This window comes from Streptomyces sp. NBC_00019, from assembly GCF_045041015.1.
In the GTDB taxonomy this organism is placed as follows: domain Bacteria; phylum Actinomycetota; class Actinomycetes; order Streptomycetales; family Streptomycetaceae; genus Streptomyces.
This window is the reverse complement of the sequence record NZ_CP108302.1, coordinates 9266475-9321620: the sequence shown is the minus strand read 5'-3', so window position 1 is coordinate 9321620 and position 55146 is coordinate 9266475. Positions and strand designations below refer to the sequence as shown.

The 55146-nt window shown below is 71.2% G+C and carries 53 protein-coding genes and 1 pseudogene (1 of these 54 cut by a window edge); 25 read left to right on the top strand and 29 right to left on the bottom strand.

The annotated features are described in order from the left end of the window. The first annotated feature begins 224 nt into the window (after window positions 1-224). Complete coding sequence (locus tag OHU89_RS43250; protein WP_405650812.1) at window positions 225-626, top strand: STAS domain-containing protein; 402 nt, start codon at window positions 225-227, stop codon at window positions 624-626. A 134-nt stretch (window positions 627-760) separates the two neighbouring features. On the opposite strand, the gene OHU89_RS43245 is transcribed toward OHU89_RS43250, so the two are convergent. Then, complete coding sequence (locus OHU89_RS43245) at window positions 761-1183, bottom strand: protease inhibitor (RefSeq protein WP_266884624.1); 423 nt, start codon at window positions 1181-1183, stop codon at window positions 761-763. A 324-nt stretch (window positions 1184-1507) separates the two neighbouring features. Here OHU89_RS43245 and OHU89_RS43240 point away from each other — a divergent pair, with 324 nt between their 5' ends. From OHU89_RS43240 to OHU89_RS43225, 4 genes are all read left to right on the top strand, one after another. Continuing rightward, window positions 1508-2059, top strand: coding sequence for a hypothetical protein (locus tag OHU89_RS43240; protein WP_405650810.1), 552 nt, complete (start codon window positions 1508-1510; stop codon window positions 2057-2059). A 204-nt stretch (window positions 2060-2263) separates the two neighbouring features. Beyond that, window positions 2264-3847 (top strand): purine-cytosine permease family protein, encoded by a 1584-nt coding sequence (locus tag OHU89_RS43235; RefSeq protein ID WP_405650808.1) that lies wholly within the window; start codon window positions 2264-2266, stop codon window positions 3845-3847. Window positions 3848-3928: 81 nt separating this feature from the next. Further along, window positions 3929-5098 carry a lactate 2-monooxygenase gene (locus OHU89_RS43230; RefSeq protein ID WP_405650805.1) on the top strand — a complete coding sequence of 390 codons (1170 nt, stop codon included), beginning with the start codon at window positions 3929-3931 and terminating at the stop codon, window positions 5096-5098. Continuing rightward, window positions 5095-6072: a 2-hydroxyacid dehydrogenase gene (locus tag OHU89_RS43225; protein WP_405650803.1), complete on the top strand. Its 978-nt coding sequence runs from the start codon at window positions 5095-5097 to the stop codon at window positions 6070-6072. The genes OHU89_RS43230 and OHU89_RS43225 overlap by 4 nt, the downstream gene beginning before the upstream one ends. Here the strand turns inward: OHU89_RS43225 and OHU89_RS43220 are convergent. The 3 genes from OHU89_RS43220 to OHU89_RS43210 form a co-directional block, all read right to left on the bottom strand. Continuing rightward, a complete protein-coding gene (locus OHU89_RS43220) occupies window positions 6069-7670 on the bottom strand; it encodes an RICIN domain-containing protein (protein ID WP_405650801.1) in 1602 nt (533 codons plus the stop codon). The genes OHU89_RS43225 and OHU89_RS43220 overlap by 4 nt on opposite strands. Before the next feature lie 523 nt (window positions 7671-8193). Then, the gene (locus OHU89_RS43215) at window positions 8194-8571 is read right to left on the bottom strand and encodes a toxin Doc (RefSeq protein ID WP_266884636.1); all 378 of its coding nucleotides are present in this window, start codon (window positions 8569-8571) and stop codon (window positions 8194-8196) included. A 3-nt stretch (window positions 8572-8574) separates the two neighbouring features. Further along, on the bottom strand, window positions 8575-8820 hold the full coding sequence (locus OHU89_RS43210; protein WP_266884638.1) for a hypothetical protein: 246 nt from the start codon (window positions 8818-8820) through the stop codon (window positions 8575-8577). Window positions 8821-8977: 157 nt separating this feature from the next. Here OHU89_RS43210 and OHU89_RS43205 point away from each other — a divergent pair, with 157 nt between their 5' ends. After that, window positions 8978-9484 carry a methylated-DNA--[protein]-cysteine S-methyltransferase gene (locus tag OHU89_RS43205; RefSeq protein ID WP_405650797.1) on the top strand — a complete coding sequence of 169 codons (507 nt, stop codon included), beginning with the start codon at window positions 8978-8980 and terminating at the stop codon, window positions 9482-9484. 14 nt (window positions 9485-9498) lie between these two features. Next, window positions 9499-10221 (top strand): 2OG-Fe(II) oxygenase, encoded by a 723-nt coding sequence (locus OHU89_RS43200; protein WP_405650795.1) that lies wholly within the window; start codon window positions 9499-9501, stop codon window positions 10219-10221. Between the two features lie 61 nt (window positions 10222-10282). On the opposite strand, the gene OHU89_RS43195 is transcribed toward OHU89_RS43200, so the two are convergent. Together OHU89_RS43195 and OHU89_RS43190 are read right to left on the bottom strand one after the other, a co-directional pair. Next, window positions 10283-12526, bottom strand: a complete 2244-nt coding sequence (locus tag OHU89_RS43195; RefSeq protein ID WP_405650792.1) for a glycoside hydrolase family 9 protein — start codon at window positions 12524-12526, stop codon at window positions 10283-10285. Window positions 12527-12753: 227 nt separating this feature from the next. Further along, entirely contained in the window at window positions 12754-15852 is a 3099-nt protein-coding gene (locus OHU89_RS43190; protein WP_405650790.1) for a glycoside hydrolase family 2 TIM barrel-domain containing protein, read from the bottom strand. Window positions 15853-16111: 259 nt separating this feature from the next. On the opposite strand from OHU89_RS43190, the gene OHU89_RS43185 reads away from it, so the two are divergent. Next, complete coding sequence (locus OHU89_RS43185; protein WP_405650788.1) at window positions 16112-18490, top strand: SpoIIE family protein phosphatase; 2379 nt, start codon at window positions 16112-16114, stop codon at window positions 18488-18490. 18 nt (window positions 18491-18508) lie between these two features. Here OHU89_RS43185 and OHU89_RS43180 read toward each other — a convergent pair whose 3' ends face one another. Then, the gene (locus OHU89_RS43180) at window positions 18509-19054 is read right to left on the bottom strand and encodes an RNA polymerase sigma factor (protein ID WP_405650785.1); all 546 of its coding nucleotides are present in this window, start codon (window positions 19052-19054) and stop codon (window positions 18509-18511) included. Between the two features lie 46 nt (window positions 19055-19100). Here OHU89_RS43180 and OHU89_RS43175 point away from each other — a divergent pair, with 46 nt between their 5' ends. From OHU89_RS43175 to OHU89_RS43165, 3 genes are all read left to right on the top strand, one after another. Beyond that, window positions 19101-20453: a serine/threonine-protein kinase gene (locus tag OHU89_RS43175; protein WP_405650783.1), complete on the top strand. Its 1353-nt coding sequence runs from the start codon at window positions 19101-19103 to the stop codon at window positions 20451-20453. A gap of 80 nt (window positions 20454-20533) precedes the next feature. Beyond that, window positions 20534-21178 (top strand): DUF4232 domain-containing protein, encoded by a 645-nt coding sequence (locus OHU89_RS43170; RefSeq protein WP_266884654.1) that lies wholly within the window; start codon window positions 20534-20536, stop codon window positions 21176-21178. A gap of 75 nt (window positions 21179-21253) precedes the next feature. Next, a complete protein-coding gene (locus OHU89_RS43165; RefSeq protein WP_405654904.1) occupies window positions 21254-22510 on the top strand; it encodes an arsenic transporter in 1257 nt (418 codons plus the stop codon). 9 nt (window positions 22511-22519) lie between these two features. Here OHU89_RS43165 and OHU89_RS43160 read toward each other — a convergent pair whose 3' ends face one another. Both OHU89_RS43160 and OHU89_RS43155 read right to left on the bottom strand, forming a co-directional pair. After that, window positions 22520-24406: a ricin-type beta-trefoil lectin domain protein gene (locus tag OHU89_RS43160; RefSeq protein ID WP_405650781.1), complete on the bottom strand. Its 1887-nt coding sequence runs from the start codon at window positions 24404-24406 to the stop codon at window positions 22520-22522. A gap of 312 nt (window positions 24407-24718) precedes the next feature. Beyond that, window positions 24719-25633: a helix-turn-helix domain-containing protein gene (locus OHU89_RS43155; RefSeq protein ID WP_405650778.1), complete on the bottom strand. Its 915-nt coding sequence runs from the start codon at window positions 25631-25633 to the stop codon at window positions 24719-24721. Window positions 25634-25696: 63 nt separating this feature from the next. Between OHU89_RS43155 and OHU89_RS43150 the strand changes: the two genes are divergently transcribed. Next, entirely contained in the window at window positions 25697-26503 is an 807-nt protein-coding gene (locus OHU89_RS43150; protein WP_405650776.1) for a phytanoyl-CoA dioxygenase family protein, read from the top strand. 63 nt (window positions 26504-26566) lie between these two features. Here the strand turns inward: OHU89_RS43150 and OHU89_RS43145 are convergent, their stop codons facing one another. Beyond that, window positions 26567-27535: an aldo/keto reductase gene (locus tag OHU89_RS43145; RefSeq protein WP_405654902.1), complete on the bottom strand. Its 969-nt coding sequence runs from the start codon at window positions 27533-27535 to the stop codon at window positions 26567-26569. A 132-nt stretch (window positions 27536-27667) separates the two neighbouring features. On the opposite strand from OHU89_RS43145, the pseudogene OHU89_RS43140 reads away from it, so the two are divergent. Both OHU89_RS43140 and OHU89_RS43135 read left to right on the top strand, forming a co-directional pair. Next, a pseudogene (locus OHU89_RS43140) lies at window positions 27668-27787 on the top strand (alpha/beta fold hydrolase); the annotation flags it as partial. 37 nt (window positions 27788-27824) lie between these two features. Further along, a complete protein-coding gene (locus OHU89_RS43135; protein WP_405650774.1) occupies window positions 27825-28178 on the top strand; it encodes an MBL fold metallo-hydrolase in 354 nt (117 codons plus the stop codon). On the opposite strand, the gene OHU89_RS43130 is transcribed toward OHU89_RS43135, so the two are convergent. Together OHU89_RS43130 and OHU89_RS43125 are read right to left on the bottom strand one after the other, a co-directional pair. Beyond that, the gene (locus OHU89_RS43130; protein WP_405650772.1) at window positions 28168-28683 is read right to left on the bottom strand and encodes a flavoprotein; all 516 of its coding nucleotides are present in this window, start codon (window positions 28681-28683) and stop codon (window positions 28168-28170) included. The genes OHU89_RS43135 and OHU89_RS43130 overlap by 11 nt on opposite strands. Window positions 28684-28692: 9 nt before the next feature. Next, on the bottom strand, window positions 28693-29151 hold the full coding sequence (locus OHU89_RS43125) for a DUF1348 family protein (RefSeq protein ID WP_405650770.1): 459 nt from the start codon (window positions 29149-29151) through the stop codon (window positions 28693-28695). A 95-nt stretch (window positions 29152-29246) separates the two neighbouring features. On the opposite strand from OHU89_RS43125, the gene OHU89_RS43120 reads away from it, so the two are divergent. Continuing rightward, window positions 29247-29804: a TetR/AcrR family transcriptional regulator gene (locus OHU89_RS43120; RefSeq protein ID WP_405650767.1), complete on the top strand. Its 558-nt coding sequence runs from the start codon at window positions 29247-29249 to the stop codon at window positions 29802-29804. 32 nt (window positions 29805-29836) lie between these two features. Here the strand turns inward: OHU89_RS43120 and OHU89_RS43115 are convergent, their stop codons facing one another. After that, window positions 29837-30028: a ferredoxin gene (locus OHU89_RS43115; protein WP_405650765.1), complete on the bottom strand. Its 192-nt coding sequence runs from the start codon at window positions 30026-30028 to the stop codon at window positions 29837-29839. A 12-nt stretch (window positions 30029-30040) separates the two neighbouring features. Further along, window positions 30041-31228 carry a cytochrome P450 gene (locus tag OHU89_RS43110; RefSeq protein ID WP_405650763.1) on the bottom strand — a complete coding sequence of 396 codons (1188 nt, stop codon included), beginning with the start codon at window positions 31226-31228 and terminating at the stop codon, window positions 30041-30043. 269 nt (window positions 31229-31497) lie between these two features. On the opposite strand from OHU89_RS43110, the gene OHU89_RS43105 reads away from it, so the two are divergent. Then, window positions 31498-32127 carry a LysE family transporter gene (locus OHU89_RS43105; RefSeq protein ID WP_405654900.1) on the top strand — a complete coding sequence of 210 codons (630 nt, stop codon included), beginning with the start codon at window positions 31498-31500 and terminating at the stop codon, window positions 32125-32127. Window positions 32128-32130: 3 nt separating this feature from the next. Here the strand turns inward: OHU89_RS43105 and OHU89_RS43100 are convergent, their stop codons facing one another. Next, window positions 32131-32562 carry a nuclear transport factor 2 family protein gene (locus tag OHU89_RS43100; RefSeq protein WP_405650760.1) on the bottom strand — a complete coding sequence of 144 codons (432 nt, stop codon included), beginning with the start codon at window positions 32560-32562 and terminating at the stop codon, window positions 32131-32133. A gap of 185 nt (window positions 32563-32747) precedes the next feature. Here OHU89_RS43100 and OHU89_RS43095 point away from each other — a divergent pair, with 185 nt between their 5' ends. Further along, the gene (locus OHU89_RS43095) at window positions 32748-33197 is read left to right on the top strand and encodes a nitroreductase family deazaflavin-dependent oxidoreductase (protein WP_266884684.1); all 450 of its coding nucleotides are present in this window, start codon (window positions 32748-32750) and stop codon (window positions 33195-33197) included. Between the two features lie 77 nt (window positions 33198-33274). On the opposite strand, the gene OHU89_RS43090 is transcribed toward OHU89_RS43095, so the two are convergent. Next, window positions 33275-34255 carry a cation diffusion facilitator family transporter gene (locus OHU89_RS43090; RefSeq protein WP_405650757.1) on the bottom strand — a complete coding sequence of 327 codons (981 nt, stop codon included), beginning with the start codon at window positions 34253-34255 and terminating at the stop codon, window positions 33275-33277. 84 nt (window positions 34256-34339) lie between these two features. Between OHU89_RS43090 and OHU89_RS43085 the strand changes: the two genes are divergently transcribed. Continuing rightward, the gene (locus OHU89_RS43085; RefSeq protein WP_405650755.1) at window positions 34340-35323 is read left to right on the top strand and encodes a glutathione S-transferase family protein; all 984 of its coding nucleotides are present in this window, start codon (window positions 34340-34342) and stop codon (window positions 35321-35323) included. Window positions 35324-35347: 24 nt separating this feature from the next. Then, window positions 35348-35650: a DUF4235 domain-containing protein gene (locus OHU89_RS43080; RefSeq protein WP_266884690.1), complete on the top strand. Its 303-nt coding sequence runs from the start codon at window positions 35348-35350 to the stop codon at window positions 35648-35650. Between the two features lie 2 nt (window positions 35651-35652). On the opposite strand, the gene OHU89_RS43075 is transcribed toward OHU89_RS43080, so the two are convergent. From OHU89_RS43075 to OHU89_RS43065, 3 genes are all read right to left on the bottom strand, one after another. After that, window positions 35653-36045, bottom strand: coding sequence for a VOC family protein (locus OHU89_RS43075; RefSeq protein WP_405650752.1), 393 nt, complete (start codon window positions 36043-36045; stop codon window positions 35653-35655). A gap of 79 nt (window positions 36046-36124) precedes the next feature. Then, on the bottom strand, window positions 36125-36589 hold the full coding sequence (locus tag OHU89_RS43070) for a pyridoxamine 5'-phosphate oxidase family protein (RefSeq protein ID WP_266884694.1): 465 nt from the start codon (window positions 36587-36589) through the stop codon (window positions 36125-36127). Between the two features lie 66 nt (window positions 36590-36655). Then, entirely contained in the window at window positions 36656-37363 is a 708-nt protein-coding gene (locus OHU89_RS43065; RefSeq protein ID WP_405650750.1) for a TetR/AcrR family transcriptional regulator, read from the bottom strand. Between the two features lie 137 nt (window positions 37364-37500). Here OHU89_RS43065 and OHU89_RS43060 point away from each other — a divergent pair, with 137 nt between their 5' ends. The 3 genes from OHU89_RS43060 to OHU89_RS43050 all read left to right on the top strand — a co-directional run bounded on the left by OHU89_RS43060 (window position 37501) and on the right by OHU89_RS43050 (window position 42676). Continuing rightward, a complete protein-coding gene (locus OHU89_RS43060; protein ID WP_405650748.1) occupies window positions 37501-39000 on the top strand; it encodes an APC family permease in 1500 nt (499 codons plus the stop codon). 151 nt (window positions 39001-39151) lie between these two features. Then, window positions 39152-40792 (top strand): amidohydrolase, encoded by a 1641-nt coding sequence (locus OHU89_RS43055; protein WP_405650746.1) that lies wholly within the window; start codon window positions 39152-39154, stop codon window positions 40790-40792. 180 nt (window positions 40793-40972) lie between these two features. Continuing rightward, the gene (locus OHU89_RS43050) at window positions 40973-42676 is read left to right on the top strand and encodes a hypothetical protein (RefSeq protein WP_405650744.1); all 1704 of its coding nucleotides are present in this window, start codon (window positions 40973-40975) and stop codon (window positions 42674-42676) included. 71 nt (window positions 42677-42747) lie between these two features. Here the strand turns inward: OHU89_RS43050 and OHU89_RS43045 are convergent, their stop codons facing one another. The 8 genes from OHU89_RS43045 to OHU89_RS43010 all read right to left on the bottom strand — a co-directional run bounded on the left by OHU89_RS43045 (window position 42748) and on the right by OHU89_RS43010 (window position 51456). Continuing rightward, window positions 42748-43998 (bottom strand): cytochrome P450, encoded by a 1251-nt coding sequence (locus OHU89_RS43045; RefSeq protein ID WP_405650742.1) that lies wholly within the window; start codon window positions 43996-43998, stop codon window positions 42748-42750. Further along, window positions 43995-44600, bottom strand: a complete 606-nt coding sequence (locus tag OHU89_RS43040; RefSeq protein WP_266884706.1) for an ATP/GTP-binding protein — start codon at window positions 44598-44600, stop codon at window positions 43995-43997. Before OHU89_RS43040 ends, OHU89_RS43045 begins: the two co-directional genes overlap by 4 nt. Continuing rightward, window positions 44581-44952, bottom strand: coding sequence for a DUF742 domain-containing protein (locus tag OHU89_RS43035; RefSeq protein ID WP_266884708.1), 372 nt, complete (start codon window positions 44950-44952; stop codon window positions 44581-44583). Before OHU89_RS43035 ends, OHU89_RS43040 begins: the two co-directional genes overlap by 20 nt. Then, window positions 44949-45368 carry a roadblock/LC7 domain-containing protein gene (locus OHU89_RS43030; protein WP_046256912.1) on the bottom strand — a complete coding sequence of 140 codons (420 nt, stop codon included), beginning with the start codon at window positions 45366-45368 and terminating at the stop codon, window positions 44949-44951. Before OHU89_RS43030 ends, OHU89_RS43035 begins: the two co-directional genes overlap by 4 nt. Window positions 45369-45373: 5 nt before the next feature. Continuing rightward, entirely contained in the window at window positions 45374-47026 is a 1653-nt protein-coding gene (locus OHU89_RS43025; protein ID WP_405650738.1) for an ATP-binding protein, read from the bottom strand. Between the two features lie 294 nt (window positions 47027-47320). Further along, complete coding sequence (gene helR / locus OHU89_RS43020; RefSeq protein ID WP_405650736.1) at window positions 47321-49486, bottom strand: RNA polymerase recycling motor ATPase HelR; 2166 nt, start codon at window positions 49484-49486, stop codon at window positions 47321-47323. Between the two features lie 107 nt (window positions 49487-49593). After that, window positions 49594-50835 (bottom strand): glycosyltransferase, encoded by a 1242-nt coding sequence (locus OHU89_RS43015; RefSeq protein ID WP_405650734.1) that lies wholly within the window; start codon window positions 50833-50835, stop codon window positions 49594-49596. Window positions 50836-50949: 114 nt separating this feature from the next. Next, window positions 50950-51456 (bottom strand): GNAT family N-acetyltransferase, encoded by a 507-nt coding sequence (locus OHU89_RS43010; protein ID WP_405650732.1) that lies wholly within the window; start codon window positions 51454-51456, stop codon window positions 50950-50952. 83 nt (window positions 51457-51539) lie between these two features. Between OHU89_RS43010 and OHU89_RS43005 the strand changes: the two genes are divergently transcribed. Then, the gene (locus OHU89_RS43005; protein WP_405650730.1) at window positions 51540-51902 is read left to right on the top strand and encodes a DUF1304 domain-containing protein; all 363 of its coding nucleotides are present in this window, start codon (window positions 51540-51542) and stop codon (window positions 51900-51902) included. Further along, entirely contained in the window at window positions 51899-52462 is a 564-nt protein-coding gene (locus tag OHU89_RS43000; protein WP_405650728.1) for a TetR/AcrR family transcriptional regulator, read from the top strand. The genes OHU89_RS43005 and OHU89_RS43000 overlap by 4 nt, the downstream gene beginning before the upstream one ends. 4 nt (window positions 52463-52466) lie before the next feature. Here OHU89_RS43000 and OHU89_RS42995 read toward each other — a convergent pair whose 3' ends face one another. Both OHU89_RS42995 and OHU89_RS42990 read right to left on the bottom strand, forming a co-directional pair. Further along, a complete protein-coding gene (locus OHU89_RS42995; RefSeq protein WP_405650726.1) occupies window positions 52467-53330 on the bottom strand; it encodes a hypothetical protein in 864 nt (287 codons plus the stop codon). Window positions 53331-53396: 66 nt separating this feature from the next. Continuing rightward, a complete protein-coding gene (locus OHU89_RS42990; RefSeq protein ID WP_405654898.1) occupies window positions 53397-54347 on the bottom strand; it encodes a GlxA family transcriptional regulator in 951 nt (316 codons plus the stop codon). A gap of 80 nt (window positions 54348-54427) precedes the next feature. Here OHU89_RS42990 and OHU89_RS42985 point away from each other — a divergent pair, with 80 nt between their 5' ends. Next, window positions 54428-55146 carry the 5' portion of an NADP-dependent oxidoreductase gene (locus OHU89_RS42985; RefSeq protein ID WP_405650724.1) on the top strand. It continues 235 nt past the right edge of the window, so the window shows 719 of its 954 coding nt (coding positions 1-719); its start codon is at window positions 54428-54430; its stop codon lies beyond the right edge, outside the window.

Here is a 55146-nt window from a genome sequence, read left to right as displayed (position 1 = left end):
CAGCGGTGCAGCCGGGGGTTGGGGCGGCACGGTGACTCTACGGCGCCGACAACCGCTTGAACAGGGCACCGACTTGCAGAAACGCCGACTAAAAGTCAATAACTATTCGCGGAATTCACCATGTCGAGTGAACTAGATCTTGCGCCGGGCTCCTCAGGGATGCCCCGCACCCACCGGGGTAGTTACCGAGATCGAATACGCGCCCCTGCCGAGGTGGAGCCGACATGACACCGGAGTCCGGCGATCGTGCCCCCGGACCTTCCGAGGGCACCGGCGGATCCGGCCCCCCGGCGGCGAACCCGTACGCCCGCACCTACCGGCGCGACCCCTTCACGGTGGTCGAGGCCGCGGGCGAGATCGACATGGCGACCGCGGGTTCCCTGGCCGAGCATCTGCACGCCGCGACCGAGGGCGAGCGGCCGGACGTCCTGGTCGACCTGCGTACGGTCGACTTCTTCGACTGTTCCGGCCTGCGGGTCCTGTGCCGGGCGGACTCCCGGGCGCGGGAGCACGGCGGGCGGCTGCGGATCGTCTCGCGAAGTGCACGCATACGGCGGCTGCTGCGCGCCTCGGGGTTACTGGGCCGCTTTCCGCCGCTGCCGGAACTGCCGGAGCGGCGGGGCTGATCCGAAGGCCGGCCGGGCGGCCCCACTCCGCCCAGCCGGCCCCCGTACGAGATCGCGAGGGATCCCCGCGTCAGGGCTCGCGCTCCCCAGCCACGAGCCGCTGCAGATGCACGGGGACCCCGCGACCCCGGTCCCTAGAACGCGAAGAGGCTGGTCCCGTGGGTGCTCTTCACGCACTCATTGGCGAAGGTGCGCTCGTAGGAGACGCGTCTGCCCTGCCAGACACCGTCGACGGTGACGACCACCGGGTCGTACTGCTTGGTGCACAGCACGTCGCCCCGGCCCGTCAGCGCGTCGAAGTCCCCGCCGACAGTGCGCAGTTCGGCACAGGCGAGGGCTGCCGCGGGATGGCTTCCGGAGGACGTGGGGGCGCAGGTCAGGGTGACCGCGCGGGCCGGGGTGGCGAGGGCGGCGCTCTCACCGTGGCCGACGGTGAGCACCAGGGCCGAGGGGGCGTAGAGCGAGGCGGGGGCGGCGAGGGCGGTCCCGGTGAGGGGGCCGCAGACGGCGGTGGCCGTCAGAGCGAGGGTCGCTGCCCAGCGCGCGGTGTTCCGCATTGTGTGCATCCTTCCGCTGATACGGGGGTGGTACCGGGCCCGGCGCGATCGGTGCCGGACCGGCGAGCGGGAGTCTGCCGAGTCCGCGGCCGAATCTCACATCGACCCCATGGGTTTCAGTAACCTTGTGTGTTGAATCAGTGGCGTGAAGTCACGTAATTCGAACGTGTCAGCGCCGGAACCACAGGGTTCTTGATCGTCTCGACCGACCGAATGGCCGGTTCACCCCGCCTCCGCAATAGGCCTGAAACATTCCGGTTGAGCTCTCGGCGGACCCTGCCCGCACCCCTTGCGTTCACGCTCCGGTCGAGTAATCGTCATTACATGATTACGACAGAGCAGCAGGAGAAGCTGCGCGGCTGGTTCGCCGGCCGCCTGCCCGACGACCTCTTCGAGGAACTGGCCGAGCTGACGGTCGACCGCGAGGAGATCACCGTGATCGGCCGCGTCCCCGCGCCCCGGCTCGCCGAGGGTGCCTCGGCCACCGAACGGGAGGCCGCCGTACAGAGCCGTGTACAGGAGTTCCGGGAGCGCACCCGGCAGGCCCGGATCGAGGTCGCCGTCGAGGCCGAGCACCGGTTCCGCAGGAAGGTCTCCTGGGGTGTGGAGTGCGACGGGGAACGCGCCCTGTTCACCCACGTGTCCGCACCCGTCATGACCCGGCTGCGCCAGCCCGAGCGCCAGGTCCTCGACACCCTTATCGCGGGCGGCGTGGCGCGCAGCCGCAGCGACGCGCTCGCCTGGTGCGTGCGCCTGGTCCAGAAGCACACCGACGACTGGCTCGCCGAGCTGCGGGACTCCCTCGAACACGTCCAGCGGGTACGGGCCCAGGGCCCCGACGCCGAACCGGAGGACACGTCGCCGGACACCGAGTGATGGAGGTTTCGTACAGCAGCGACACAAAAGATGGATGAACCGTCCCCTGGTGTGGCTCTTGCCCCCGGCCGTACCGTCGGCAGACCCCCGAGAGGGCGGCATCCCCTCGCATCGCACACCCCCGCCAAGGCGAGCGCCCGTTCCTCACCCCGACTCGCTCGCGTCACGACGCGCTCCACCGCCGGTCCCCTCGTTGGAGCCCCCTTGTCCCCGCAGCCCGACACCTCCCCCGCGCCGTCCCTGACCGAGGTCGAGACCCACGGCGTCGACCGCATTCCCGACGCCGAGCGCACCGCGACCCCGCTGGACCTGTTCCGGCTCGCCTTCGGCGGCGCCAACACGTTCTCCACCTGTGTGCTGGGTGCCTTCCCGATCCTGTTCGGCCTCTCCTTCTGGCAGGGCCTGGCGGCCACGCTGCTCGGAGTCGTGGCGGGTGCGCTGATCCTGTGCCCGATGGCGGTGTTCGGTCCGGTCAACGGCACCAACAACGCCGTGTCCTCGTCCGCGCACCTCGGTGTGCACGGCCGGGTGATCGGCTCGTTCCTGTCGCTGCTGACCGCGATCGCGTTCTTCTCCATCTCGGTGTGGAGCTCCGGGGACGCCCTGGTCGGCGGCGCCCACCGGCTCTTCGGCCTGCCGCGCGGCGACCTGTCGTACGTCGTGGCGTACGCGCTGTTCGCCTGTCTGGTCCTCGCGGTGTGCGTGTACGGCTTCCGGTTCATGCTGTTCGTCAACAAGGTCGCGGTGGCCGCGGCGAGCCTGCTGTTCCTGCTCGGCGCGATCGCGTTCGCCGGCGACTTCGACCCGTCGTACGCGGGCGTCTTCACGGACTCGGCGGACGCGGCCACGCAGTCGCTGTTCTGGCCGTCCTTCATCGGCGCGGCGCTGATCGTGCTGTCGAACCCCGTGTCGTTCGGCGCGTTCCTCGGCGACTGGTCGCGCTACATCCCGGCGAGCACCCCGCGCCGCAAGGTGATCGGCGCCGCCTTCCTGTCGCAGATCGCCACACTGCTGCCGTTCCTCTTCGGCCTGTCGACCGCCAGCATCATCGCGGCCAAGGCACCGGGCTACGTCGACCCCGCGGCCCCCGACTTCGTGGGCGGCCTGCTGGCGATCTCGCCGGGCTGGTTCTTCCTGCCGGTGTGTCTGATCGCGCTGATCGGCGGCATGTCGACGGGCACGACCGCGCTGTACGGGACCGGCCTGGACTTCTCGTCCGTCTTCCCCCGGCTGAGCCGTGTGCAGGCGACGCTCTTCGTCGGCGTGCTGTCGATCGCGTTCATCTTCATCGGCCGGTTCGGCCTGAACCTCGTGCAGTCGATCTCGACCTTCGCCACGATGATCATCACCTGCACGACGCCGTGGATGGTCGTGATGATGCTGGGCTTCTGGACCCGCCGCGGCTGGTACGACCCCGACGCCCTCCAGGTCTTCAACCGCCGTCAGCGCGGCGGCCGCTACTGGTTCGCGCACGGCTGGAACTGGCGGGGCATGACCGCCTGGTGGGTGTCGGCGGTGATCGGTGTGCTGTTCACCAACATCCCGGGCCAGTTCGTCGGTCCGCTGGGCGACCTCGCCGACGGCGTCGACATCGGTCTGCCGCTGTCCCTGGTCGTGGCCGCCGTCCTGTTCCTGTCGCTGCTGCGGCTCTTCCCCGAGCCCCGGGCGGTGTACGGGCCGGAGGGCGCGCGGCTGGCCCGTACCGTCGACGTGCCGGTGCCGCCGATCACGGGACCGGGCGCGGAGTCCGGCGAACCGGAGCCCGTCGCGGTGACGAACGGCGGCTGACCCCGGTGTTCTGACCGGCGTCTACTCGCCAGTATCGTCGGAGCGCAACGCGTTCTCAGCGACGAGAGGCGGGACGTACGGATGGCGAAGCACTGGGCGGACTTCCAGTACGAGATCTATCTGAACGGCATGTCGGGCGCCGTACCGCGGCTGCCCACCGATCTGACCCGGCTGGAGGAGCTCACCGAGCAGCGCCTCGGCCCCGGCCCGGTCGGATACGTGGCAGGCAGCGCCGGTGACGGGAGCACCGCCCGGGCCAACCGGGCCGCGCTCGAGCGGCGCCGGATCGTGCCGCGGATGCTGCGGGACGTGCATGAACGGGATCTGTCGGTCGAGGTGCTGGGCCGCGCCCTGCCCGCCCCGCTGGCCCTGGCCCCGGTCGGCGTGCTGTCGATCATGCACCCGGGCGCCGAGTCCGCCGCCGCCCGGGCCGCCGCGGCGCAGGGCGTGCCGTACATCCTGTCCTCGGCGTCCAGCACTCCGATGGAGCAGGTCGCGGAGGCGATGGGGGACGCCGAGCGCTGGTTCCAGCTGTACTGGCCGAAGGACCCCCAGGTGGCCCTCAGCTTCCTCGGCCGGGCCAGGGCCGCCGGGTTCACCGCGCTCGTCGTCACGCTGGACACCCCGCTGCTGGCCTGGCGGCCGCGCGACCTCGACCAGGCCTATCTGCCGTTCCTGCACGGGGTGGGCACCGCCAACTACTTCTCCGACCCGGCGTTCCAGGCGGGCCTGGCCAAGCCGGTGGCGGAGGATCCGAACGCGGCGGTGATGCACTTCGTGGGGATGTTCGCGGACCCGGGCAAGACCTGGCCGGACCTGGCGTTCCTGCGGGAGAACTGGGAGGGGCCGATCGTCCTCAAGGGCATCCTGCACCCGGACGACGCGCGGGCGGCCGCGGACGCCGGGATGGACGGGGTGGTGGTGTCCAACCACGGCGGCCGGCAGGTGGCCGGTTCCGTGGCGGCGGCCGATGCGCTGCCGCGGGTCGCCGAGGCGGTCGGGGACCGGCTGACGGTCCTGTTCGACAGCGGGATCCGCACCGGCGACGACGTCTTCAAGGCGCTCGCGCTGGGGGCGGAGGCGGTGCTCGTCGGGCGACCGTACGTGTACGGCCTGGGCCTGGACGGACAGCCCGGCGTGGAGCACGTGATCCGCTGTCTGCTCGCCGAGCTGGACCTCACCCTCGCCCTGTCCGGGCACGCCTCCCCCACCACCGTGGGACCCGCCGACCTGATCGAGGACCCCGTATGACGACCGCGAAGAACGTGCTCGCCGTCGTCGCGCCCCATGTGGGCGGCCGCACCTCCGGGGCCGGGCTCGCCACGCTCTTCCCGGGCGAGGCGAACGTGACCGTCGTGGAGAAGGCCGACGAGAACCCGCAGGCGCTGCGCGCGGCGCATGTGATCATCACGGCGCTCTCCCCCGTGACGGCCGAACACCTCGCCGCCGCGCCCGAGCTGGAGCTGGTGCAGTGTGCCAGCCACGGCTTCGACTATGTCGACGTGGAGGCGGCGCGGGCCCGCGCGGTGGACGTCTGCACCATCGGCTCCAGCGGCGCCGAGGCGCAGAACGTGGCCGAGCAGACCTTCGCCCTCATGCTCGCGCTCGCCAAGCAGCTCGTCCCGGCGCACACCGCGCTCGTCGAGGCCGACTGGGCGCTGCCCCGGCTGCAGCGCTCCCTGACCGAACTGTCCGGGAAGACGCTCGGCATTGTGGGGCTGGGGCAGATCGGGCGGGAAGTCGCGCGGCGCGCGGTCGCGTTCGACATGAGCGTCGTCTACGCCGGACGGCGCCGACTGCCCAAGGAGACCGAGGCACAGCTGGGCGGCGCCCGTCATGTCCCCCTCGACGAACTGTTGCGCACGTCGGACTACGTCTCCCTGCACACGCCCCTGACCGAGGAGACCCGGCAGCTCCTCGACGCCGGCCGGCTCGCGCTCCTCAAGCCCACCGCGTTCGTCATCAACACGGCGCGGGGCGCCCTGATCGACCAGGACGCCCTCGCCGACGCCCTGGAGAAGGGCGCCCTGGCCGGGGCGGGCATCGACGTCTTCGACCCCGAACCGCCCACGCCGGCCCTGCGGTTGCTGCGGGCCCCCAACGTGGTGCTGTCGCCGCACGTCGGGGGTGTCACCCGGGAGACCCTGGTGCGGATCGCCCTGGCCGCCGTCCAGAACGTGGCCGGCCATCTGGCGGGCGACCCGCCCCGCGACGTCGTGAACTAGACGGGTCCCCCGACCGCCCGGGCGGACGGGGTGCCGGTGCCCGGGACCGAGAGGGCGCCGGCGGTCGGCGAGACCGGGTCGGTCACCCAGCGCTGGCCGTCGGAACCGTCACGCACCTTGACGACGATGTCGGCGTCCGCCGCCCCGGTGGTGGAGGTCAGGGCGAGCTGCTCGTCCCAGCGGGTGAGCAACTCGCCCTGCACGGTGATGTCGTAGCGCACGTCGTCCGCGCGCTTGCTCTTCTCGTCCGCGCAGGTCCCGAGGATCACCACACCGGCGTCCACATGCGAGTCGAGGCAGAGGTCGGGGTTCGCGGCGCTGTGCAGCAGTCCGTCGTCGTCGTACGTCCACTTCTGGCTCTCCGCGTCCGAACAGGTCTCCAGCTCGGTACCGGCTCCCTTCCGCACCTCGCCCCGGATGTCGAGGCAGAGGTCGGCGGCGACGTTCCGCAGCCTGGACTGCTGCGGAATCAGGGGGAGTTGGGCCGTGCCCGGCGGGGAGGAGGACACACCGCCCGAGGCCGACGCGCGGCCCCCGGAGGCGCTGGTGGAAGCGGCCGGCTCGACGCCGCCGTCGTCCGACCACAGGTTCGCGGCCAGCACGCTGGCGAGCAGTCCGGCGGAGGCCAGGCCCACCCCGGTGAGCAGCACCCGTGAGGGCCGAGGCCCCTCCGGGGGGCGGCGGCCGGGGGACGGGATACGGGACAGCAGGCCACGACGGCCACCACCGTGCCGGGCACCGCCACGACTGCGCGGGCCGGAATCGGTACGTCCCGGACGGGACTCGAGATAGCGGCGGGCACCCCAGCCGAGCACCGCCTCGGCGAGCAGCACGCCCAGGCCGCCCTCGAAATGGCTCAGTTGCTCAGCGGCGAAACGGCAGTAGCGGCACTCGGTCAGATGCTGCTGGACATCCGGCAGCAGGGCTCCGCCCCGGCGTATCGGGACGTCGAGGAGACGGTTGTAGAACCGGCAATCCTTGGTCGGCGCGAGTTCCCGATGGGCAAGTACACAACCCTCGCGGAATTTTTCCCGCGCCTGTTCGAGAGCGGCCGACGCGGTGTCGGTATCCATGCCGAGCAGTCCGGCGGGGACGGCAATCGGCTCGGCCTCGACCTCGGTGTGCCAGAGCAGACAGCGGGCGAGTCCGGGCAGAACCTGGAAAGAACGCTCGGCGAGTTTCCGGTTTTCGGGCGTCATGGACTTCGCCGCCCGCATACCGCGGCCGCCGGCCGGTTTCCCGAGGTCCGGCAGAACAGCGGATATTCGCTCCTCGGCAGACCACTCACGAACGGTGTCGCGGACGCGTACCAGAAGCCTCGGGCGCAGTGCGGTGGCCTGCTCGCCGAGTGCCAGCCGGTCCAGGACCTGGTGGAAGGAGGCCGCGGTCACCATGGAGGCGACGTCCGAGCGGGAGGCGAGACAGATGACGGCGTATTCGTGGACGGGCGGCCAGTGCCGCGCCATCAACAGCGCGGCGGACTGGGCCGCCTCACCGTCCGGACGACCTCTGAGCAGGGAGGCGAGGTCGTCGTCGGATTCCCCCGGAACTCCGCCTGGGGGCGGGTAAGGAGGGCGAGGGGGGTGGGGGGTTGGCACTGAGCGGATTCCTTCCCACGCGCAGGTGACTCTGAGAAGTTCTGCTCGCCGAAAAAGTCGGGGATTGGTGTATACCTTTTTGGCGAGGCGCGAGGAGTACGAATTCACCAACGACCCGTCCGCCCGGGTTCCCCACCGGACGAAAGAAGACCCGGCCATTACCCCCCGCACGGGTAGTTCACCCTTGCACAACACTGTCATGACCAACAAGGCACTTGAGCAACATACGCACCGTTGACGGAAAGTCAGAAACGGTTGCCATGCAGGTCGTCCGTGGTGGTGCACGGCATTCCAGGCGCCCCGTGTGAAACACGCGCACGCGCCGGAGCGACGCGCACGCTCCCGGCGCGCACCACCCCGTAGTGCACTGGTACCGGCCCCTCGGAGGCCACGCGCGGGACGGCGGCTCTCCTGCGCGAAACGGCCGCCGACCCCGATCCTCCCGCCCTCGGTCGGCGGCCCCGAGGGCGGGCCGGGGTCGGCCCCGGCCGGGGGCGCAGGTGCCTGGACGGCGGTCAGGGCCCTATATCTGCCAGGAGCGCAGCCGGTCTGCCGCGCCGTACACATCGGTCTTGCCGGAGATCAGATCGCGGGCGAGGTCGACGAGGACGCCGTAGGGCGGGTCGATGCCGACGCCGCTGACGAACATGTAGGCCACCGCCGTCGCGCAGGCGAAACGGGCGTTGGCCGACGGCAGGGGTTTGAGCAGGGCGAGCGTGTGCAGCAGGGCGGCGGCCCGCCAGGCCGGATCGGAGTCCACGCCGAGACGGGGCGGGTCGACACGGTGGCGGGCGACGGCTGCCACCAAGGCGGAGAAGTCGTTGATCGTGGGCTGGTCGGGCAGGACCTCTTCGTGACGCTGGAGCAGCCAGGGCACGTCGATGTGGACCACGGGAGCCATCGGTCAGACGACCCGTCCCTCGCCCTTGACCGCCGGTTCGTCGTCGGGGAACGCGGCGGCGAACTCGTCGGCGTGGGACGCGAAGAACCGCCGGAAGGCCTCCGCACCCTCCTGGAGCGCGCGATGCCGCGCGATGTCGGCCGCGGCCGCCTCCCGTACGAGGGCCTTCATCGACGTACCGCGCTCCTTGGCGATCTGCCGCAGGTCCTCTAGCTCGCGGTCACTGAACTCCACGTTGAGAGCTGGCATGCCCTTCACGGTACCGCTGTGGTACTTACTCGTAAATACCCCCTGCTCAGAGCCAGTACACAGGGGTACCGCGAGGCTCGAGCGCCCTGTCCGATTTCCGCCAGCAGCATCCCTGGCCGCGCAGCAGACTCGTAACGGAAGGGAAGGGAACGGACCCATGACGACGTACACGACGTTGCAGAGCCCGCTCGGTGAACTGCTCCTGGTCGGCGGGGAGTCGGGACTCGCCTCGCTGTCGATGCCGGGGCAGCGGGGTGCGCCGGCCGTCCGCCCGGAGTGGCGGCGTGACGACGCGGCCTTCGCCGAGGCCGCGGAACAGCTGTCCGCCTACTTCGCGGGCCGGCTCACCCGTTTCGAGCTACGGCTCGCCGCCGACGGCACGGACTTCCGGCAACGGGTGTGGCAGGCGCTCGACGACGTCCCGTACGGCACCACGACCACGTACGGCGCGGTGTGGCGCGGGCCGACACCCCGGCGGTGGGCGCCGCACTCGGTGCCAACCCTCCCCCAGTGCCTTAAAGGCCTGGGGGACCCCCAGCTGATCGTGCGGCCCTGCCACCGGGTGATCGGTGCCGACGGCTCGATGCGTGGGTACGCGGGCGGTGTGGAACGCAAGGTGCGGCTGCTCACGCTCGAGGGTGCGCTGCAGCCGATGCTCGGATGACGGGAGGACCCACCATGACCCCCACCCTCACCCAGGCCCGCGGGCGCGTCGCCCGGACCGACTGGGACGCGCTGGCCACCGCACTGGACGAGCACGGCAGCGCGCCCACGGAGCAGTTGCTGACGCCCTCCGAGTGCTCCGATCTGGCCGCGCTGTACGAGAAGCCCGAGCTGTTCCGCACCACCGTCGACCTGGCCCGGTATCGCTTCGGTTCGGGCGAGTACCGGTACTTCACCCACGACCTGCCCGCCCCGGTGGCCGCCCTGCGGGCCGCGCTCTATCCGCGCCTGCTGACCGTCGCCCGCGACTGGGCGGCCCGGCTCGGCCGCCCGGCACCGTGGCCGGACTCCTTGGAGGAGTGGCTGGAGCGGTGCCACGCGGCCGGGCAGGACCGGGCGGCGCAGATCCTGCTGCGCTACGGGGAGGGCGACTGGAACGCCCTGCACCGTGACGTGTTCGGCGAGCTGGTCTTCCCGCTCCAGGTGGTGGTCGGGCTCGACGCGTACGGCACGGACTACACGGGCGGTGAGTTCCTGATGGTCGAGCAGCGGCCCAGGACCCAGTCACGGGGCACAGCCACCGTGCTGCGACAGGGCCACGGTCTGGTGTTCACCACCCGGGACCGGCCGGTGCGCACCCGGCGCGGCTGGTCGGCCGGAGCGATGCGGCACGGCGTGAGCACGGTGCGCTCGGGCCGGCGGCACGCCCTGGGGCTCGTCTTCCACGACGCGTCCTGAACACGAGGGCTCCATGACCTCGTGAGAGTGTCATGGAGCCCCTCGCCGAGCTGTTTCCGCGCTACGTCTGGTCGGCCACGAAGGACGCCATCCGGGTCAGGGCGGAGTTCCAGTTGATGGTGTGCTCGTTGGTCGACCAGGACTGGATGTCGTCGATGTAGCAGAACTGACCGACGCAGCCCTGGAGTTTGCTCTGTGCGTAGGGGTCCTGGATGCTCGAGTTCGGTCCGCCGGCCAGGGTTCCCTTCGGCGGATTCGGCTGGCTAGGGTCGAGCTGGTGGGCGTACCAACGGGCGTGCTGGTTGTGGGAGTTCACCTCTCCGTAGCCCGTCACGTACGACATGTTCAGCGCGTTGCGGCCGAAGATGTAGTCCATGGACTGCACGGCGCCGTCACGGTACTTGGAGCCGCCGGTGATGTCGTACGCGGTGGCGATGACGATGCCGTTGTGCAGGATCTGGTGGTTGGAGCCCCAGTCGTAGAGGTTGTCCGCGGGGGCGTACGGCATGCCGTACGGCTGCGACTTGAGCGTCGCGAGGTAGCCGTCCGCACCCTTGACCACCGACTGCCGCACCTTGTCCCGGCCGGGCAGCTTGTTCGGCACCGTGGCGAGGTCCAGGCGGGCGGCCGCGGCGGTGCGGGCCCAGTCGTAGCCCATGGGGCCGAAGATGTCGGCGGTGTGGACCGGCGAGGCCAGCACATGGTCCGCGAAGGTCTTCTCCCCCGTGGTGAGATACAGCTCGGCCGCCGCCCAGTAGAACTCGTCGGTCACGTCGCTGTCGGGGTAGGCACCGCCGCCGGTGCCGTCGTTGGGGTCGGCGTAGATGTCCGGGTGCGCGAGGGCCGCGGTCCAGGCCTTGCGGGCCGCGGCGAGGGCCTTGGACGCGAACGCCTTGTCGTAGGGCCGGTAGAGGCGGGCCGCCTGTGCGGCAGTCGCCGCCAGGTTCAGGGTCGCCGCGGTGTTCGCCGGGTGCAGTTCGCGCTTCTGCGGGTCCTCGCTCGGCATCAGCGGCAGGCCCGTCCACGCCTCGTCGTGGACCTTGTGATGCGCCATCCCGGCCAGCGGCTGACCGGCGGGCACCTGCATCTTCAGCAGGAACTCCAGCTCCCAGCGGCTCTCGTCGAGAATGTCCGGCACCTTGTTGCCGCTCTCCGGGATGGCGAGTGTGCCGTCGCCGAGCTTCGCGGGCTGTCCGGTGCGGGCGTGCAGGGAGCGTTCGTAGGTACTCAGCAGCTCCCAGGTGGAGATGCCGCCGTTGACGACGTACTTGCCGTGGTCGCCGGCGTCGTACCAGCCGCCGGTGACATCGAGGGTGTAGTCACAGACGCCCGGCTGGCAGGGCACGTCGCCGTCGCCCTGGTTGGGCGCGACGTCGACATGGCCGGCCGCGCGGCCGTAGCCCGGCCGCAGGTCGTCACGGATCGCGATGCCGCTGCGCTGGGTGTAGTAGTACTTCGCGGCGTCCGTGCGGAGCTGCTCGTAGGCGCTCGTGCCGATGTCGAAGGGACGGCTGGTCTCGCCGTCGACGACCAGGGTGAAGTCCTTGCCCTGCTTCCTGTAGGAACCGAAGTCGATGGAGTGGACGTTCTGCGCGGACGAGGCGTCCGTACCGCGAGGCGTGGTCGAACCCTGGGCGACCACACGGCCCGCGGCGTTCTTCAGCTGCCAGGGCAGCTTCGCGGTGGCGTCGGTGACCAGCGTGGCGTTCTTCGGACCGGAGGGCAGATAGGCGACCTGGTTGACGCGCACCCGGGGCCCGGTGTCCGGCTCGTACACCTCGGGCGGCACGCCGCCCAGCAGCGAGGCGTTGTCCACGCAGAACCGCCAGGGGTCCGCGCTGCCGCCGAGCTGGAAGCCGACCTGGGCCTGGGTGGCGTCGACGGGTGAGGTGAAGGTGTACGCGTAGGAGTCGCCTGACACGCTGAGCTGTGGGCTGACCTCGAAATAGGTGTCGTACGGCGCGACCTGGAGGCCCACGATCGCGCGGACGACATGGTCCGCGGGCGAACCGTTCGCGGTGAAACTGAACTTGTACGACTCCCCCTTCACCAGGGTGACGTCGTTCTGGCCGACGGCGGCGTCCCAGCGGTTGGTGGTGCCCCCCGGCACCTCCGCGCACAGCTGTCCGTCGGACAGGCCCGCGGTGACGTTGGTGGATGCCCACCAGGGCTCGGTGGTGGTGTCGAAGGTGCCGTTCTTGAGCTGCTCGACCTCCTCGGCGGCGGCCGTGGACACCGGGGAGGCGACAAGTGCCGCTCCCAGCAGGGCCGTCAGGGACAACAGGGCGGTTCTGCGTCTTTTCACGTCCGGGCTCCTCGGTGAGCTGCGGGAGCGCTCGATATGGGAGCGCTCCCAAAAGACGGTCGACGGTCATGCTTGTTGCAGGCATGACACCACGTCAACGGTCCGGACGAGACGAAACACTCCGCTGGGGGGCGCAGTTTTCGGCTGCGGCGCCATCGTGGCTGGTCGCGCAGTTCCCCGCGCCCCTGAGGGCGTTGCTGAACCGTCCGTCCGGACTGTGACGTGACTCAGGCGGCGGGCACCTCCAGCTTGCTGATGCGTATCGCCCCGCGAGCCTCCCCCGGGTGGGCGCTGGTCAAGGTCAACACCAGCCGGGAGCCCTCGACCGCCTCGAAGGTGATCAGCGTGGGTTCGTCCGAGGCCGTGGCCCACTCGACGGCCAGCCCCTCGGCCCTCACATAGCGCTCACCGTCCCACACCTCGACCTCGATGGAGGCGGGCAGAGCGTGCGTGGCGCTCAAGGTGAAGGAGACCTCGACACGGTCGAAGGTCCGGATGCGTCCGAAGTCCACGGAGACCCAGTCCTCGGCCCTGGCCCCGTTGAAGAGCGGCAGAAGGGCCGTGGCGGCCTTGCTGAAGGCGTTGGACCAGCCGGTGGCCGCGTCGCCGTCGAGCATGGCGGCGGGGAGGGTGTCGGGGCGGCCGGAATAACTGGCGTCCGCGTAGGGGTGGTTCGGCGGTGCCGGGTGGTCGGGGACGAACTCGGCCGCCGGGGTGGCCGCGGCCGACCGGGCCGGCTTGGTGTGCAGGCTCGCGGTGCCCGTCTTGAGGCCCTCCGCGCGGGCGATCACCTTCAGCGCGCCCGGCTCCGTGCCCGACCGCACGATCGCGAGCGCCTTGCCGCAGAAGGCGGTCCGGGTGCTGGCCTGGTAGCGCTCGGCGCTCTCCTCACGCCCGTTGTCGAGTCCGGCGAGGGAGCCGCCCTTCACCTCGAAGGTGATCAGGTTCTCCGCGTCGGGTACGACCACTCCGCGGACGTCGACGATCTCCGCGGTCACGAAGACCAGCGAACGCCCGTCCGCCGAGAGCGACTTGCGGTCCGCGATCAGCCGTACGGCACGCGCCGGGCCTGCCGTGCGCAGCACGTCGGTGGCGACGACCTTGCCGCCGCGGCGGGCCACCGCCTTCAACTCCCCCGCCCGGTACGGCACTTTCCACGTCAGATGAAGCTTGCCCGCGCTGCCGTTCGGGCTCGTGTAACTGCCGGGGTAGGGGCCGTCGGTGAAGGTCTTGTCGTCGCCGGTGGCCTCGGTGGTCTCCAGGTACTCCCGGCCGTCGACGGTCTTCTTGGCGTCGAAGGTCCGGGTGCCGAGGGACTTCCCGTTGAGGAACAGCTCGACGGTGGCGACGTTGGAGTACGCCCACACCTCGACCGTGTCGCCCTCCGCGTGGTTCCAGGTCATCGGCACCAGATGGACCATCGGCTCACTGACCCACTGGCTCTGGAAGAGGTAGTACATGTCCTTCGGGAAGCCGGCCGTGTCGACCGCCCCGAAGAAGGAGGCCTTGACCGGGAAGACGTCGTACGGCGTCGGCTCGCCGATGTAGTCGATGCCCGACCACAGGAACTGGCCCGTGAACCACTTACGGTCCCGGTCCTTCTTGTGCCCGTACTCGCCGCTCATGGTCCAGGAGGCGAGGTTGTTGTCGTAGGAGGACACCGCGCGTCTGCCCGGGGTGTGGTTCTCGCCGGTGTTGAGGTGTTCGGGTTCCTGGTAGGCGCCGCGGGTCGAGGTCTCCGAGGAGGACTCGGACTCGAAGAGGAACAGATGCGGGTACGCCTCGTGCAACTGGTCCACCGACTTGGCCGTGTTGTAGTTGAGGCCCAGGCCGTCCAGCTTGGCCAGCATCAGATCGGCCGCCGAGCCCTTGGCGGGCAGCCGACGGTACTTGTCGGAGCCGATGATCAGAGGGCGGGTGTCGTCGACGGCCCTGATGGCGTCGATGATCCGGTCGGCCATGGCGAGTCCGGCGGTGGAGGTGGAGTCGGGGATCTCGTTGCCGATCGACCACAGCAGCACGGCGGGCGAGTTGCGGGCCGCGAGCACCATCTCGGTGGCGTCCTTCTCGCACCACTCGTCGAAGAACCGGCCGTAGTCGTAGCGCGTCTTGCCGGTCTTCCAGCAGTCGAACGCCTCCACCAGCATCACGATCCCGAGCTCCTCGCAGACCCGGATCATCTCCGGCGAGGGCGGGTTGTGGGAGGTGCGGAAGGCGTTGACGCCCATCGACTTCATGATGGTCATCTGGCGGCGGATCGCGTCGATGCTGACGGCGGCGCCGAGCGCGCCGAGGTCGTGGTGGAGGTCGACGCCCTTGAACTTGGCGTGGGTGCCGTTGAGGTGGAAGCCCTCGTCGGGGTCGATGCCGAAGGTGCGGATGCCGAAGGGGGTGCGGTGGGTGTCGACGGTCTTGCCGGCCACGCGGACCTCGGTCAGCAGGGTGTAGCGGTGCGGGTCGGCGAAGTCCCACAACCTGGGCTCGGGGACGGTGAGTTCATGGGTTTCCGTGGTCTCGTCGGTGATGGCGACCGTGGTCGCCGCGCGGGTCACCGTCCGGCCGCGTGAGTCCTTGACCGTCGAGCGGATCTCGACCCGGCTCGCACTGCCGGACCCGTTCACGACGGAGGTCTGCACCCGGACCAGCGCCCGTTCCTCGGTGACCTCCGGTGTCGTGACGTAGGTGCCCCAGCGCTTCACGCGCACCGGATCGGTGACGACGAGACGGGCCTCGCGGTAGATGCCGCTGCCCGAGTACCAGCGGCTGCTGGGCAGCCGGTTCTGCACCTTGACCGCGATCACGTCCTCGGTGGTGCCGTCGGTGTGCAGCAGGTCGGTGACGTCGAAGGCGAAGCCGGTGTAGCCGTAGGGGTGGCGGCCGGCCTCGGTGCCGTTGCAGTAGACGTACGCGTCCATGTAGACGCCGTCGAACTCCACCGAGATCCGCTTGCCGGCGTACGCGGGCGGCAGGGTGAAGGCGAGGCGGTACCAGCCGAGGCCGCCCGGGAAGAAGCCGGTGCCGCTGGTGGTGCCGTTCTGTGTGGTGGGGGCGAGCTCGATGCTCCAGTCGTGGGGCACGGCGACCTGGCGCCAGGCCGAGTCGTCATAGGCGGGGTCGGCGGCGCCGGCGTAGGCGCCGGTCGGGTCGGTGATCCCGCCCGGGTCGACCAGCGCGAAGCGCCAGCCGTCGCGCAGGGCGACCGTGCTGCGGCCCGAGGCGCCCCCGGTGGCGGCCTCGGCGGCCAGTGCCGCCGAGGGGCTCAGGAACGCTCCGGCCGCGGGCGCGGCGGCGGAGGCGATCAGGACAGATCTGCGAGTGACCGTCATGGCGTGCGGCTCTCCCTCATCAGGGCCCAGAAGTACTCACAACTGATCGTGAACACACAGATTCTGACGTCGTGCCACACCGGACCGTCAAGGGTGCGATCACACACGGCTGCCCCGCGCGTCACAACGGCCGGATGTCCCCCTTGCCCGTGCCCCCGGGTGCGCAGGGGGTTCCCGTCCGCGCGCGAGCGTGACGGACTAGTCTGGAACTCAAGTGACGTGCCTGTTCACTGTGAGTGTCCGCGATGGAGTGGCGACGATGAGCCCGGACTACCCGTTCGACGATGCCGCGACGGCACGGGCTGTCATCGACGACCTCGGTACGGTCCGGGAGTGGAACGGCGGCGCCGAGCGCCTGCTGGGCCACCCCGCTCCTGACATCGTGGGTCACCCCGCAGCGAATCTGCTGGTCAGCGACGGTCCGGACATGACCTTCGCGCCCCAGGACTCCCGCTGGGACGGCACCGTCACCCTCCGCCACCGCGACGGCGGCACCGTGTCCGTGTGGCTGCTCGCCCACCACAGACGCTCGCGGGACGGCAGCCCGGGTCAGTGGCTCGTGGTCACCCCGCTGGAGGTCACCGGCTCCCAGGACGGCCCCCTCGCCGCTGCGGCGCTCGTCCAGTCGCCCTGCGCCGTGGCGGTCTACGACGAGCGGCTGCGGCTGAGGCGGGTCAACGACGCCATGGCCGAGGTGATCGGACTCCCCGAGGAGCGCATCCGGGGCCTCAGGCTGTCGGAGATCGGCGGCAAGCCGGAGAGCGCGGAGCTGGAGCGGCACCTGCTGCGGGTCCTCGCCTCGGGCCGCGCCGAGGACGTCCAGACGTACATGCGGACCGGCGGGGAGCGGGCCGCGCACGCCTGGCTGGCCCGGATGGCCCCGGTCACCGACGCCGAGGGGCGGGTGCGGGGGGTGTGCCTGGCGGCGCACGACTTCACCGAGAACTACCTCGCCCGGGAGCGGCTCCAGCTGGTCAACGAGGCGAGCGTGCGGATCGGCTCCACCCTCGACGTCACCCGGACGGCGCAGGAGCTCGCCGACGTCTGTGTGCCGGCGCTCGCCGACTTCGTCAGCATCGACCTGCTGGACCCGCAGGAGAACGGCGATCCGCCGCCGGTGCTCACCGCACCGGTCGGGCTGCGCCGCGCCGCGCACCAGTCGGTCAATCCCGGCACCCCCGAGGCCGTCGTCAAGCCCGGACAGCTGGAGCCGTATCCGGCCACCTCACCGCAGGCCGACTCACTGGTGGCGGGCGGCACCATCGTCGCCACCGTCGCCTCCGGGGAGCTCGACCAGTGGCTGACCTGGGACCCGGCGCGCAGCGAGCGGGTCCGGGAGTACGGCATCCACTCGACGATGTCCGTGCCGATCCAGGCCCGCGGTCTGACCCTCGGAGTCGCGGTGCTGACGCGGTTCCGGCGGCCGGACCCGTTCACGCCCGACGACGTGCTGCTGGCCGAGGAGGTGACGGCCCGCGCGGCCGTCTGCATCGACAACGCCCGCCGCTTCTCCCGCGAGCGGGAGACCGCCCTCGCCCTGCAGCGCAGTCTGCTGCCCCGCAAGCTGCCGCGCACCGCCGCCGTGGACGCGGCCTCGCGCTATCTCCCGGCAGCGCGGGCAGGGGTCGGCGGCGACTGGTTCGACGTGATCCCGCTGTCCGGGATGCGGGTCGCGATGGTCGTCGGGGACGTGGTCGGCCACGGCATCCAGGCCTCCGCCACGATGGGCCGGCTGCGCACCGCCGTCCGCACGCTGGCCGACATCGACCTCGCCCCCGACGAACTGCTCACCCACCTCGACGACCTGGTCGTCCGGCTGTCCGCGGAGGCCGGCGGCGAGGGCAGCCCCGGCGAGGTCGGCGCCACCTGTCTGTACGCGGTGTACGACCCGGTGTCGCGGCGCTGCACACTGGCCCGCGCCGGACATCCCGCGCCGGTGATGATCACGCCGGGCGCCGCGCCGCAGCTGGTCGACCTGCCCTCCGGCCCGCCGCTGGGCGTGGGCGGGCTGCCCTTCGAGTCCGCCGAGCTGGAGTTGCGTGAGGGCACGGTGCTGTCGTTCTTCACCGACGGTCTGATCGAGTCCCGTGAGCGGGACGCCGACGCCGGTCACGTACTGCTGCGCGAGTCCCTGTCGGTGCACTCCGAGTCGCTGGAGGAGACCTGCGACCAGGTCCTGCACACCCTGCTCCCGGCGGGCGGCTCCGCCGACGACGTGGCGCTGCTGCTGGCCCGCACCCGAGGGCTGCCCGCCGCCCAGGTCGCGACCTGGCACATCCCCGCCGACCCGGCGCTCGTCGGCCCGATCCGCAAGCAGGTCGTCGACCAGCTGGGCACCTGGGACCTCCTGGAGGCGTCGTTCACCGCGGAGCTGGTGGTGAGCGAGCTCGTCACCAACGCCATCCGCTACGGCGCGCACCCCATCCGGCTGCGGCTCATCCACGACGAGACCACGCTGATCTGCGAGGTCTCGGACACCAACCACACGGCCCCGCATCTGCGGCGCGCCAAGACCTGGGACGAGGGCGGCCGCGGACTGCTCCTGGTCGCCCAGTTCACCCAGCGCTGGGGCAGCCGGCACACCACCGAGGGCAAGACGATCTGGGCCGAGATCGGTCTGCTCGAGGAGGACGACTGACGGGCGCTCGCACAGCGCTCAGGCCCGGTCCGCCAGCCACGGTCTGACCTGTCTGCGCGCCTCGTGCAGCCGTGACTTGAAGGTGCCGAGCGGGACACCGGCCCGCTCGGCGGCCTCCGCGTACTCCAGCTGACAGATGTCCCGGTAGACCAACGGGGCGACCAGGTGCGGGCGTTCGCGTTCCAGTCGCTCCAGCGCCTCCAGCAGGTCGACGCGGGAGCCGGCGATGACGCTGGTGGTACGTGGGTCGGCGTACTGCGCGGCATCGATCGGGGCGGCCTGCTCGGCCGAACGGCGTTTCAGTTCACGGTACTTCTGCCGCGCGCAGTTGGCGACGACCGTGTGGAGCCAGGTGCTGAAGCGGCTGCGGCCCTCGAACGTGCCGATCTTCCGGGCGACTTGGAGCAGCACGTCCTGCGCCGCCTCCTCCGCGTCCTCACGGCAGGGCAGGAACCGGCCGCAGCGCCGGACCACCTCGGGCCGGATCGCCGCGAGCAGCTCGTCCAGCGCGGCCCTCTCCCCCGCCGCGGCGCGCAGGGCGAGCTCCTCGGTCGAGGACGGCACGCGGTGCTCCCCTCGCTGTGGATCGCAGGGCAGGCATGATAGTCGTATGCACTCCGTCGAGCGCATCGGCCGCTACCGCATCGAACGCCCCCTGGGCACGGGCGCGTTCGGGACCGTGTGGCTCGCACACGACGACACACTCGACGCGCCGGTCGCCGTGAAGGTCCTCGCCGACAACTGGTCGCACCGGCTGGACATCCGCGAACGCTTCCTGTCCGAGGCCCGGTTGCTGCGCCGGGCCGGTTCGCGGCGGGTGGTGCAGGTCTACGACATCGGCGAACTGCCCGACGGCAGACCGTACTTCGTGATGGAGTACGCCGACGGCGGCACCCTCGCCGACCTGCTCGACGACGGTCCGCTCCCCGTCCCCGAGGCGCTGCGGCTCACAGCGCTGGCGGCCCGTGCCGCGGCCGCCCTGCACGAGGCGGGAATCGTGCACCGGGACGTCAAGCCGTCCAACCTGTTGCTGCGCACCGGCCCGGACGGCGCCCGGGAGGTCCTGCTCGCCGACCTCGGGCTGGCCAAGACGCTGGCCGAGGCGTCCGGGCTCACGCTGGCCGCGGGTTCGGCGGGCTACCGGCCGCCCGAGCAGGCCGAGCCGAGTGCGGGCATCGACGCGCGGGCCGATGTGTACAGCCTGGGCGCGGTCGGCCATCACCTGGTCACCGGCAGCGTGCCGGGCGCGCCGGGGAAGGTCGTACGGCCGGACCGGCTGCGTCCGGGCCTGGATCCCGGCGTACGGCGGGCCCTGATGCGGGCGCTGCGGCCGGACCGGGAACGCCGCTGGCCCGATGCGCGGGCCTTCGCCGAGGAGCTGGAGCGGCTGGCGACGGGCCCGAAGCCCCGGCGGCGGCGCCATCGGTTGCTCGGTCTGGCGGCCGGGGTGGCCGTGGCCGGCGTGGCCTTCGCGACCATGGACCACGGGTCGGCGCCGACCGAGCTGCGGATCGAGGACGCCACCGGCCGGGTCACGGCCGTGGTGCCCGCCACGTGGGCCGGTCAGGTGCGTGGCTCGGGGTGGGATCCACGCGTGCTGGGTCTGCCCGCCGGTCATCAGCCGGGGTTCGCCGTCGCGGACGACCTGGCGCGGTGGCAGGACCTCGGCGCGGATGTCGACGGAATGTTCGTCGGCATGGTCGGGCAGGGCGAGGTCACGGCCCTGGTGAACGCCCTCGCCCATCCCGGCTGTCACTACGGCGGGGCCCGCGACCACACCCTGTCCGTGTGGCACGGCAGGGTCCGCACGTGGAGCGACTGCCCGGGCGGCGGTTCCCTCGTCGAGGCCGGGCTGACTCCCCCGGACGGCGGCGGGCAGCCGCAGGTGTACGTACAGATCCGGCAGCAGGGCGAGCCGTCGGGCATCCGGCGGGTCCTCGGCTCGGTCCGGGTCGGGGGCTGAACGCGCGAACTTTTCCGGCCGCGCCCGCATCGGACCTTCATGACGGGGCACACCGCGCCGTACGAGGAATGTGGAGAGTCATGGTGAACACATACCGGTCGGCTCTGTTCGTGAGTGCGGCCGCACTGCTGGGCCTGCTGACCGCCTGTGGCGACGGCGGTGACTCCGCGTCCGCGCCGCGGACGCTGCCCGGCACGGCCGCCCCGGCCACCAGCGACGGGACGACGGGCGTGTCCTCGGTGGAGCCGACCGCCACGGCCTCGACGCCCTCCCCCGCCACCAGCACGTCCGGCACACCCGGCAGGAGTACCCGCTGCCACACCTCCGAGCTGGAGGCCACGCTCGGCCGCAACGACCCGGGGGCGGGGCAGGAGAACTTCCCCGTGATCCTGACGAACACCTCGTCCCGTACCTGCACCCTCCACGGCTATCCGGGCGCCGCGTTCGTCGACGCCTCCGGCGAACAGCTGGGGCCGGACCCGAAGCGCACCCCCGGCACGCCGGCCACCGTGAAGCTGGCGCCGGGGCAGAACGCGTGGTCGGGGATCACGTTCTCCAACCCGGAGATCAGCGGGGCCCGTACCGCCAACCCGGACGCGTTGTTGGTCACACCGCCGGACGAGCGGGACCCGCTGAAGGTGGCGTGGTCGGCCGGTGAGGTGCCGGTGTCCGGCAACGAGTCCACGGTGTTCATCACGGTCTTCGACGAGGGGCCCGGCGCCTGACCCGGTGGACGGGCCTCTTACCTGGGCCTGTTCTCATGGAGAGGTACGGCACGACCACGTCCCGAAGGAACACCCCTGAACACCCCGCTCGCCGAAACCCTGTCCATAGCCCTGCTCGTCGCCGTACTCGCCTGGGCCGTCGTCCGCCCCAAGGGCCTGCCGGAGGCGGTGCTCGCGGTCCCGGCGGCGGGGCTGGTGATCGCGACCGGGGTGATCTCCCCGGACCATGCGTGGGCGGAGGTCGAGCGGCTCGGACCGGTGGTCGGCTTCCTGGCCGCGGTGTTGGTCCTCGCCCACTTCTGCGATGTCGAGGGACTCTTCCGGGCCTGCGGGGCATGGATGGCCCGCCGCTCCGCGGGCCGCCCCGGCCGGCTGCTGACCGCGGTGTTCGCACTGGCTTCGGCGATCACGGCCGTGCTCAGCCTGGACGCCACGGTGGTGCTGCTGACGCCGGTCGTGCTGGCCACCGCGGCCCGCAGCGGCGTCCGGGCCAAGCCGCACCTCTATGCCTGCGCGCACCTGTCGAACACGGCGTCGCTGCTGCTGCCGGTGTCCAACCTGACCAACCTGCTGGCGTTCGCGGCGAGCGGGCTGAGTTTCACCCGGTTCGCGGCGCTGATGGCGCTGCCCTGGCTGGTCGCGATCGGCGCCGAGTACCTGCTGTTCCGGCGCTTCTTCGAGGACGACCTCACAGCCTCCGTGGCCCGGTCCGACACCGCTGAGACGCCCGAGCTGCCGGTGTTCGCGCTCGTCACCGTGGGCTGCACGCTGGCGGGGTTCGTCGTGGCGTCCGCGGCCGGCATCGAGCCGGCGTGGGTGGCCCTCGTGGGCGCGCTGGTGCTGGCGGGGCGTGCGCTCGTACGCCGCCAGGCCACCCCGCTCACCGTGGTGCGGTCCGCCGCTCCGGGGTTCCTGGCGTTCGTGCTGGCGCTCGGCGTCGTCGTGCGCGCGGTCGTCGACGACGGACTCGCCGACGCGCTGCGGCACGTCCTGCCCGAGGGCTCGGGACTGGTGGCGCTGCTCGGGATCGCCGCGCTGGCCGCCGTCCTGGCGAACCTGATCAACAACCTGCCCGCGGTGCTGGTCCTGCTTCCGCTGACCGCCACGGACGGTCCCGGGGCGGTGCTCGCGGTGCTGATCGGGGTGAACATCGGCCCGAACCTGACGTACGCCGGATCGCTCGCCACCCTGCTGTGGCGGCGGATCGTGCAGCGGCACGGGCACGAGGTCGAACTCGGGGAGTTCACCCGGCTCGGTCTGCTCGCCGTCCCGGCCGCGCTGGTGCCGGCCACGCTGGCACTGTGGGCGTCGCTCCAGGTCGTCGGGGTGTGAGCCGGGCGGTCAGCGCCGGCCGCCGTACCCGCCGTATCCCCCGTAGCCGTAGCCGTAGCCGCCGCCGTATCCGCTGCCGTACTGGCCGTCCCAGGAGCAGTAGTACCCGTAGCAGGGCATGCCGCTGGGGTACGAGCTCGTCGGGGTCGGCTCAGCGGTCGACGGGCTCGGGGACGGCGTGGGTGAGGCCTTCTTCTTCGTCGGTGCGGGCGTGGGGGTGGGGGGCGCGACGGGTGTCTTCCACGCGGTGTCGCTCTGCGCGTCCCAGTTGACCACCTCCATCTGGGGGTCGGTCTTGGAGGTGTCGAACACCCAGCGCTGGACGGCGATGTCGGCACGGGACTTCAGGACCACAGCGCCCGTGCCGTCGGTGGCGGCGGGTGTCAGGGCCAGGTCCTGGTCCCAGCGCGGCACCAGGTTGCCCTGGAGGGTGAAGTCGTAGCGGATGTTCTTGGACTCCGCCTTGCCGGCGCCGGTGCACGGAGCCAGCCGCACCGAGTAGCCGAGGTGGGAGTCCAGGCACAGGTCCGGGTCCGCGACGCTGCTCAGCGTTCCGTCCGCCTCGTACGTCCACTGCTGGTCGGTCTTCGAGGAGCACTTGGTGACCTCGGTCTCCGCGTCCTCGACGGCCTTCTTGCCGACGACGCCGATGCAGAGGCCGGAGTCGACGTTGTGCAGCCGGCCGCGCAGTGTGCCCTCCACGTCCTTGCCGGAGCCGACCCACGAGGAGTCGGAGGAGGACTTGCCCGCTCCGTTGCCCGGCGTCTCGGAGGCCTGGGTGCCGCCGGCCGAGGTGGTGTCGTCGCCGCCGCTGAGGACCGACCACAGGACCAGGGGCAGGACGACCAGCCCGCTGACGGTGAGGACCGCGGCGGCGATGTTGCGGCGCCGGGCGGCGGCGCGGCGGGCTTCCTTGCGTGCCGTGCGCGAGGGGCAGGCTCCGCGGGCCGCGCGGGCCGTGCGTGCCATGCCGGGGGCGGCGGGGGTCACGTCGAAGAAGGACTCGCCCGGGACTGCCGCAGGCGGGGCCTGCGGCCGCTCAGGCGCCTGAGCCGGCTCCTCCTGCACCGCGCTGCGGGATTCCGCGTAAGCGCGGCCGCCCCACCCGAGCACCGCTTCCGCCAGGGCGACACCGAGGCCGTCGTTGAACTGCTGGAGCTGGTCGGCGGTGTCGCGGCAGTGCTTGCAGCGGTCCAGGTGTGCGCGCAGATCGGGGTCGACGTCGACGCCACCGCGCCGGTAGGTGACGTCCAGCATCCTGACGTAGCTGCGGCACTCCTGCTCCGGGGCGAGTTCGCGGTGCACATGGAGGCACTCCTCGCGCAACCGCTCCTGGGCCCGGCGCAGTTCGACGCCGGCGTCCTCCTCGTCCAGTCCCAGCAGGGAGGCCGGAACGGACAGCGGCTCGGCCTCGACCTCGCTGTGCCACAGCAGGCAGCGGGCCGACTGGGGCAGCCGCTGGAACGCGCCGGACAGCAGTCGGCGCTCCGCGGGCGGCAGCAGACGGGCCGCGGCGCGGTCCCCGTCCTCGGTCCCGGAGCGCAGCTCGGGGTGGAGCTGTTCCCGTCTGCGGTCGCCGTCCCACTCCGCGGCGATCCGGCGCACGGTGACGAGCAGTTGGGGACGCCAGGCGGCCGTCGGCCCGTTCTGACGCAGGGTTTCACCGAAGAGCCTGGTGAAAGCCGCGGTCGTGAGCATTCCGGCGGAACGCGCGCTGTCGGTGCACAGCCGGGCATAGGCGAAGGCCGCCTCCCAGTGGCGGTCGAGGAGTTCACCGACGGGATGGAGCGCGGGCGCGGCCCCGGTCCACTTCTTCAGCTCAGCGCTGAGTTGTTCGTCCGTGGCGTCGGCATTCACGGCTGCATTCCTCTCGGGGGCATACAAAGCAAAGTCCATACCAAGGGGTATGCGGTCCCGACGACGACAGCTCTTGTGAAGCGTGGGGGACGTACGGGAGCGGTCAAGGCGCGCGGATTCTAATGTCTGCACGCCGACAAGGCATAACCTTTGCACAGGTCAGCGAGATGTAACAAGAGATCATTCAGTTTTGTGCATTGCGTGCGCAGCCAGCCCTATTGACGGCTCGTCAATACCCGGAGCCAATCCATGACGCCTTATCGACACCCTTATGGAGAACGATTTTCACCAGGCGTCGACCCCAAACCATTGAACGGCCACTCCACCCCGCGTACGACCGGTCTACGCACGTCACGCTCCAACCATTGGGCCACCCGCCCGGTACACGCCGGGCGTCATACCGAATCGCTCCCGGAAGACCCGGTGGAAATGGTAGGGGCTCACGAAGCCCGATGCCGCCGCGACCCGTTCGACAGACAGGCCGGTGCCTTCAAGGAGCCGCGCGGCGTGCCGCAGCCGTGCCTCGCGCAGCGCTCGCATCGGGGACTCACCGACCTGTCGGGTGAACAGATGCGCCAGTCTGGAGGGCGACAGCGAGACGTGCGCGGCGAGCGAGTCCACGGTGTGCGCGGCGCCCGGGTCTGCGGCGAGGAGCTCCTGGACCCGGCGGACACGGGGGTCGAGGCCGGGTCGGGGCGACGGCTCGCGCGCGCCGGCGGCCATGAGCAGGACGACCTCCTCCAGAGCGCACAGGGCGAGCTCACGGGCGGCGGTGTCGTGCGCCACGGCGATCCGGTCGTCCGGGACGGCCGCCGGCTCCTCCGCACCCGGCGGGCGGGCGTCGACGAGCATCCGGCGGAACGCCGCCTCGACCCGGTCCCGCGGCGTGGCCGGGGTCGAGGTGACGACGTACACCCCGTCGCCGGTGCCGTACGGGCTCAGCCAGGGCAGCCACGACGGCCGGGCCTGGCAGTGCACCCACCAGAACCGCCAGTGCCGCGCATCCGGTCCGACGCCATAGCGGTGCGGGACACCCGGCGCGAGCACGACCAGGTCCCCGGCGGCGGCCCGGGCGGTGGTCGTGCCCTGCCGAAGCCTTCCCTGGCCTCCCGTGGTCCAGGTGAACAGCCAACTCGCCGACCCCCGCGGCCGGTTGATGTCATAGCCCCGCGCCTCGTCGAAACGGCCGAGCATCACGAGGCCCGGCGGCGGCGCGGGGACGTCCCGCGCAGCAGCCTCAGGCAGTCCGTCGGCGGTCACGGGCATCCTTCCGGGATGTGGGCCGGCCTAGCGTGACATGCGAAGGACACCCGAGCGAGGAGTGGACGCATGACAGTCACAGGCAGCACCCCCGTCCTGACCGAGGCCGGGCTGCGGCGGTTCCAGGAGGACGGGTTCACCGTCGTACGGGGATTGTTCGGATACGACGAGATCGACCGGCTGTGCGGGGAGTTCGCGGCGCTGCACGCGGCCGGGGCGGTGCCGGGGCACTTCGAGCCGCGGGGCGGCGCGGACCCGTTGGGTGTGTACCCGCGCGTGATGCAGCCGCACGAGATCAACGCGCGCGCCCGGGACGTGCTGCTCGACGCGCGGTTGCGGGAGGTGCTGGAGACGCTGTTCGACGAGGAGGTGCTGGCCGCGCAGAGCATGTTCTACTTCAAGCCGCCAGGGGCCCGGGGGCAGGCGCTGCACCAGGACAACTTCTACCTGCGGGTCGAGCCGGGGACGTGTGTCGCGGCGTGGGTGGCATGCGATGTGATCGACCGGGAGAACGGGGGGCTCGAAGTCGTGCCCGGCACGCACCGGATGGACCTGTTCTGCCCCGAAGAGGCGGACGAGGGGGTGTCGTTCGCGCGGGAGTACGTGCCGCCGCCGGCGGGGCTGGCGACGGTGCCGGTCGACATGGCGCCGGGGGATGTCCTGTTCTTCAACGGGAGCCTGGTGCACGGGTCGCAGCCGAATCGCAGTGACGGGCGTTTTCGGCGGTCCTTCATCGGTCATTACGTGGGGCGGTCGGCCGAGCGGATCGGGGAGTACTACCGGACGGTGTCGATGCGGGGTGACCGCGTCGCTCTGGCCGAGAGTGAGGGTGCGGGCCCGTGCGGTACGGAGTTCGCACCGCAGGGGCCGCACTAGGTCGTCTCGCGGCTGCGGGTCGTGGGGGCTGGTCGCGCAGTTCCCCGTGCCCCTGAGGCATGTTCAGTGGCCGGAGATTGGACGTGCCGTGTACGGCTGCTCCAGTTCCTCTATCTCCTTTTCGCTCAGTTCCAGTTCCACCGCCGCCACCGCGTCCTCGATGTGGTGCGGTTTGGCGGCTCCCACGATCGGTGCCGCCACCGTGTTCTGGTGCAGTAGCCAGGAGAGGGCCACCTGGGCGCGGGGGACGCCGCGGTCGGCCGCGATGCGGGTGACCGCCTCGACGATGGTGCGGTCGCTCTCCAGGTAGAGGCGGCCGCCGAAGTTGTCGCCCGCGCTGCGTTCGGTGACGGTGCCCCAGTCGCGGGTCAGCCGGCCGCGGGCGAGGGGGCTCCAGGGCAGTGCGCTCACGCCCTGGTCCGCGCACAGGGGCAGCATCTCGCGCTCCTCCTCGCGGTAGAGGAGGTTGTAGTGGTTCTGCATGGACGCGAACTTGGTCCAGCCGTGCCGCTCGGCCGTGTACTGCATCTTGGAGAACTGCCAGGCGTACATCGAACTCGCCCCGATGTAGCGCACCTTGCCCGCCTTGACCAGGTCGTGGAGGGCCTCCATCGTCTCCTCGACGGGGGTGTGGGGGTCGTAGCGGTGGATCTGGTAGAGGTCGACGTAGTCGGTGCCGAGACGGCTGAGACTGTGGTCGATCTCCGCCATGATCGCCTTCCGGGACAGTCCGGCGCCGTTCGGCCCGGTCCGCATCCGGCCGTTCACCTTGGTCGCCAGGACGATCTCGTCACGGTTCGCGAAGTCCCTCAGCGCCCTGCCGACGATCTCCTCGCTGGTGCCGTCGGAGTACACGTTGGCCGTGTCGAAGAAGTTGATGCCGGCGTCCAGCGCCTGGCGGATCAGCGGCCTCGACGCCTCCTCGTCGAGGGTCCACTCGTGGACGCCTCGGTCGGGCAGGCCGTAGGTCATGCACCCCAGACAGATCCGCGACACGTCCAGGCCGGTCGAACCGAGCTTCACGTACTGCATCGTTGCTGCTCCCGCCTTCCGGATGGTCATGAAGGGGAGCGTACGGCGTGAGGTGCGCGCGGGGCCCAAGGTGTCAACCGTTCCCGGGACACGGCTCGTCCGTAATTGGTTGAATGACGGGACTTCACCAGAACCCTGGCTTCCCACGGGTTCCGTGTCATCGCCCACGACCGGCGCGGGCACGGCCGGTCCACGCAGACGTGGACCGGCAACGAGATGAACACCTACGCCGACGACCTCGCCACCCTGATCGACACCCTCGATCTGCGGGACGTGACCCTGATCGGAGGTGACCGGCTTCGCGCTGAGCTGGCAGGGGCAGGAGCACGGCGCGCTGTGGATCTCGGGCGACACGGTCCTCTACGACGGGGTGCGCGAGGTCGCCCGCCGGGTGGACGTCGGGACCGCCCTGCTGCACCTGGGTGGTGTGCGTTTCCCGGTGACCGGACCGGTCCGCTGCACGATGACCGCGGCCCGGGCGGTGGAGCTGTGCGGCCTGCTGCGCCCCCGCACCGTGCTGCCCGTCCACTACGAGGGCTGGTCGCACTTCCAGGAGGGCCGGCGGACCGCGGAGAAGCTGCTTGCCGAGGGCCCGCAGGTGCACTGGCTGCCCATCGGCACCCCTTGGCAGCTCACCGTCTGAGCAGGTCCAGCGCCTGCTCCCACGGGAACTCGGCCCCCGGCTCCCCCGCGAAGGGCGGACCGAACCGCACCCCCATCCCCCGCAGCCGTATCAGGCTGTCCTGGTAGGCGGGATGGGCGGCCAACGCGTCGGCCACACACGGCAGTACGGCGATGGGGACACCGAGGCCCGACGCCTCGCACAGGGTGCCCACGGCGAGGGTGTCGCCCAGGCCGGCCGCCCATTTGTTGACGGTGTTGAAGGTGGCGGGCGCGACCACCACGGCGTCCGGCGGCGGGAAGGGGCGCGGGTCGGCGGGGCTGCGCCAGGCGGAGCGGATCGGACGGCCGGTCCGGGCCTCGACGGCGGCGGTGTCGAAGAAGCCGTTCATCGCGACGGGCGTGGCGATGACTCCGACCTCCCAGCCCTCTTCCTGGGCAGCGCTGATGAGTTCGCCGACGCCCGCGGCGATCCCGGCGGCGCAGACGACGACGTAGAGGAAGGGTTTTCCGGCCTGTTCGGTCACCCGCCGACCCTACTGAAGCGGGAAGGTCGCACCGCGCTCGGTCTCGGGCCGCGGGCCGAGGACGCGGCGCTCCTTCTCCTCGATCGGTACGTCGTTGATGCTGGCCTCGCGCCGGGTCATCAGCCCGTGCTCGTCGAACTCCCAGAGCTCGTTGCCGTACGCGCGCCACCACTGGCCGTCGGCGTCCCGGCACTCGTACTGGAAGCGGACGGCGATGCGGTTGCCGTCGAAGGCCCACAGGTCCTTGCGCAGTGCGTACTCCTCCTCGCGCGCCCACTTCGCGGTGAGGAACTCGACGATCTCGGCGCGGCCGGTGACGAAGGTGTCGCGGTTGCGCCACACCGAGTCCTCGGAGTACGCGAGCGCCACCTTGTGCGGGTCGCGGGTGTTCCAGGCGTCCTCGGCGGCCTGCACCTTCTGAGCTGCGCTCTCGCGGGTGAAGGGCGGCAGGGGTGGACGGTCGGTCATGTCATCCTCCGTGGCCGGAAAGGGAGAACGTGCGTTCTCCCGCCTGGCTGCTACCGTAGGAGAACGCACGTTCTCACGTCAAGGAGTGACCCGGCATGGACAGCGCGACCGCCCGGGAGCAGGCACTGGACGCCGCCGAGGAGCTGTTCTACGGCCGGGGCATCCAGTCCGTCGGCATGGACGACATCCGCGGCACGTCGGGGGTCTCGCTCAAGCGGCTCTACCAACTCTTCCCCGCGAAGGAGCAGTTGGTGGAGGCGTATCTGGAACGCCGTGACGTGCGGTGGCGTGGGCGGCTCGCGCAGTACGTGGAGAGCGGCGAGGACCCCCGGGGGCGGATCCTCGCCGTCTTCGACTGGCTGGAGCGGTGGTTCGGGGAGGACGGGTTCCGCGGATGCGCGTGGATCAATTCCTACGGCGAACTGGGCGCGACGTCGAGCCGGGTGACGGCCCAGGTGCGGGCGCACAAAGGGGCGTTCCGCGCCTACCTCGCCGCTCTCGTGGCGGACGCCGGGCTCCCGGACGCCCTGGCCGGCCAGCTGTTCCTGCTGGCCGAGGGGGCGATGGTCACGGCCGGCATCACCCGGAGCACCGGGCCGGCCGGGGAAGCCCGGGAGGCGGCCCGGTCACTGATGGACCTCGCCCGGCCGTGACGGTCTCCGCGGGGATCTCCCGTTCCGGGTGATCAGTCGGACGTCGCGATGGCCCCGACCGGGCAGGCCCTGGCCGCCTCGCGCACCATCGGGTCGCCGGCGCCGTCCTCCCGGCCGGGCAGCAGTTCGCTGAAGCCGTCGTCGTCCTGGGTGAAGACGCCCGGGGCGGCCAGGGCGCACTGGCCGGCCCCGATGCAGACGTCCTTGTCGATGTCGATGTGCATGGGCGGAGCCTCTTACCAGGTCACGGGGAGTTCCAGCATCCCCTGGACGGTGTCGCCGGGCTTGAAGGGGATCTCGTCCGCCGGGGCGGCCAGGCGCAGCGTGGGCAGCCGCTCCAGGAGGGTGCGCAGGGCGATCTCCATCTCCGCGCGGGCCAGGTTCTGCCCCAGGCACTGGTGGATGCCGAAGCCGAACCCGACGTGATGGCGGGTGGAACGGTGCCAGTCGAGGCTGTCCGGCGCGGGGTAGACGTTCTCGTCGCGGTTGATGACCGAGGTCGAGAACACCACGCCGTCGCCGGACCGGATCGTCGCCCCGTCCAGTTCGATGTCCTCGACCGCCATCCGCAGCAGTCCGTCCGCGATGGACAGCAGTCGCATCAACTCCTCCACGGCGGTGGGCAGGAGGGTCGGATCGGCCCGCAACTCGGCCAGCCGGTCGGGGTGTTGGAGGAGGGTGTAGGTGCCGAGCGAGATCATGTTCGCGGTGGTCTCGTGTCCGGCGACCAGCAGGACGGTCGCCAGGGCGATCAGTTCCCCGCGGTCCACGGCGCCCTCGTGGACGAGTTCGTCCAGCACACCGTCGCCGGGCTCGCGGTCCCGCCGCTTGCGGTCGATCAGCTCCTCGAAGTACGCGTCCAGCCGGTCGCGCGCGTCCCGGGTGTCGGCGGCCGTCGGTCCGCGCAGCAGGCGGCTCGACTGTCCCTCGAAGAAGTCGTGATCGGCGTACGGGACACCGAGGAGGGCGCAGATCACCGTCGAGGGCACGGGCAGCGCGAAGGCGCTCACCAGCTCGGCCGGCGGCCCCTGTTCGATCATCGCGTCGAGTCGCTCGTCCACGATCCGCTGGATCTGCGGGCGCAGTCCCGCGGCGCGTTTGAGCGTGAAGCTGGGGATCATCCTGCGGCGCTGGGCGTGGTGCTCGGGATCGTCGTAGCCCAGCAGCGCGACCTTCCGGTCCTTGACCGCCGCGAAGCGTTCGGTGGGGGCCGGGAAGTCGGGGTGGGTGCGGTCGGTGGACAGCCTCTGGTCGGCGAGCAGGTCGCGGGCGAGTGCGTGTCCGGTCACCAACCAGGCAGGACGGCCGTCGTAGAGCCGGATCCGGGTCAGTGAGCGGGAGGCGCGCAAGGGGGCGTAGGCGGCGGGCGGGTGGTAGGGGCAGGTCCGGTCCTGGGGGAAGGCGACGGGTTCCGTTTCCGTCATGGAAGACCTCGCAGACGAAGGGTGCCTCGTACTTGTTCTCATTGGATGCCCCGGGCATCTAGTTATGGGACGGCAAGTTCGGCCAGATCCCCTGGATGCGCGATCTGGCCGGGGATCGCCCCCGTAATTCGGTTGTCGCCGGCCCCCGGCCGCCCCCAGAATCCGGCCATGTCCACCTTCGATGTCCTTCTGCCGTTGACCGCCGCCGTTCGTCCGGTGCGGTTCCAGCAGCAGTCCGGCCGACCGTGGGGACCGACGCTTCCCACGTCGTGACCGCCGCGCTCGTCGCGGGGCTGCTCGCGGGATACGGCATCGCCGTGCCCGTCGGCGCGGTCGCGACCTATCTCGTCTCCCTCACCGCCCGTACCTCCCTGCGCACCGGGGTCTGTGCCGCACTCGGCGTCGCGACGGCCGACGGGCTGTACGCCCTGGCGGCCACCGTCGGGGGCTCCGCCCTCGCCGCCGCCCTGCGACCGGCGCTCGGGCCGCTGCGCTGGGCCTCCGCCCTGCTGCTGCTCGCGTTGGCGGGGTGGGGTGCGGTCGTCGCCGTACGCCAGTACCGCGGCCGTCGGCTCACCACGCGCACCGACCCGCCTCCCCCGAGCCCCGCGCGGGCGTATCTGGCGCTGCTCGGGATCACGCTGCTCAACCCGATCACCGTGATCTACTTCGCGGCCCTGGTCCTCGGCACCCGCACCACCGACGCGGTCCTCCCGCTGGAGCAGGGCGTGTTCGTCGTGGCGGCCTTCCTCGCGTCCGCGAGCTGGCAGCTGCTGCTGGCCGGGGGCGGCGCGCTGCTCGGCAGGGTGCTGACCGGCAGACGGGGGCGGCTGGTGACGGCCGTGGTGTCGAGCGGCGTGATCATGGGGCTGGCCGTGCGAATGATGCTGCCGCCGTGACCGTCACGGCGCGAAGGCGCGGGCGACGGCGAGGCTGTCCTCGTAGACGTGGTGGCGGACGATCAGTCCGTCCTCGACGGTCAGGTGCAGGGCGAACCTGGCGCGATAGGGACGCCCCGTCGCCCGGGCGGTCTGCCTGATCTCGCCAAAAACCACCGCGTCGGTGCCGTCGACGAGGATGCGCTCGATCTCGGTGGCCGCCTGATCCGGGAAATGATGGGCGGCCAGTTCACGGTAGTGGGCGGCGGCGTCCGCCCGGCTGGAGCGGGGCCGGATCCACGGGGTGGCGGGGCGGCCGTGCTCGTCCTGCGGCCAGTTCAGCTTCCAGTCGCCCTGGTCGGCGTAGAGCTCGGCGATCCGCTCCGGGTCATCCGCGCCGATGCGCCGCAGCAGTTCCTCGATCACGGCACGGGTCGTCGTGGCGGTGGTGGTCATCGGTGATCCTCTCCTTCGGCCAGGTCTCACTGTGCCCGCGGGGACCGGCCGTGCGCGATTACCTCCGAGGTCATGGAGCCCGATCGAACCCGAGCCTCCGGAACGGATGAATCCTCGGGGCTCAGGTGTTGAATGACGGTGTCAGTCAGCAAGCCGTAGTACACGACGACGATGGGACGGATGACATGCCTCTCGAGGGCGAGTACGAGCCCAGTCCTACCGGGTGGGTGCGCGAGCAGGTGGAGCTGTACGAAGGCTCCGGCGGCACCAAGGGCACCACCCTGCAGAACACGGGAATGCCCGTCATCATTCTGACCACCCTGGGCGCCAGGAGCGGCAAGATCCGCAAGACTCCGCTGATGCGGGTCGAGCACGACGGGCGGTACGCCGCCGTCGCCTCACTGGGCGGGGCACCCAAGCACCCGGTCTGGTACCACAACGTCAAGGCCGTTCCCCGGGTGGAGCTCCAGGACGGGCCGGAGAAGCGGGACATGACCGCCCGCGAGGTCACCGGCGCCGAGAAGGCCGAGTGGTGGGAGCGCGCGGTGGCGGCCTATCCGCCGTACGCCGACTACCAGAAGAACACGGACCGGGAGATCCCGGTCTTCGTGCTCGAACCGGCCGACACGGACTGATCCGGACGTGCGACCCGCCCTCGAATAAAAATCTTGGGCGGGTACGCATGAAGCTCCACCCGCCGGGCACCTGAGCCTCAGGCCCCGCCGCGTTCCCCCGTCGCGGCGGGGCTTTCTCGTGCCTCCCGGGCGGGCCGGTCGGTGATGTCCAGGAAGATCTGGTCCGTCTCGGGGAAGGTGGCGGCGACCGACCGCTTGATACGGACGGCGACCTCCTCGACCCGTTCGCTGTCGAGGCCCGGCATCAGGTCGACCCGGGCGGCCACCAGGCAGGACTCCAGCCCCGTCTGCATCGTGAACAGCGCCTCCACGCTGTCGATCTCGGGCTGCGCGGCCAGCAGCAACCGGATCCGGTCGCTGGTCTCCGGGTCGGCGGCGGCGCCGATCAGCTGGTCGCGTGCGTCGCGGCCCAGCCGGTAGGCGACGAAGACGAGCAGCGCCCCGATCGCCAGCGACGCGGACGCCTCCCACACGACCTCCCCGGTGATCATGTGCAGCGCCATGCCCGCCATGGCGAGAGTGACGCCGAGCACCGCCGTGCCGTCCTCGGCGACCACCGTGCGCAGGGCCGGGTCGCGCAGGCCGTCCCCGGTGCCTCCCTGCCGGTGCATCTGGTACAGGGCCCGCACCAGGGAGGCACCCTCGGCGAGGAAGGCGACGCCGAGCACGATCAGGCCCGCGACGTATCCGCTGAGCTTCTCCTCGGCACCGCCGCGCAGCGCCTCGAAGCCCTGGAAGAAGGAGAAGCAGCCGCCCATGACGAAGATGCCGACGGCGGCGAGCAGCGACCAGAAGTAGCGCTCCTTGCCGTAGCCGAAGGGGTGGCGCTGGTCGGCGGGGCGGCGGCTGCGGCGCAGCGCGGCGAGGAGAAAGACCTCGTTGAGGCTGTCGGCCACGGAGTGGGCCGCCTCCGACAGCAGGGCCGGCGAGTGCGCGATCAGGCCGCCGACCGCCTTGGCGACCGCGATCACCAGGTTGGCGACGAGCGCGACCAGGACGGTGACCCGTGTCCGCCGGTCCGCGTTGGTTTCGGAATTCTCGGTGGATGTCCCGCTCACCTTCGCCGACTGCCCCCGGCGGGGCGGCTCACACGCCGAAATCTGGGAACGCGGTGGGAAGAGTCCCGCAAGGCAGGAGGCAGCATGAGCGGCAACCGCGCGTACGGCAACAAGACGTTCAAGCGGTCCAAGGCCCATTTCACCGACCGCATCACCGCGGACGGCCGCGACGGATGGCCCGTGGAGGCGGGCCGCTACCGGCTGGTCGTCAGCCGGGCGTGTCCGTGGGCGAGCCGGTCCCTTGTGTCGCGGCGGCTGCTCGGCCTGGAGAACGCCTTGTCACTGGCCGTCGCCGACCCGATCCAGGACGACCGCAGCTGGCGCTTCACCCTCGATCCGGACGACCGCGACCCGGTCCTCGGCATCCGCTATCTGAGCGAGGCCTACGACCGGCGCGAGTCCGGCCACCCGGGCGGGGTGAGCGTGCCCGCAATCGTGGACGTGCCGAGCGGGAAACTGGTCACCAACGACTACCAGCAGATCACCCTGGACCTCGCCACCGAGTGGACCGCCCTGCACCGGGACGGCGCCCCGGACCTGTACCCGAGGGCGTTGCGCGACGAGATCGACACCGTGATGGCGGACGTCTACGAGGACGTCAACAACGGTGTGTACCGGGCGGGCTTCGCCACCGAGCAGAAGGAGTACGAGGAGGCGTGCGCGGGCGTCTTCAGGCGCCTGGAGCTGCTGACGCCGCGGCTGGCCCGGCAGCGCTATCTGGTCGGCGACACGATCACCGAGGCGGACATCCGGCTGTTCACCACGCTGGTCCGCTTCGACGCCGTCTACCACGGCCACTTCAAGTGCAACCGCTGGAAACTGACGGAGAACCAGGTGCTGTGGGGTTACGTCCGCGACCTCTACCAGACGCCGGGCTTCGGTGACACGGTCGACTTCGACCACATCAAACGGCACTACTACCAGGTGCACTCCGGTATCAATCCGACCGGCATCGTGCCGCTCGGGCCGGACCCGGAGGGCTGGCTGACCGCGCACCACCGCGAGGAGCTGGGCGGCCGGCCGTTCGGCGACGGGACACCGCCGGACCCGGTGCCGGACGAGCACTGACCGACACGGACACAGGAGACGTACATGGCCAAGAAGAAGAAGTTGAAGCTCCCTCTCTTCTACAAGCCCGTCGGGTTCGCGCTGGGCTGGTCGAGCGGGGCGCTGGCGGGGCTCGCCTTCCAGAAGACATGGAAGGCGATACGGCACGAGGACGACGCTCCCGACGCGCTGGACCGGGATCGCGGCTGGGGGGAGATCCTGCTGGCCGCAGCCGTGCAGGGCGCCATCTTCGCGGTGGTGCGCAGCGCGGTGGACCGCACGGGCGCGAAGGCCATCGAGCGGTCCACCGGGGTCTGGCCGACCGACGACAAGGGCGGCCGGGACTGACGTCAGCCTTGTTTGGGCGCCGTCGGCGGGACACAGCGCAGGGTGAAGGAGTGTCCCGCCGGGTCGGCGTACCCGCGTTCCTCGAACGGGCCGAAGGCCTCCTTCGTCTCCAGGGGCCGCCCGCCGAGCCCGATGACCCTGCGCTCGGCCTCGTCCAGGTCCTCGACGACGAAGTCGAGGTGGGCCTGGAGGGAGTTCTCGGGGCGCGGCCAGCTCGGCGGCGTCGCGTTCATGTCCCGGCGGAACGCCAGCCGGGTGCCCCCGGCGCCCAGGATCTCCACGCGGTTGGCGCTCTCGTGGGTCTCCTCGGCCTCCAGCAGCTCCTTGTAGAACCCGGCGAGCTTCTCCGGTTCGGCGCAGTCGAGCACCACGAGGCCTGCTTTGACCAGTGCCATGTCTCCTCCGAACGGTTCGGGGCGCGGGACGTTCCTGTCCCGCCGCCCTCCACCTCCCGGATATCCCGAACCGCCCGGTTCAGTCTGCGACCAGCCACTCCCCGTCCCGCATCAGCTCGCGCCCGGCGAGCTCGTTGGCCTCGCGCCAGGCCTGCACCCTGGTCGGCCGGACCCGGAAGTACAGGTAGGGCGTGGCGAGTTCACGCGGCTCGAAGCCGGTGGCGGCCGCGAAGCGGTCGGCTTCCTCCTCGCCCAGCTCGGCGGGGGTGAACGTCTCGACCGTGCCCTCGATCATCACGACGTCCCGGGTCGGCCCGAGGCCGAGGCGGGTCCTGCCGGTCGCCTTCAGGTTCCGGCCGGTGGGACTGGTGGCCGGGGTGGCCAGGAGCAGTGTCGAGCCGTCCCAGCGGAAGGACAGCGGCACGAGGAACGGCACTCCCCCGTCGGCGTTCGCGGTGGCGACCCACACGTCCTCGTCGTGCTCCAGGCGGTTCAGGGTGTCCTGCTTGCGCTGCTTGGCGGGGCGTGCGGGCGGGTTGGTCATCGGTGAACGCTCTCCTGTCGGGGCGGTGTTGACGGATGTACTCAGTGTGGCGTCAGGGGCCTCGCGCTAGTTGCCGATCTCCGCAAGTCGGGCCGCCGCCGCGCTCAGCAGCATGTCCAGGGCGGCCGGGTAGGAGCTGCGCGGCATGTCGGTCACGAGGTGGCGGGCGGTCGCGGCGATGTGCGGGTGGGTGTCGGGGGGCAGCTTGGCGTACGTCGTGCGCCACACGGTCACTTCCGCGTCCCGGGCCGGCTTCGGCAGCGCGGTGCTCGCCGAGTCGAGGGCGGCGAAGGCGAGGGCCTGGTCGACGAAGGCGTGGTAGATCCGCACCGCGTCGGCGTCGGGGAAGCCCGCGTCGCGGAGCACGCCGAGGATGGTCTCGACGGCCTGGATCTCGTGACCGCGGCCGGTGACCCGGTGCGAGCTGAGCACCGCCGCGCGGGGGTGGGCGAGCGCGCCGGCATGCATGCGCAGGCCGAGGTCGCGCAGGTCGGCGCGCCAGTCGCCGGTGGGGCGCCAGATGCGCAGGGTCCGGCCGATGAGCTCGTCGGCGACGGCGAGCATCAGGTCGTCGGTGTGCCGGAAGTAGCGGTACAGCGAGCTGGGGTCGGCGCCGAGGGCGTGGCCCAGGCGGCGCACCGAGAGGGCGTCGGCGCCGTGCTCCTCGATCAGCCTGAGGGCCGTCTCGACGATCAGCTCCTCGGACAGGACGACGCCCTGTTTGGTGGGGCGCCTGCGCCGCCGGGCTGCGGGCGGGACGACGCGGTCGCTCATGGGTGCCTCCGTGGGCCGTGGTCGCCGGCTCGTGACCGCACCTTATGACAACACCGTTGACCTGTTAAGCCCCGGGACAGTTTCATGTCGGCTCACCGGGGCCTGCCAGGCCCCCCGGTGCGAGCGGAGAACCGGCCATGCCCGACCACGCCCCCTCCACAGGGCCCACCCTGCGCAAGTCCCTCGGCGTCCTCGACGGCGTCGCCATCGCCGCCTCCAGCACGGCCGCGACCACCAGCATCGGCATCGGGCTCGGCGTCACGGCCGGGGTCGTCGGACTGCACCTGCCGGCGATCATGCTGCTGGCGTTCCTGCCGGTCCTCGGCATCGCCGGCGCCTACTCCCGGCTCAACCGCGTCGAGCCCAACGCGGGCAACGGCTATGTGTGGGTGGGCCGTTCGCTCAGCCCCTGGCTCGGCTTCATGGTCGGCTGGGTCAACATCGTGGCGACGGTGGCCTTCCTCGCCTACACCACGGCCGTCACCGGCTCGGCCCTGATCCAGCTGGCGGGCGACGCCGGACTGCACCGGCTGGGCGGCCTCGCCCTGGACCCGGGGTCGACGGCACAGACGACCGCGCTGGGCGTGTTCGTCCTGGTCGCGGTCACGCTGACCGCCGTCACGGGGGTGCGGACCGCGGCCCGGCTGCAGGGCGGACTGCTGGTCTTCGAGTACGTCGTCCTGCTGGGCTTCTGCGGATACGGCATCGTCACCGGCCCGCACCCCTTCAGCCTGAGCTGGTTCGACCCGTTCGCGATCCCGTCGGCGACGGCGCTGGCGCAGGGCATGCTGCTGTCGGTGTTCTGCTACTGGGGCTTCGAGAGCGCGTTCAGCGTGTCGGAGGAGGTGCGCGACCCACGGGACGCCTCCCGCGCCGGCCTCACCACCCTGGTGACCATGCTGTTCTTGTTCCTGCTCGGTTCGGTCGCCTTCCAACGTGTGCTGTCCGAGCAGGAGTTGGCGGGTCACGGCGCCGAGGGGCTGGCGTACTTCGGCGACCGGCTCGCCTCGCAGCCGCTGGCCGCGCTGCCCCTGGTGGCGCTCATGTTCTCGGCGGTGGCCTCGCTTCAGGCCGGTGTGATCCCGACGGCCCGGGGGATGTTCGCGATGAGCCGGGACCGAACGCTCGGCCCGGTGTGGTCCAAGGTCAGCTCCCGCTACGGGACTCCGGCCACCGGGACCGTGCTGATTGGCGCCCTGGCGGCGGGGGTCGCGGCCCTCGCCCTGGTCATCCCACGGCTCGCGGACATGATCATGGCGACGGTGAGCGCGGTCGGCATCGTGGTCGCCCTGTCGTACGCCCTGACGGCCCTCGCGGCGGCGGTGCGTTTCCGGTCGCTGCTGCGCGAGGACTGGAAGCAGGGCGTCCGGGCCGTGGTGCTGCCCACCCTGAGCGCGCTGGTCCTGCTCGGCCTCGGTGGCTATCTCGGCTGGTCCTTCTACACCTCCACCGATCACTTCGAACTCAGCGCGGACAACGGCTGGTTCCTGCTCAGCACTCCCCTGGCGATGATCGCGTCGGGCTTCGTGGCCGCCGCGTGGGCCAGGTGGGTGCGGCGCTCGCCGTACTTCCGTACGGGCTCAGGTACGGATGCGGATGCGCCGCAGCTGCTCAGCACTTCGCTGGAGGCGCGGTGACTCGTCTGCGGGCCGGTGGGGGCTTGTCGCGCCCACGCGGCGGAGCCGCATACCGATACAGCCCCGCGCCCCTGAAAGGGCGCTGCCGTACCGGCATCGGACTCCGCCCGGTCCCCTCAGCCACGACCGACTGACCTCACAGGAACGGAACATGTACGCAGACCTCATCTTCACCGGCGGCCCCGTTCTCACCCCCGAGGGCCGCACCGCGACCGCCGTGGCCGTCACCGGTGACCGCATCACCGCCGTAGGACACGACGAGGTCCAGGACCTCAGGGGGCCCCGGACCGAAGTGGTCGACCTGGCGGGGCGGTTGCTGCTTCCCGGCTTTCAGGACGCGCACATCCACCCGGTCCCGGCCGGTCTCGAACTCACCCAGTGCGACCTGACCCGGGCCAAGACGGCCAAGGAGACCGTGGCCGCCGTGCGCGCGTACGCCGCCGCGCATCCGGAGCGGGAGTGGATCACCGGCGGCGGCTGGTCGATGGAGGCCTTCGAGGGCGGTACGCCGACGAAGGAGCTGCTGGACGCCGTCGTCCCCGACCGGCCGGTCTATCTGCCCAACCGGGACCATCACGGAGCCTGGGTCAACAGCCGCGCCCTCGAACTCGCCGGCATCACACGGGACACGCCCGACCCCGTCGACGGGCGGATCGAGCGGGACGCCTCGGGCTCGGGCGAGCCGAGCGGCACGCTCCAGGAAGGCGCGATGCAGCTCGTCGGGCGCCTCACCCCCCAGGCCACACCGGCCGACCGGCTCGCCGCCCTGCTGCACGCCCAGCGCCATCTGCACTCCCTCGGCATCACGGCCTGGCAGGACGCGCTCGTCGGAACCTTCCTCGGCATGGAGGACCCCTCCGACGCGTATCTGACGGCCGCCCGGGACGGCTCGCTCACCGCGCGTGTCGTCGGCTCCCTGTGGTGGGACCGCGAACGCGGGGCCGAGCAGATTCCCGAACTCGTGGAGCGGCGGGCCGCGTTGAGCCACGGCCGGTTCCGGGCGGGCACGGTCAAGCTGATGCTGGACGGGGTCGCCGAGACCGGGACGGCCGCGCTGCTCGACCCGTATCTGGACAAGTGCGGCTGCGCCACGGCCAACCGGGGCACGAGCTTCATCGATCCCGGGCAACTGCCCAAGTACGTCACCGAGTTGGACGCGCTCGGCTTCCAGTGCCACTTCCACGCCCTGGGCGACCGCGCCGTACGCGACGCCCTGGACGCGATCGAGGCCGCCCGCACCGCCAACGGACCGAGCGACACCCGGCCCCATCTGGCGCACCTTCAGGTCGTGCACCCCGACGACGTGCCGCGCTTCGCCCGACTCGGCGCGACCGCCAACATCCAGCCCCTGTGGGCGGCCCACGAACCCCAGATGGACGAGCTCACCATTCCCTTCCTGGGTCCCGAACGGGCCGCGTGGCAGTACCCGTTCGGCGCGCTGCTCCGCTCCGGTGCCAGGCTCGCCGCCGGCAGCGACTGGCCGGTCAGCAGCCCCGATCCGCTGGAGGGAATCCATGTCGCGGTCAACCGCGTGGCCCCGGACGGCGAGGGCGCCGCGGTGTTCCTGCCCGCCGAACGCATCGGCCTGACCGAGGCGTTGACCGCCTACACCGCGGGCTCGGCGTATGTGAACCACCTCGACGAATCCGGCCGGGTGCGCGTGGGGGCGCTGGCGGATCTGGTGGTCCTGGACCGGGACCCGTTCGATCGTCCGCTTGCGGAGGTCGCGGGGACGAGGGTGGCGCTCACCTATGTGGGAGGGGTGGGAGTGTACGCAGCTCAAGAGGGCTGAGCAGTAACGGAGATCACCGCCGGGTCATGGCGTAGATCATTTACTCTCTGGGGAGTCTCGTTCCGCTTCTCGGTTCAACTTCCGTACCGGGAGGCGCAGTTCGAGCGCGTGGGCGGTTCCCCTGCCGCCCACGTCCGCAGGGGCGGGGGGCTCTGCGCGCCGTCTCCCGAAAGGAACCACATGGCTCAGGACGTCACCTTCGGCCTCCCCTTCGACACCCCCGCCCAGGTCCGGCCCACGGAGGCGGGGAACACCCTGGCCGACCTCCTGGCGAAACGGATCAAAGGGAGCACGGAACAGTACCGAAGGTCCCAGAACGCCGCTCGGCAGCGGCTGGACGCACTCGGATCCCGGCGGGCCGGCACCACGCTCCGTGTGGAGGGAGCCCTCCGACTGGCGCAGCCCGCGTTCCTCCCGCCCGACGAGGAGGGCTACGCCAGGCTGAGGCACCTCGACACCGGTCTGCGCGTGATCGAAGCAGCCTTCCCCCAGGTCAGCACCGACATCGAGATCTGCCGGCTGACCTGCACGATGCTGGAAGGGGCTTGGCGGAGCCGGGCGGTCACCCCGCAGCGCGAGGAAGAACAGACGGCTGTCTGCACCTGCCCGCTGTGCCGTCGGATACCCACGCCCCCCGCACGCACGCTGGACGACTACCGCTGGCGGCAGAGCGCCGGTCGTCCCCTCACCGTCAAGACCTGGCCGCACCGCCGGGAACTCGACAGCGTCCTGACCGGCGGATGGTCCTGGACCCGGCAGTTGAACGACCTCGAGCGGGACCTCGGCCACCGCCACCGCTTCGAGGACGACATCCTCGTCTTCCACGAATACAAACGCGTGATCGACACCATCGACACAACACGCCTCACCCAACACGTCGAAGGCCGCTTGGCCGAGAACTTCAGCACCAACAGCGCACGGGCCCTGGTCAGCGGACTCTTCGCGGCCCACAAACGATCCGTCGACGAGTACTGGCTCCAGCAGCACGCCTCGGGCCGCGTCACGCTCCCCCAGACCAACCCGCTCAGCCAGAGCGCCTACTCGGCCCTGCAGATGCTGGACTGCCTGTTCTGGCACGTCGCACCCGACACCGAACTCTGGCAGGAGGAGAACCTCGCCTCCCTGCTGCTGTGCCGCGTCATCGACGACATGACCGACGTACGAGCCGACGCCCTCACCGGTGAGATCAGCAACTTCTGGCTCGCCGACATGCCCACCCACACCAAGGCCCTCTACGCCGCCTGCGCCATAGCCCTCGTCAAGTACGGCTGCACGCCCGAGGCGCACGACCCGATGTGGAACACCTGGCTGATGACCACCACCATCGTCTGGATGGGGCTCACAGGCCGCCACGCCCTGTGGTTCGACGGCATCACCCAGGGACTCCCTCCGGCCGAGGCGTGCCCACTGTGCGACCTGCAGCCCAACGCTTGCACCGGCATCCTCACCGACGGCACCACCCTCACCATGGCCCCGCGGCCCACCGCACCGGCACTGAGCACCCGGACCGCCGAGCTCTCCGCACGCTGCCGAGCCCAGTTCCCCGAGACCTGGCCCCTGTTCGACGACGAGCTCCATGCCTTCGAAGCACTGCACGGCCCCTGGTACGGCAACATCGACAGCACCTGGGAGATCCTGCGCCGCACCTACATCGCCGCCGTGGAGGCATCCAGGGCCGCACCGTCCCCGGCCCGCGCCCGTGAAGTCCAGCAGGACTCCGGCGTGGTCGGATCGGAGAAGTTCCACACCCTGCACGACCCGCGGACCGGGCGGGAGGACACCGCACTGCTCGCCTACATGTTCGCCGGCGCCCACCCGCACTTCCTCTGGAACGCCACGGGATACCGCCCCACGGGCGTCGAGGGCGACTGGCTCGACGGCTGACGCCTCGATCCTGTTCCAGACGCGGCGCTGCCCGGCCGGAAGCCGGCCGGGCAGCGGTCCCCTGATGTGGCCTAGACGGCGAACTCGACCGGCAGACTGTCCAGCCGGAACTCCCACGTGGAGGCGGTCGAGCTGAGTTCCTCCGGCGGTACGGCCAGACACAGGCCCGTCAGCCGGTGCAGCAGGATGTTCACGCCGACCTCGATGATGGACTGGCCGATGCTCTGCCCGGGGCACTCGTGCGGACCGGCGCTGAAGGCCAGGTGCGACTGGTTGCCCTGGACCGCCACGCCCTCGTCGGGCCGGATCTCCGGGTCGACGTTGCCCGGGGCGAGGCCGAGGAGGAGCAGGTCGCCCTCCTGGATGCCGTGCCCGCCGAGCTCCAGCTCGCTGGTGGCGAACCGCCCCGGCAGGACGGCCAGCGGCGGGGTGTTCCACATGACCTCCTCCACCACGGCGGACACGTTCAGCTGACCGCTGATCAGCCCGGACAGCCGCGCCGTGTCCGTCAGGACCAGCTGCAGCACCCGGGCCAGCAGGTTGCTGGTCGTGGTGTGGGCGGCGATCAGCACCAGCCGCAGATGGCTGACCACCTCGTCCTCGTCCAGCGCCGCCGGGTGCTCCAGCAGGGCGGTGGTGAAGTCCGAGCCCGGTTCGGACCGCTTGCGCCGGGCGAGTTCACCCAGGATCTGCATGATGCGCTCGTTGTGCACGAGGGCGCCCTCGCCGCCCTTGAAGACCTGGGCGCACGACTCGATCAGACGTAGTCCGTCCGCCTTGGGAAGGCCCAGGATCCGGGTGAGCACGAGCATCGGCAGGTGCTCGGCGTAGTCGGCCACCAGGTCGGCGCGCCCGGCGTCGGCGAACACGTCGATCTGCTTGTTAGCGAAGTACGTGGCGTGCCGCCGGATACCGCGGCTCGAGGCGGCCAGCAGTCCGTCGGTGACCGCGCCGCGCAGCCGGCGGTGCGGCTCTCCGTCCTGGGAGACACAGTCGGGCCGCCAGCCCAGCATCGGCACCAGCGGCGAGGTCTCCGCGATCCGGCCCTCCCGCCAGTCCCGCCAGATGCGGGCGTCCCGGCTGAACTGACGAGGGTTGTCCAGCACCCGCCGGTTGTCGCGATAGCCGAGCACCAGCCAGGCGGGAACGTCACCCTCCAGCAGCACCGGTGCGACGGAGCCGTGTTCCTTGCGCAGCCGCTCGTAGATGGCCTGCGGGTCGGTCGCCGCGTCCGGACCGTACAGCCGCGTGAGTTCCGCCCCGCCGTGCGCGACGGGGCACCCGCGGGGCGCGTCGGGACCGGGTGAGGTCTGGTCGTTCATCGGGGCTCCAGAGCGACGGCGAAGCGGTCCTTCACATGACGTATCAGGGCGACCAGGACGTCACGGCTGGAGGCCCGGTCACGGGCATCGCAGGCCACGACCGGAATGTGCGGTGGGATGTCCAGGGCGTCCCGGATCTCCTCGACCGGATAGTGCCGGGAGTCCGGGAAGATGTTCAGGGCGACGACGAAGGGGACGTTCTGCCGCTCCATCTCCTCGATCGCCCGGAAGCTGGAGGCCAGGCGCCGGGTGTCGACCAGGACGACGGCGCCGAGCGCTCCCTTGAACAGGCCGTTCCACAGGAACCAGAACCGCTCCTGGCCCGGGGTGCCGAACAGGTACAGCATCAGGCTGTCGTTGAGGCGGATCTTGCCGAAGTCCAGGCTGACGGTGGTCTCCGTCTTGTCGGCGACCCCGATGAGGCGGTCGTCGTCGGCGCTGGCCTCGGTGAGGGTCTCCTCGGTGGTGAGCGGCCTGATGTCGCTCACCGAGCCGACCAACGTGGTCTTCCCGGTGCCGAATCCACCGGCGATCATCACCTTGACCGAGCGGGTCTCCCCGTCGTCCGGCCGGCCGAGCCGGTCAAAGCCGTTCAAGTCCACTGAGTACCTCCTCCAGGAGCGCGAGGTCGGGCCCGCGGCGGGCGTCGTGCGCCGGGACGGGGTCACGGGCTTCCACGCGGTCCGCCTCGAGCAGGTCCGTCAGCAGCACCGCGAGAATGTTGAAGGGCAGTCCCAGGTGGGCGCCGAGTTCGGCCACCGACAGCGGTTCGCGGCAGCGCCGGAGGATCTCCTCGTGCTCGTGCTGCAGCCCGGGGACGGGGGCGGTGCGGGAGACGATGAGGGTCGCCACATCGAGGCTCGACGCCGAACCGGCCGGTCCGCTACGACCTCCGGTGAGGACGTAGTAGCGCTCGAGACCGGACGGATCCGTGGGCCCGGAAGGAGCACTCATCCAGAGTGCTCCTCCAGGCGCGGAGAGGTGCCGAGGAGCTCGCCCATCCTGCGGGCCAGGTCCCTCATCTGGTGCCCGAGCAGGCCCTGGTCGAGGCCTTCACGGGCGAGCACACCGAGATACGTCTCCACCCCCGCGCGTACGACGAAGAGGTGACCGCCGTCGACCTCGATCATCGCCAGCCGCAACTGCCCCCGCTGCCCGCCGGGCCGGACGAACTGCTCGGCGACCGGCTGGGCCAGCGCCTGCAGACCGGCCACCACCGCCGCGAAGCGGTCCACGTCGTCGGGGTCCTCGGCGCCGAAGGAGGTGATGGCCTTGCCGTCGCTGGAGGCCACAAGGGCGAAGCGGATCTCCGGGATGGACTCCACGAGGTCGCGGAGCGCCCAGCTCACGTCGGTTCCCTGTTGCGTCATGTGGACTAGTCGCTCTCTTCAGTGCGGTGCTCGGTGGACTCGCGGCCGTCGGGCCGGCCGGCCGCCTCGTCGGACTCGCGTCCGGCGGTGGCGAACGCGGCAAGACCGGCGAAAGAGGCGTCCGGAGGGACGGCGAAGACGCTCGTCCCCTTGGTCACCTCGGTGCGCTCGGCCGTCTGCTGCCGCTGCTCCTCACCGCGCCTGCTGCGGCGCCGCGGCAGTCCGCCCGGTGTGGTGTCCGCCGCTTCCTCGGCCGGCGCCTCCGGGATCGACCCCCTGGCGGGGGCGGGCGCGACGGGCTGCGCCACCGGTGCTGCCGCGGGCAGCGGGCTGAAGTACTTGTGCGGGACCACCACGACCACCGAGGTGCCGAGCCAGGGCGAGTCCGCGAAGGTGACGCGGATGCCGTAGCGGCGGGCCAGGATGCCGACGACCCTGAGGCCGATGGTGGCGTCCTCGGTGATGCCGCCGAGACCCGGTCCGGCCTCGGTACCGGCCAGCGCCTGCTCGGCCTCGAGCTTCTTCTGCTCGCTCAGGCCCTTGCCGGAGTCCTGGATCTCGATGCCGACGCCGTTGGGCACCTCCTTGCCGGAGACGATCACCGGCTCGGTGGGCGGCGAGTAGCGGGCGGCGTTGTCCAGGAGGTGCGCGAAGATCAGCGTGAGGTGGTCCACCAGACCGCCGTCGACGCCGAGTTCGGGCAGATGGCGTACGTCGACCCGCTGGAACTCCTTGATCCGGCCGATGCCGCCGCGGACCACGCTGAGCAGCCGCTGGGGCTCCTGCCACTGCCGGCCGGGCCGGTCCGAGCCGCCCAGCACACCGATGCTGGCGGCGAGACAGTCGGCGGGGCCGATCTCCTGGTCGAGCTCCATCAGACCGCGTGCCACGGAGGGCAGTCGGCCGTGCTCGCCCTGCATCTCGTGCAGACGGCCACGGAGCTTGCTGGTCAGCACATGGATACGGTTGCCGATGCTGATCACGGCCTGCTCGGCGGAGGTCGAGCGGTCGAACTCCCGCTCGACACCGATCAGCGAGGTCCTGAGGACCTTGCGCAGCTCGGCCTGGAGCTCGGCGCTCACCTTGGCGCACTGGTTGGTGGCCGGCAGCAGATCGTCGATGGCGTCGCCGGCACGCAACTGCGCGAGCGCCTCGGGGAGTTGCTCGTCGGCGAGCCGGGCGACCGCGGACAGCTGGTGCGCCAGCTGCTCCTCCCAGATCTCGGCCCGGTCGGCGAGCTGGGACTCGTACGAGGCGGCCTGGTCGGTCAGCCGCTGCTCGTAGGCGCGCGCCTGCTCGGCGAGCTGGGACTCATAGGCGGCGGACTGCTCGGCCAGCCGGTGGTCCTGGACGGTGTACTCGGCGGCGAACTTCCGCTCCAGTGCGGCCACATGCTGCTGCCACTGCTGGGAGTGCTCGGCCTGCGAGGTGCGGAAGGATCCCTCGGCCCGCCGCAACTCCTTGCGGGTGCGGACCAGGAGCCGGACGCACACGGAGCTCGCCGCCGTCGCGGCGGCCCCGGCGACGGCCGCGGTGACGCCTTCCGAGCTCATGAACGTGGCGGCAACCGTCCCGCCTCCCAAGGCCAGTGGCATCAGCCACCAGCCGTACCAGGCGACAGGGGCCCGCGCCGCCGGTGGCGGAGTGGCGAGTTCCATCTGCATCCTTCGAAGCAACACAATCGAACAACGGGGGGGGTGTGCAAGGGGAATCGCACTGAGTGGGACGCGTCGCGGGACGACCGATGGTGAGCAGGTCAACTCGCGGCGTCAGAGGGGAGCTTATCGGGTTTGAACCCGAAAAGATCAACCTCACCGCCCGGCGGAAGTGAGGGTTCCGTCACGCTCAGCCAGCACCCGCACATCGACAAATGTCCATACTGACCAGCACGGTTGTGAAAGCGGACGTGGGCGGCGGCGCCGCGCCCTCCGGCCGGAGGGCGCGACAGGGGGTCAGCCGGTGAGGACGACGAGCCGCTGGGTGGCCCGGGTCATCGCGACGTAGTGGTCGACCGCTCCCTCCACGCCCTGGCCGAACTTCTCCGGGTCGACCAGGACGACCAGGTCGAACTCGAGCCCCTTCGACAGCTCCGGGGTCAGCGACCGCACCCTCGACGTCGCCCGGAACGCGGGGTCCCCGATGACACAGGCGATCCCGTCGGTGTGCGCGGCGAGCCAGGTGTCCAGGACCGACTCCAGCTCCGTGACCGCTCCGTGGACGACCGGGACACCGCTGCTGCGGATGGAGGTCGGCACGTTGGCGTCCGGGAGCGCGGCCCGGATGACCGGCTCGGCCTCCACCATGATCTCCTCCGGCGTCCGGTAGTTGATGCTCAGGGAGGCCATCTCGATCCGGTCGAGCCCGACCCGCTCCAGCCGTTCCTGCCACGACTCCGTGAACCCGTGCCTGGCCTGCGCCCGGTCCCCGACGATGGTGAAGCTCCGGGACGGGCACCGAAGCAGCAGCATCTGCCACTCGGCGTCGGTCAGCTCCTGGGCCTCGTCCACGACGATGTGCGCGAACGGGCCCGCGAGCAGGTCCGGGTCGGCGGTGGCCAGTTCGGACTCGTCGACCAGGCTGACCTTGGCGTCCTCGCCGCTCAACATCTTCACCAGGCCTTCGCCGTCGTCCCCGTCGGCGCCCGAGTTGGAGACGGCCTCGATCAGACTGTCGACGACCCGCGTCATCTGCTCCCGCTGGACGGCGAGGGCGGCCTTGTGCCGGACCTGGCGCCGGGCCGTCTCCGGGTCGCCGAGCCGCTGCCGGGCCGCGTCCAGGAGCGGCAGGTCGGACACCGTCCAGGCCTGGGCCTCCGCGCGCTGGAGGCTGCGCACCTCGTCGGGGGTGAGCCAGGGAGCGCACATCCGCAGGTAGGCGGGTACCGTCCACAGGTCTCCGACGACGTCGGTCGCTTCGAGCAGCGGCCACGCGCGGTCGAAGGCGGTGCGCAGTTCCCTGTTCTGCCGCAGCGACTTGCGGAGCAGGTCGGGCGACACGTCGCCCTCGTGCTTGTCCATCAGGATGGTGAGCAGTTCCTCCCACACCTGGTCGCGCGCCTCGTTGTGCGCGGTGCCGGGTTCCGCCGCGTCGAAGGCCACCGCCCACTCGCCGGCGCTCAGCGGGATGTCGGACCAGTGGGTGGTGACCGTCATCCCCTTGGCGGGCGGCTCCTCGTAGAACCTGACGGCCTTCTCGATCGCCCCCACCAGCGCCGCGGACGACTTCAGCCGGGCCACCTCCGGGTCGGCCTCGATCCCCGCCGAGGCTCCTTCGGCGACGAGGTCCCGAAGGATGCAGGTCTGCACGCCCTCCTCGCCGAGGCTGGGCAGGACGTCCGAGACGTACGACAGATACGGCCGGTGCGGGCCGACGAAGAGCACGCCGCCGCGACGGTGACCGAGGCGGGGGTCGGAGTGGAGGAGGTAGGCGGAGCGGTGCAGGGCGACGACGGTCTTGCCGGTGCCCGGACCGCCGTCGACGACGAGCGCGCCGCGCGATCCCGCGCGAATGATGGCGTCCTGGTCGGCCTGGATGGTGCCGAGGACGTCCCGCATCCGGGGCGAGCGGTTGCTGCCCAGGCTGGCGATGAAGGCGGACTGGTCGTCGAGCGCGGCATGGTGCTCCAGCCCGTCGGCGGTGAACACCTCGTCCCAGTAGTCGCTGATCCGGCCGCCGGTCCAGCGGTACCTGCGGCGGCTGGTCAGCCCCATCGGGTTGCCGTGGGTGGCGCCGAAGAACGGCTCGGCAGCCGGTGAGCGCCAGTCGACCAGCAGTCGGCGGCCGGAGCTGTCGGTGAGGCCGAGCCGTCCGACGTAGAGGGGCTCGGGGTCGTCGGCGGAGACCATGTGTCCCAGACACAGGTCGAGCCCGAAGCGGCGCAGGGTACGCAGGCGGGCGGTCAGCCGGTGGATCTCCGTGTCCCGGTCCATCGCGTGCCGGCCCATGCCGCCGGGTGCCCTGCGCGCGGCGTCGAGCTGCCCGGACACCTCGGCGATGGACTGCTCGAGGCACTCGGCGAGGGCCGCGAAGTGCTGCTCGTCGCCGGCGATCAGCGCCGGGGCGGCCTTGGACGAGAGACGGTCGGGGAGGTCGAACGCGCTGGTGGGCAGGGTGTTCAAATGATCAGCTCCGGTATGAGGTCGTGTGACCATGGTGCACGGCAAAAGGTACGGACCGGCTCGGCGGACCTGGTGGTCGCCCCGGGCGACGCTCCGTCGCGTGGGGTTCACGCGGACGCGGTGGGCTTTCCCTGGCCGATGGTGTCGAGGACGAGCTTCGCGGCCACCGCCGCCCCGTCGGTGCGGACGGCGTCACCCACGGCCCGCGCCCGTTCGCGGGTCTCGGGGGCCAGGGCGGTGCCGAGCGCGGCGGACAGGGATGCGAAGGTCGGCGTCGGACCGTCGTGTGCCGCGCCGATGCCCAGCTGGGCCACCCGCCCGGCCCAGTACGGCTGGTCCGCGAGCTGGGGCACCAGCACCTGGGGCACGCCGGCCCGGGCAGCTGTCGTGGTGGTGCCCGCGCCGCCGTGGTGCACGACGGCCGCCACCCGGGGGAACAGCGCCTGGTGGTTGGTGTCGCCGACGGCGAAGCAGTCGTCCTGGCCGTCGATCAGGCTCAGGTCGGCCCAGCCACGCCCGACGAGTATGCGGCGCCCCTGCGCACGGACCGCCTCGACCGCCACCTCGACGACGTCCGTCGACTCACGCATGGGCATGCTGCCGAAGCCGACGAACACCGGTGGTTCACCGGCGTCCAGGAACGCCACCAGGTCGTCCGGCAGCGGGCGTTCGTCAGGCATGGCCCACGCGCCGGTCTGTACGACGTCGAAGTCCGCCGTCTCCTGCCACGGGTCCAGGACGGGGTCCGTGGCCAGCCACGGCCGGTCGCCGATCACGTAGTCCCGGACGTCGTCCACCGGGGGCAGGCCGATCGACGCCCGGATGGAGTTGAGCGCCTCGCCGAACAGCGCGTTGATGTTCTCGGCGTCCAGCTTCCACAGCACCCGGTTGTCGGTCACGTCCGTCGGCAGCGGCCTGCCCGGATACGCCAGCGGGCGGCGCAGCGGGGAGGGCAGGGTGAGCTGCTGGAAGGTGACGGACACGGCAGGGATGCCGAACTTCTCGGCCACCGACAGCGCGCCTGCCGCCGCCGAGATCATGCCGGTCGCCACCACCAGGTCGCATCCTTCGGCAGCCGCGGTGACCCCCTCCAGCTGACTGGCGAGCACGGCGGCCGCGCGCTGGGGCAGGTTCGCAGCGGACGGCGGTGGCGCCTGGGTGGTCAGCGCACGCGCCGACGGGCCGACCGGCACCAGCTGCACGCCGACACGGTCCAGCAGCTTCGCGAACTCCTCGTCCGCCGGCGCGCACACCCGTACCTCCGCGCCGAGCGCCCGCAGCTCCACAGCGAGCGCCGCCATCGGCTGGACGTCCCCGCGCGACCCGTACGTCGACAACAAAACTCGCACTTCGTGACTCCCCGTTCTCCGCGTTTTCCGGCTTCGAGCGGAGATTCTGCGGTACCACCGGGGCCTTGCCGCAAGCCCCCGGGTGCGCTATATGTTGAACATGGCAAGGAGGGTTCAGTCCCCTTGCCCTTTCTTTTTGTCGCCTCCGAGCGCCTGCCGCAGGGTGACCAACTGCGGTGCGAAACCGCCCCGTTCATAGAAGCGGATCGCGTCGGTATTGGCCGCGTACGCCGTCACCTCGGCCTGCTCGGCGCCCTGTCCCCGCGCCCAGGCGAGGAACTCCGTCACCAGAGCGGCCCCGGCCCGGGCCCGGCGGTGCTCGGGGCGGACGTACATGCTGACCAGGGTCGCGGACCTGACCAGCCGCTTGGCCGTGGCCTCGGTGACCGAACCCATCAGGTGTCCCACCACCCGTCCCTGATGGTCCACGACGAGCACGAGGCGCTCCGGGTCCTCCAGCGCGGCCGCGAACGACGCCGCCGCGTGCTCGTGCGGCCAGTCGACGTTGATGGTCGCGTCCCGGGTGCCGCCGTCCTCCGCGAAGAGCCCCGCGCTGGAGGCGACCAGTCCCGGTATGTCCTCCGCGCGGGCGCGCCGCACCGTCACGTCCTGATCAGTCATGCCCGAAGGCTAACGGGAGCCACTGCCATCCTGGACACCTGTCCAGCTATAGTGGACGCCTGTCCAATAGACTGAGGGAGATCATGGAAGCGGTAGCGAACGTGCTGGTGGCCCTGGTGGCCGTGCTGCACGCGTACATCCTGGTGATGGAGATGTTTTTGTGGCAGAAGAAGCCGGGGATGTCCTTCCACGGCTTCGACCGGGAGATGGCCAAGGCCACCGCGGCGATGGCCGCCAACCAGGGCCTCTACAACGGCTTTCTCGCGGCGGGTCTGGTGTGGGGCCTGATCGCCGCCGACCCGACGGGCTTCCGCGCCCAGGTGTTCTTCCTGTCCTGCGTCATCGTCGCGGGCGTGTACGGCGCGGTCACCGCCAACATCCGCATCCTCGTCGCGCAAGCCCTGCCCGGTGCGCTCGCCCTGGGTGCGGTCCTGCTGGCCCGGTGACCCGCACCGCACAGGAGGACCCCCGCGCGGCGCGCACCCGGGCGAAGCTGCGCGAGGCGCTGCTCGCGGAGTGCGCCGAGCACCCGCTCGCGGAGGTCGGCGTGGCCGCGCTGGTGCGCAGGGCAGGGGTCGGACGGGCCACGTTCTACGTCCACTACGACGGGCTGGAGGCGCTGGCCGTCGACGCCTGCGCGGACGTCGTACGCGAGGCCGTGGAGGCGTTGCACGCCTGGCGCGGACGGCCCGACCCGGTGCACGCACCGCCCGCACTGCCGGCGTTCTTCGCCTCGCTCGCCCCCCATGCCGCGCTGTACCGGGCCCTGCTCAGCCCGGGCGGCGGCGGCCCGCTGGGCCGGGTCCTCCACCGCGACCTGCGGGCCTACAGTCTCCGCGAGCGCGAACTCGCGGGTGCCGCCGACGCCCCGCTGGTGGCCTCGGCGGTCGCCGCGACGTTCGCGGGCGTGCTGGGCGACTGGCTGCACGGACTGCTGGAGGGCGGCCCGCAGGACATCGCCGACCAGGTCTGGCAGTTGCTGGTCGCCCTGCACGCCAGCCGGTGACGCCTCACGCGCAGCCCATGCCCTTCTTGACCCGCGGCCAGGCCTCCACACCGTCGGAGGTGCGGACGTACGCCGCCTCCTTGTCGTCCGTCAGCCACAACTGCCAGTCCCGCAGGCGGTATCCGGTGTCCTTGGCGTCCGCGGGCATGGTGACGTCCCCCCGGTAGGGGGCCTCCAGCATCTCGCCGCCGAGCACGCCGTCCGGATCACGGGCGTACAGCACACTGTCCTTGCCCTCCCCCGTGCCCAGGAAGTGCGCCTTCTGCCAGTCGCAGTGGGCGGCGCCGGCCGAGCTGCTGATGACGGTGATCGGCACCCGCTTGCCGTTCCGGTCGGTCCAGACCTCGTAGTCCTTGGAGTCGGTCCAGCTCGCCGGGAACTCGGCCGGGTCGCAGGAGGCGCTGGTCTCCGGGCCCCAACCGGGCCGGTTCTTGCGGTCCTTGGCGACGATCACCGCCACCTTGGTCCGGCCGTCGACGTCGTAGGAGAAGAGGACGCGGCCGCCCTCCTCGCGCTCCACCCGGTAGCCCTCGCGCGGTCCGTCGGGCTGCTCGATCTCGAAGTACGCCTCGAGCCCGTCCTCCGGCGTCTCTCCTCCGTCGCCCTTGCTCCACGGTTCGCTGCCGCCGGCCGTGTAGATCTCCCCGTCGCACTCCAGGGCCCGGGCCGCGGCGCCCGTGTCGACGAGGTCGGCGCGGTCGTCCTTCTCCTCGTCCCACGCCTTGCCGTGGATGTACAACGGTCCGCTGTAGGGCGTGGGCGGTGCCGCTCCCTCGACGACCATGTCCTCCTCGGTCCCGCTCTCGGACCCGCACCCCACGGCGGCCACCGCCATCAGCGCCGTCAGTGCCACCAAGCCTCTGCGCATCCCCCACCCCTGTTCACCGGCCGCAGTCCTGATCCTCAGACGTGGCAGGGGCGGGAAACGTTCGGTTCAGTGGGCGGCCGTCTGGAACGTCCGCCGGTAGGCCTGCGGCGACACCCCGATCGCCGCGTGCAGATGCTGGCGCAGCGAGGCGCCGGTGGCGAAGCCGACCTGGCCGGCGATCTGGTCCACCGGCAGGTCGCTGGACTCCAGCAGGTGCCGGGCCCGGGCCACCCGCTGCTGGATCAGCCAGCGGCCGGGGCTGAGACCGACCTCGTCGTGGAAGCGGCGGGCGAAGGTGCGCAGGCTCATCCGGGCGTGGGCGGCGAGGTCGCTCAGGGTCAGCGGTTCGTCGAGGTGCCCGAGCGCCCACTCCCGGGTGGCGGCGGTGCTCGTCGCCCCGAGCTCGGGCACGGGCTGTTCGATGTACTGGGCCTGACCACCGTCCCGGAACGGTGGGACCACACAGCTCCGCGCGACGAAGTTGGCCAGTTCGCTGCCATGGTCCCGGCGCACGATGTGCAGACACACATCCACCCCCGAGGCCGCACCGGACGAGGTGAGCACCGTGCCGTCGTCCACGAAGAGCACCCCGGGGTCGAGGGTGACCTGCGGGAACATGCCGCGGAACCGGTCGGCCAGGCGCCAGTGGGTGGTCGCCGTGCGGCCGTCGAGATATCCGGCCGACGCCAGCACGAACGCGCCGGTGCAGATGGAGACCAGACGTGCGTCGGCGGGGATCATCGCGAGCGCGGCGCTGACCTCGTCGGGCAGCTCGGCGGTGACACGCGCGGGGTCGATGGGCGGGATCACCACGGTGTCCGCCGTCCTGAGGATCTCCGGGCCGTGCTCGACGCCGATCGTGAAGTCGGCGTTGGTGTGCACGGGTCGCCCGTCGACGGTGCAGGTCAGCACCTCGTATCGCCCCTGGGCGGCGCCGAGGATCCGGGCGGGGATACCCAGCTCGAAGGGATAGACGCCCTCCAGGGCCAGAACCACGACTCGCTCGACCCGCTGCATGTCACGCATGGCACGATCCTATCGAAGGTTGGCAATCATGCCATTTTCCTGCGGGCCGGATCTCGGCAGGCTTGATCACCATGAGCACTGTGAAGACGACGATGCGAGCTGTCAGCCAGGACGTCCTCGGCGGTCCCGAGGTCCTCAAGGAAGTGGAAGTGGAACGCCCCGAGCCACGGGCGAACGAGGTGCTGATCCGGGTGCGGGCCGCCGGAGTCAATCCCACCGACTGGAAGCACCGCGCCGCCGGCATCTTCCTGGGCGAGCCCCCGTTCGTCCTGGGCTGGGACGTCTCCGGCGTGGTCGAGGCGGTCGGATTCGGCGTCGCCGCCTTCGCGCCGGACGACGAGGTCTTCGGCATGCTGCCCTACCCGTTCGGAGTGGGCTCGCACGCCGAGTACGTCATCGCCCCGGCCCGCGCCCTGACGCACAAGCCCTCCGCGATCGACCATGTCCAGGCCGCGGCCCTTCCGCTGGTGTCGCTGACCGCCTGGCAGGCACTGGTGGAGCACGCCGATCTGCGGCCGGGTCAGCGCGTGCTGATCCACGCGGCGGCCGGCGGTGTGGGGCATGTGGCCGTCCAGATCGCCAAGGCGCGCGGGGCCTATGTGATCGGCACGGCGAGTGCGGGCAAGCACGAGTTCCTGCGCGGGATCGGCGTGGACGAGACGATCGACTACCGGGAGACGGACTTCACCGAGGCCGTGAAGGACGTCGACGTCGTGCTGGACACGATCGGCGGTGAGAACACCGTGCGCTCGCTGCGCGTCCTGCGCCCGGGCGGAATCGCCGTCTCGAT

Excerpts from the sequence above, each read along its gene's own strand:
- OHU89_RS43005 (WP_405650730.1), top strand. The coding sequence starts at position 51,540 with ATGGAAGCGGTAGCGAACGTGCTGGTGGCCCTGGTGGCCGTGCTGCAC.
- OHU89_RS43230 (WP_405650805.1), top strand. The coding sequence starts at position 3,929 with ATGGCGAAGCACTGGGCGGACTTCCAGTACGAGATCTATCTGAACGGC.
- OHU89_RS43250 (WP_405650812.1), top strand. The coding sequence starts at position 225 with ATGACACCGGAGTCCGGCGATCGTGCCCCCGGACCTTCCGAGGGCACC.
- OHU89_RS43185 (WP_405650788.1), top strand. The coding sequence starts at position 16,112 with ATGAGCCCGGACTACCCGTTCGACGATGCCGCGACGGCACGGGCTGTC.
- OHU89_RS43060 (WP_405650748.1), top strand. The coding sequence starts at position 37,501 with ATGCCCGACCACGCCCCCTCCACAGGGCCCACCCTGCGCAAGTCCCTC.
- OHU89_RS43125 (WP_405650770.1), bottom strand. The coding sequence starts at position 29,151 with ATGACCGACCGTCCACCCCTGCCGCCCTTCACCCGCGAGAGCGCAGCT.
- OHU89_RS43095 (WP_266884684.1), top strand. The coding sequence starts at position 32,748 with ATGCCTCTCGAGGGCGAGTACGAGCCCAGTCCTACCGGGTGGGTGCGC.
- OHU89_RS43085 (WP_405650755.1), top strand. The coding sequence starts at position 34,340 with ATGAGCGGCAACCGCGCGTACGGCAACAAGACGTTCAAGCGGTCCAAG.
- OHU89_RS43115 (WP_405650765.1), bottom strand. The coding sequence starts at position 30,028 with ATGCACATCGACATCGACAAGGACGTCTGCATCGGGGCCGGCCAGTGC.
- OHU89_RS43030 (WP_046256912.1), bottom strand. The coding sequence starts at position 45,368 with ATGACGCAACAGGGAACCGACGTGAGCTGGGCGCTCCGCGACCTCGTG.
- OHU89_RS43080 (WP_266884690.1), top strand. The coding sequence starts at position 35,348 with ATGGCCAAGAAGAAGAAGTTGAAGCTCCCTCTCTTCTACAAGCCCGTC.
- OHU89_RS43160 (WP_405650781.1), bottom strand. The coding sequence starts at position 24,406 with ATGGACTTTGCTTTGTATGCCCCCGAGAGGAATGCAGCCGTGAATGCC.
- OHU89_RS43155 (WP_405650778.1), bottom strand. The coding sequence starts at position 25,633 with ATGCCCGTGACCGCCGACGGACTGCCTGAGGCTGCTGCGCGGGACGTC.
- OHU89_RS43215 (WP_266884636.1), bottom strand. The coding sequence starts at position 8,571 with ATGGCTCCCGTGGTCCACATCGACGTGCCCTGGCTGCTCCAGCGTCAC.
- OHU89_RS43150 (WP_405650776.1), top strand. The coding sequence starts at position 25,697 with ATGACAGTCACAGGCAGCACCCCCGTCCTGACCGAGGCCGGGCTGCGG.
- OHU89_RS43205 (WP_405650797.1), top strand. The coding sequence starts at position 8,978 with ATGACGACGTACACGACGTTGCAGAGCCCGCTCGGTGAACTGCTCCTG.
- OHU89_RS43055 (WP_405650746.1), top strand. The coding sequence starts at position 39,152 with ATGTACGCAGACCTCATCTTCACCGGCGGCCCCGTTCTCACCCCCGAG.
- OHU89_RS43075 (WP_405650752.1), bottom strand. The coding sequence starts at position 36,045 with ATGGCACTGGTCAAAGCAGGCCTCGTGGTGCTCGACTGCGCCGAACCG.
- OHU89_RS43100 (WP_405650760.1), bottom strand. The coding sequence starts at position 32,562 with ATGACCACCACCGCCACGACGACCCGTGCCGTGATCGAGGAACTGCTG.
- OHU89_RS43110 (WP_405650763.1), bottom strand. The coding sequence starts at position 31,228 with ATGACGGAAACGGAACCCGTCGCCTTCCCCCAGGACCGGACCTGCCCC.
- OHU89_RS43065 (WP_405650750.1), bottom strand. The coding sequence starts at position 37,363 with ATGAGCGACCGCGTCGTCCCGCCCGCAGCCCGGCGGCGCAGGCGCCCC.
- OHU89_RS43200 (WP_405650795.1), top strand. The coding sequence starts at position 9,499 with ATGACCCCCACCCTCACCCAGGCCCGCGGGCGCGTCGCCCGGACCGAC.
- OHU89_RS43240 (WP_405650810.1), top strand. The coding sequence starts at position 1,508 with ATGATTACGACAGAGCAGCAGGAGAAGCTGCGCGGCTGGTTCGCCGGC.
- OHU89_RS43245 (WP_266884624.1), bottom strand. The coding sequence starts at position 1,183 with ATGCGGAACACCGCGCGCTGGGCAGCGACCCTCGCTCTGACGGCCACC.
- OHU89_RS43035 (WP_266884708.1), bottom strand. The coding sequence starts at position 44,952 with ATGAGTGCTCCTTCCGGGCCCACGGATCCGTCCGGTCTCGAGCGCTAC.
- OHU89_RS43170 (WP_266884654.1), top strand. The coding sequence starts at position 20,534 with ATGGTGAACACATACCGGTCGGCTCTGTTCGTGAGTGCGGCCGCACTG.
- OHU89_RS43070 (WP_266884694.1), bottom strand. The coding sequence starts at position 36,589 with ATGACCAACCCGCCCGCACGCCCCGCCAAGCAGCGCAAGCAGGACACC.
- OHU89_RS43025 (WP_405650738.1), bottom strand. The coding sequence starts at position 47,026 with ATGGAACTCGCCACTCCGCCACCGGCGGCGCGGGCCCCTGTCGCCTGG.
- OHU89_RS43050 (WP_405650744.1), top strand. The coding sequence starts at position 40,973 with ATGGCTCAGGACGTCACCTTCGGCCTCCCCTTCGACACCCCCGCCCAG.
- OHU89_RS43010 (WP_405650732.1), bottom strand. The coding sequence starts at position 51,456 with ATGACTGATCAGGACGTGACGGTGCGGCGCGCCCGCGCGGAGGACATA.
- OHU89_RS43145 (WP_405654902.1), bottom strand. The coding sequence starts at position 27,535 with ATGCAGTACGTGAAGCTCGGTTCGACCGGCCTGGACGTGTCGCGGATC.
- OHU89_RS43225 (WP_405650803.1), top strand. The coding sequence starts at position 5,095 with ATGACGACCGCGAAGAACGTGCTCGCCGTCGTCGCGCCCCATGTGGGC.
- OHU89_RS43210 (WP_266884638.1), bottom strand. The coding sequence starts at position 8,820 with ATGCCAGCTCTCAACGTGGAGTTCAGTGACCGCGAGCTAGAGGACCTG.
- OHU89_RS43120 (WP_405650767.1), top strand. The coding sequence starts at position 29,247 with ATGGACAGCGCGACCGCCCGGGAGCAGGCACTGGACGCCGCCGAGGAG.
- OHU89_RS43045 (WP_405650742.1), bottom strand. The coding sequence starts at position 43,998 with ATGAACGACCAGACCTCACCCGGTCCCGACGCGCCCCGCGGGTGCCCC.
- OHU89_RS43175 (WP_405650783.1), top strand. The coding sequence starts at position 19,101 with ATGCACTCCGTCGAGCGCATCGGCCGCTACCGCATCGAACGCCCCCTG.
- OHU89_RS42995 (WP_405650726.1), bottom strand. The coding sequence starts at position 53,330 with ATGCGCAGAGGCTTGGTGGCACTGACGGCGCTGATGGCGGTGGCCGCC.
- OHU89_RS42990 (WP_405654898.1), bottom strand. The coding sequence starts at position 54,347 with ATGCAGCGGGTCGAGCGAGTCGTGGTTCTGGCCCTGGAGGGCGTCTAT.
- OHU89_RS43190 (WP_405650790.1), bottom strand. The coding sequence starts at position 15,852 with ATGACGGTCACTCGCAGATCTGTCCTGATCGCCTCCGCCGCCGCGCCC.